60 protein-coding genes and 4 tRNA genes (1 of these 64 running past the window's edge) are annotated in these 57,056 nt (G+C 35.1%); 32 read left to right on the top strand and 32 right to left on the bottom strand.

What is annotated here, in order from left to right; translation table 11 throughout:
• Window positions 1–196: 196 nt before the first annotated feature.
• The 5 genes from DMB92_RS04215 to zwf form a co-directional block, all read right to left on the bottom strand.
• Window positions 197–1,411 carry a sugar MFS transporter gene (locus tag DMB92_RS04215; protein WP_142681814.1) on the bottom strand — a complete coding sequence of 405 codons (1,215 nt, stop codon included), beginning with the start codon at window positions 1,409–1,411 and terminating at the stop codon, window positions 197–199.
• Window positions 1,412–1,431: 20 nt separating this feature from the next.
• Complete coding sequence (gene pgi / locus DMB92_RS04220; RefSeq protein WP_142681815.1) at window positions 1,432–3,078, bottom strand: glucose-6-phosphate isomerase; 1,647 nt, start codon at window positions 3,076–3,078, stop codon at window positions 1,432–1,434.
• Entirely contained in the window at window positions 3,075–4,061 is a 987-nt protein-coding gene (locus tag DMB92_RS04225; protein ID WP_221886250.1) for a glucokinase, read from the bottom strand. The genes pgi and DMB92_RS04225 overlap by 4 nt, the downstream gene beginning before the upstream one ends.
• On the bottom strand, window positions 4,048–4,737 hold the full coding sequence (gene pgl, locus DMB92_RS04230) for a 6-phosphogluconolactonase (protein ID WP_142681817.1): 690 nt from the start codon (window positions 4,735–4,737) through the stop codon (window positions 4,048–4,050). The genes DMB92_RS04225 and pgl overlap by 14 nt, the downstream gene beginning before the upstream one ends.
• Before the next feature lie 109 nt (window positions 4,738–4,846).
• Window positions 4,847–6,205: a glucose-6-phosphate dehydrogenase gene (gene zwf, locus DMB92_RS04235; protein ID WP_142681818.1), complete on the bottom strand. Its 1,359-nt coding sequence runs from the start codon at window positions 6,203–6,205 to the stop codon at window positions 4,847–4,849.
• A gap of 91 nt (window positions 6,206–6,296) precedes the next feature.
• On the opposite strand from zwf, the gene edd reads away from it, so the two are divergent.
• Window positions 6,297–8,099 carry a phosphogluconate dehydratase gene (gene edd, locus DMB92_RS04240; RefSeq protein ID WP_142681819.1) on the top strand — a complete coding sequence of 601 codons (1,803 nt, stop codon included), beginning with the start codon at window positions 6,297–6,299 and terminating at the stop codon, window positions 8,097–8,099.
• Between the two features lie 9 nt (window positions 8,100–8,108).
• Complete coding sequence (gene eda / locus DMB92_RS04245; protein ID WP_142681820.1) at window positions 8,109–8,726, top strand: bifunctional 4-hydroxy-2-oxoglutarate aldolase/2-dehydro-3-deoxy-phosphogluconate aldolase; 618 nt, start codon at window positions 8,109–8,111, stop codon at window positions 8,724–8,726.
• A gap of 1 nt (window position 8,727) precedes the next feature.
• Here eda and DMB92_RS04250 read toward each other — a convergent pair whose 3' ends face one another.
• From DMB92_RS04250 to DMB92_RS04305, 12 genes are all read right to left on the bottom strand, one after another.
• Window positions 8,728–9,711, bottom strand: coding sequence for a transaldolase (locus DMB92_RS04250; RefSeq protein WP_142681821.1), 984 nt, complete (start codon window positions 9,709–9,711; stop codon window positions 8,728–8,730).
• A complete protein-coding gene (gene serB, locus DMB92_RS04255) occupies window positions 9,708–10,334 on the bottom strand; it encodes a phosphoserine phosphatase SerB (RefSeq protein ID WP_142681822.1) in 627 nt (208 codons plus the stop codon). Before serB ends, DMB92_RS04250 begins: the two co-directional genes overlap by 4 nt.
• A complete protein-coding gene (locus tag DMB92_RS04260) occupies window positions 10,334–10,849 on the bottom strand; it encodes a chemotaxis protein CheW (RefSeq protein ID WP_142681823.1) in 516 nt (171 codons plus the stop codon). The genes serB and DMB92_RS04260 overlap by 1 nt, the downstream gene beginning before the upstream one ends.
• 4 nt (window positions 10,850–10,853) lie before the next feature.
• Window positions 10,854–13,160, bottom strand: coding sequence for a chemotaxis protein CheW (locus DMB92_RS04265; RefSeq protein WP_142681824.1), 2,307 nt, complete (start codon window positions 13,158–13,160; stop codon window positions 10,854–10,856).
• Between the two features lie 4 nt (window positions 13,161–13,164).
• The gene (locus DMB92_RS04270; protein WP_142681825.1) at window positions 13,165–14,118 is read right to left on the bottom strand and encodes a chemotaxis protein; all 954 of its coding nucleotides are present in this window, start codon (window positions 14,116–14,118) and stop codon (window positions 13,165–13,167) included.
• Window positions 14,111–14,920: a UDP-2,3-diacylglucosamine diphosphatase gene (locus DMB92_RS04275; RefSeq protein WP_409513392.1), complete on the bottom strand. Its 810-nt coding sequence runs from the start codon at window positions 14,918–14,920 to the stop codon at window positions 14,111–14,113. The genes DMB92_RS04270 and DMB92_RS04275 overlap by 8 nt, the downstream gene beginning before the upstream one ends.
• 27 nt (window positions 14,921–14,947) lie before the next feature.
• Window positions 14,948–15,433 carry a transcription elongation factor GreA gene (gene greA / locus DMB92_RS04280; protein ID WP_142681826.1) on the bottom strand — a complete coding sequence of 162 codons (486 nt, stop codon included), beginning with the start codon at window positions 15,431–15,433 and terminating at the stop codon, window positions 14,948–14,950.
• On the bottom strand, window positions 15,433–16,617 hold the full coding sequence (gene lpxB, locus DMB92_RS04285; RefSeq protein WP_142681827.1) for a lipid-A-disaccharide synthase: 1,185 nt from the start codon (window positions 16,615–16,617) through the stop codon (window positions 15,433–15,435). The genes greA and lpxB overlap by 1 nt, the downstream gene beginning before the upstream one ends.
• Window positions 16,614–18,215, bottom strand: a complete 1,602-nt coding sequence (locus DMB92_RS04290; RefSeq protein WP_142681828.1) for a hypothetical protein — start codon at window positions 18,213–18,215, stop codon at window positions 16,614–16,616. The genes lpxB and DMB92_RS04290 overlap by 4 nt, the downstream gene beginning before the upstream one ends.
• 10 nt (window positions 18,216–18,225) lie before the next feature.
• On the bottom strand, window positions 18,226–18,909 hold the full coding sequence (locus tag DMB92_RS04295; protein ID WP_185900159.1) for a restriction endonuclease subunit S: 684 nt from the start codon (window positions 18,907–18,909) through the stop codon (window positions 18,226–18,228).
• A gap of 65 nt (window positions 18,910–18,974) precedes the next feature.
• The gene (locus DMB92_RS04300) at window positions 18,975–19,562 is read right to left on the bottom strand and encodes a restriction endonuclease subunit S (protein ID WP_185900160.1); all 588 of its coding nucleotides are present in this window, start codon (window positions 19,560–19,562) and stop codon (window positions 18,975–18,977) included.
• Between the two features lie 25 nt (window positions 19,563–19,587).
• Complete coding sequence (locus DMB92_RS04305; RefSeq protein WP_142681831.1) at window positions 19,588–21,837, bottom strand: N-6 DNA methylase; 2,250 nt, start codon at window positions 21,835–21,837, stop codon at window positions 19,588–19,590.
• A gap of 221 nt (window positions 21,838–22,058) precedes the next feature.
• Here DMB92_RS04305 and surE point away from each other — a divergent pair, with 221 nt between their 5' ends.
• Genes surE through DMB92_RS04320 form a run of 3 tightly spaced genes read left to right on the top strand, consistent with a single transcriptional unit; the run spans window position 22,059 to window position 24,230 of the window.
• Complete coding sequence (gene surE, locus DMB92_RS04310; RefSeq protein ID WP_142681832.1) at window positions 22,059–22,838, top strand: 5'/3'-nucleotidase SurE; 780 nt, start codon at window positions 22,059–22,061, stop codon at window positions 22,836–22,838.
• Entirely contained in the window at window positions 22,828–23,493 is a 666-nt protein-coding gene (locus DMB92_RS04315; protein WP_142681833.1) for a ThiF family adenylyltransferase, read from the top strand. The genes surE and DMB92_RS04315 overlap by 11 nt, the downstream gene beginning before the upstream one ends.
• Window positions 23,490–24,230: a class D beta-lactamase gene (locus DMB92_RS04320; RefSeq protein WP_142681834.1), complete on the top strand. Its 741-nt coding sequence runs from the start codon at window positions 23,490–23,492 to the stop codon at window positions 24,228–24,230. The genes DMB92_RS04315 and DMB92_RS04320 overlap by 4 nt, the downstream gene beginning before the upstream one ends.
• A gap of 4 nt (window positions 24,231–24,234) precedes the next feature.
• On the opposite strand, the gene DMB92_RS04325 is transcribed toward DMB92_RS04320, so the two are convergent.
• Window positions 24,235–25,095, bottom strand: a complete 861-nt coding sequence (locus tag DMB92_RS04325) for a radical SAM/SPASM domain-containing protein (RefSeq protein ID WP_142681835.1) — start codon at window positions 25,093–25,095, stop codon at window positions 24,235–24,237.
• Window positions 25,064–26,122: an A/G-specific adenine glycosylase gene (gene mutY / locus DMB92_RS04330; RefSeq protein WP_142681836.1), complete on the bottom strand. Its 1,059-nt coding sequence runs from the start codon at window positions 26,120–26,122 to the stop codon at window positions 25,064–25,066. Before mutY ends, DMB92_RS04325 begins: the two co-directional genes overlap by 32 nt.
• Window positions 26,123–26,198: 76 nt before the next feature.
• Here mutY and DMB92_RS04335 point away from each other — a divergent pair, with 76 nt between their 5' ends.
• From DMB92_RS04335 to rplQ, 15 genes are all read left to right on the top strand, one after another.
• The gene (locus DMB92_RS04335) at window positions 26,199–26,981 is read left to right on the top strand and encodes an SIMPL domain-containing protein (protein WP_142681837.1); all 783 of its coding nucleotides are present in this window, start codon (window positions 26,199–26,201) and stop codon (window positions 26,979–26,981) included.
• A gap of 56 nt (window positions 26,982–27,037) precedes the next feature.
• Window positions 27,038–27,112, top strand: a tRNA-Gly gene (locus DMB92_RS04340).
• A 3-nt stretch (window positions 27,113–27,115) separates the two neighbouring features.
• Window positions 27,116–27,204, top strand: a tRNA-Leu gene (locus DMB92_RS04345).
• A gap of 15 nt (window positions 27,205–27,219) precedes the next feature.
• Window positions 27,220–27,293 (top strand) — tRNA-Cys (locus DMB92_RS04350).
• Window positions 27,294–27,307: 14 nt separating this feature from the next.
• Window positions 27,308–27,395, top strand: a tRNA-Ser gene (locus DMB92_RS04355).
• A gap of 69 nt (window positions 27,396–27,464) precedes the next feature.
• Window positions 27,465–28,946, top strand: coding sequence for a cardiolipin synthase (cls, locus tag DMB92_RS04360; protein ID WP_142681838.1), 1,482 nt, complete (start codon window positions 27,465–27,467; stop codon window positions 28,944–28,946).
• A 116-nt stretch (window positions 28,947–29,062) separates the two neighbouring features.
• Window positions 29,063–29,230: a dihydroneopterin aldolase gene (locus DMB92_RS04365; protein WP_142681839.1), complete on the top strand. Its 168-nt coding sequence runs from the start codon at window positions 29,063–29,065 to the stop codon at window positions 29,228–29,230.
• 9 nt (window positions 29,231–29,239) lie between these two features.
• Window positions 29,240–30,763 carry a disulfide bond formation protein B gene (locus DMB92_RS04370; RefSeq protein WP_185900161.1) on the top strand — a complete coding sequence of 508 codons (1,524 nt, stop codon included), beginning with the start codon at window positions 29,240–29,242 and terminating at the stop codon, window positions 30,761–30,763.
• Window positions 30,764–30,865: 102 nt separating this feature from the next.
• Complete coding sequence (infA, locus tag DMB92_RS04375; RefSeq protein ID WP_142681840.1) at window positions 30,866–31,084, top strand: translation initiation factor IF-1; 219 nt, start codon at window positions 30,866–30,868, stop codon at window positions 31,082–31,084.
• Window positions 31,085–31,331: 247 nt separating this feature from the next.
• Entirely contained in the window at window positions 31,332–31,445 is a 114-nt protein-coding gene (gene rpmJ, locus DMB92_RS04380; protein ID WP_142681841.1) for a 50S ribosomal protein L36, read from the top strand.
• Window positions 31,446–31,447: 2 nt separating this feature from the next.
• Window positions 31,448–31,813, top strand: coding sequence for a 30S ribosomal protein S13 (gene rpsM / locus DMB92_RS04385; RefSeq protein ID WP_142681842.1), 366 nt, complete (start codon window positions 31,448–31,450; stop codon window positions 31,811–31,813).
• Between the two features lie 9 nt (window positions 31,814–31,822).
• Entirely contained in the window at window positions 31,823–32,215 is a 393-nt protein-coding gene (gene rpsK, locus DMB92_RS04390; RefSeq protein ID WP_142681843.1) for a 30S ribosomal protein S11, read from the top strand.
• Window positions 32,216–32,231: 16 nt separating this feature from the next.
• Entirely contained in the window at window positions 32,232–32,858 is a 627-nt protein-coding gene (gene rpsD, locus DMB92_RS04395) for a 30S ribosomal protein S4 (RefSeq protein ID WP_142681844.1), read from the top strand.
• Between the two features lie 12 nt (window positions 32,859–32,870).
• Entirely contained in the window at window positions 32,871–33,884 is a 1,014-nt protein-coding gene (locus DMB92_RS04400; protein WP_142681845.1) for a DNA-directed RNA polymerase subunit alpha, read from the top strand.
• Between the two features lie 3 nt (window positions 33,885–33,887).
• On the top strand, window positions 33,888–34,241 hold the full coding sequence (gene rplQ, locus DMB92_RS04405) for a 50S ribosomal protein L17 (RefSeq protein WP_142681846.1): 354 nt from the start codon (window positions 33,888–33,890) through the stop codon (window positions 34,239–34,241).
• Between the two features lie 224 nt (window positions 34,242–34,465).
• Here the strand turns inward: rplQ and DMB92_RS04410 are convergent, their stop codons facing one another.
• The gene (locus tag DMB92_RS04410; RefSeq protein WP_142681847.1) at window positions 34,466–34,960 is read right to left on the bottom strand and encodes a hypothetical protein; all 495 of its coding nucleotides are present in this window, start codon (window positions 34,958–34,960) and stop codon (window positions 34,466–34,468) included.
• Window positions 34,961–35,017: 57 nt separating this feature from the next.
• On the bottom strand, window positions 35,018–36,211 hold the full coding sequence (locus DMB92_RS04415) for a multidrug effflux MFS transporter (protein ID WP_142681848.1): 1,194 nt from the start codon (window positions 36,209–36,211) through the stop codon (window positions 35,018–35,020).
• 451 nt (window positions 36,212–36,662) lie between these two features.
• Between DMB92_RS04415 and DMB92_RS04420 the strand changes: the two genes are divergently transcribed.
• From DMB92_RS04420 to DMB92_RS04475, 12 genes are read left to right on the top strand one after another with little or no spacing between them, the layout of a single operon-like run.
• On the top strand, window positions 36,663–36,935 hold the full coding sequence (locus DMB92_RS04420; RefSeq protein ID WP_142681849.1) for a NifU family protein: 273 nt from the start codon (window positions 36,663–36,665) through the stop codon (window positions 36,933–36,935).
• A complete protein-coding gene (locus DMB92_RS04425; protein WP_142681850.1) occupies window positions 36,916–37,455 on the top strand; it encodes a histidine kinase in 540 nt (179 codons plus the stop codon). Before DMB92_RS04420 ends, DMB92_RS04425 begins: the two co-directional genes overlap by 20 nt.
• A complete protein-coding gene (locus DMB92_RS04430; RefSeq protein ID WP_142681851.1) occupies window positions 37,452–38,735 on the top strand; it encodes a UDP-N-acetylmuramoyl-L-alanyl-D-glutamate--2,6-diaminopimelate ligase in 1,284 nt (427 codons plus the stop codon). The genes DMB92_RS04425 and DMB92_RS04430 overlap by 4 nt, the downstream gene beginning before the upstream one ends.
• A 35-nt stretch (window positions 38,736–38,770) precedes the next feature.
• Entirely contained in the window at window positions 38,771–39,073 is a 303-nt protein-coding gene (locus DMB92_RS04435; protein ID WP_142681852.1) for a YbaB/EbfC family nucleoid-associated protein, read from the top strand.
• Entirely contained in the window at window positions 39,070–40,173 is a 1,104-nt protein-coding gene (locus DMB92_RS04440) for a PDZ domain-containing protein (protein WP_142681853.1), read from the top strand. The genes DMB92_RS04435 and DMB92_RS04440 overlap by 4 nt, the downstream gene beginning before the upstream one ends.
• The gene (locus DMB92_RS04445) at window positions 40,170–41,015 is read left to right on the top strand and encodes a polyprenyl synthetase family protein (protein ID WP_142681854.1); all 846 of its coding nucleotides are present in this window, start codon (window positions 40,170–40,172) and stop codon (window positions 41,013–41,015) included. Before DMB92_RS04440 ends, DMB92_RS04445 begins: the two co-directional genes overlap by 4 nt.
• 11 nt (window positions 41,016–41,026) lie before the next feature.
• Window positions 41,027–42,928, top strand: coding sequence for a transketolase (gene tkt / locus DMB92_RS04450; RefSeq protein ID WP_142681855.1), 1,902 nt, complete (start codon window positions 41,027–41,029; stop codon window positions 42,926–42,928).
• Window positions 42,925–44,034 (top strand): ABC transporter permease, encoded by a 1,110-nt coding sequence (locus DMB92_RS04455; RefSeq protein WP_142681856.1) that lies wholly within the window; start codon window positions 42,925–42,927, stop codon window positions 44,032–44,034. The genes tkt and DMB92_RS04455 overlap by 4 nt, the downstream gene beginning before the upstream one ends.
• Window positions 44,035–44,760: an ABC transporter ATP-binding protein gene (locus DMB92_RS04460; RefSeq protein ID WP_142681857.1), complete on the top strand. Its 726-nt coding sequence runs from the start codon at window positions 44,035–44,037 to the stop codon at window positions 44,758–44,760. It begins immediately after the preceding gene.
• Between the two features lie 2 nt (window positions 44,761–44,762).
• Window positions 44,763–45,584, top strand: coding sequence for an MlaD family protein (locus tag DMB92_RS04465; RefSeq protein ID WP_142681858.1), 822 nt, complete (start codon window positions 44,763–44,765; stop codon window positions 45,582–45,584).
• Complete coding sequence (locus tag DMB92_RS04470; RefSeq protein WP_142681859.1) at window positions 45,581–46,168, top strand: ABC-type transport auxiliary lipoprotein family protein; 588 nt, start codon at window positions 45,581–45,583, stop codon at window positions 46,166–46,168. Before DMB92_RS04465 ends, DMB92_RS04470 begins: the two co-directional genes overlap by 4 nt.
• A 55-nt stretch (window positions 46,169–46,223) precedes the next feature.
• Entirely contained in the window at window positions 46,224–46,730 is a 507-nt protein-coding gene (locus DMB92_RS04475) for a flagellar FLiS export co-chaperone (protein ID WP_142681860.1), read from the top strand.
• A gap of 20 nt (window positions 46,731–46,750) precedes the next feature.
• On the opposite strand, the gene ung is transcribed toward DMB92_RS04475, so the two are convergent.
• From ung to DMB92_RS04530, 11 genes are all read right to left on the bottom strand, one after another.
• Window positions 46,751–47,446: a uracil-DNA glycosylase gene (gene ung / locus DMB92_RS04480; RefSeq protein ID WP_142681861.1), complete on the bottom strand. Its 696-nt coding sequence runs from the start codon at window positions 47,444–47,446 to the stop codon at window positions 46,751–46,753.
• A 1-nt stretch (window position 47,447) separates the two neighbouring features.
• The gene (locus DMB92_RS04485; protein ID WP_142681862.1) at window positions 47,448–48,338 is read right to left on the bottom strand and encodes an ATP-binding cassette domain-containing protein; all 891 of its coding nucleotides are present in this window, start codon (window positions 48,336–48,338) and stop codon (window positions 47,448–47,450) included.
• 3 nt (window positions 48,339–48,341) lie between these two features.
• Window positions 48,342–49,025 (bottom strand): molybdate ABC transporter permease subunit, encoded by a 684-nt coding sequence (gene modB, locus DMB92_RS04490; RefSeq protein WP_142681863.1) that lies wholly within the window; start codon window positions 49,023–49,025, stop codon window positions 48,342–48,344.
• A complete protein-coding gene (locus DMB92_RS04495; RefSeq protein ID WP_142681864.1) occupies window positions 49,025–49,429 on the bottom strand; it encodes a hypothetical protein in 405 nt (134 codons plus the stop codon). The genes modB and DMB92_RS04495 overlap by 1 nt, the downstream gene beginning before the upstream one ends.
• Window positions 49,429–50,145, bottom strand: a complete 717-nt coding sequence (gene modA / locus DMB92_RS04500) for a molybdate ABC transporter substrate-binding protein (RefSeq protein ID WP_409513390.1) — start codon at window positions 50,143–50,145, stop codon at window positions 49,429–49,431. The genes DMB92_RS04495 and modA overlap by 1 nt, the downstream gene beginning before the upstream one ends.
• A gap of 120 nt (window positions 50,146–50,265) precedes the next feature.
• The gene (locus DMB92_RS04505) at window positions 50,266–51,270 is read right to left on the bottom strand and encodes a cation diffusion facilitator family transporter (protein ID WP_142681866.1); all 1,005 of its coding nucleotides are present in this window, start codon (window positions 51,268–51,270) and stop codon (window positions 50,266–50,268) included.
• Between the two features lie 64 nt (window positions 51,271–51,334).
• On the bottom strand, window positions 51,335–51,757 hold the full coding sequence (locus DMB92_RS04510) for a Sua5/YciO/YrdC/YwlC family protein (protein ID WP_142681867.1): 423 nt from the start codon (window positions 51,755–51,757) through the stop codon (window positions 51,335–51,337).
• Window positions 51,754–52,590, bottom strand: coding sequence for a molybdenum ABC transporter (locus DMB92_RS04515; RefSeq protein WP_142681868.1), 837 nt, complete (start codon window positions 52,588–52,590; stop codon window positions 51,754–51,756). Before DMB92_RS04515 ends, DMB92_RS04510 begins: the two co-directional genes overlap by 4 nt.
• 39 nt (window positions 52,591–52,629) lie before the next feature.
• A complete protein-coding gene (locus DMB92_RS04520; RefSeq protein WP_312845142.1) occupies window positions 52,630–53,328 on the bottom strand; it encodes a hypothetical protein in 699 nt (232 codons plus the stop codon).
• Window positions 53,325–56,588 carry a carbamoyl-phosphate synthase large subunit gene (carB, locus tag DMB92_RS04525; RefSeq protein ID WP_142681869.1) on the bottom strand — a complete coding sequence of 1,088 codons (3,264 nt, stop codon included), beginning with the start codon at window positions 56,586–56,588 and terminating at the stop codon, window positions 53,325–53,327. The genes DMB92_RS04520 and carB overlap by 4 nt, the downstream gene beginning before the upstream one ends.
• Before the next feature lie 195 nt (window positions 56,589–56,783).
• Window positions 56,784–57,056, bottom strand: partial view of a metallophosphoesterase gene (locus DMB92_RS04530; RefSeq protein ID WP_142681870.1) — the end only. Its footprint extends 924 nt past the window's final position; only the last 273 of its 1,197 coding nucleotides appear in the window; the start codon falls outside the window, past its right edge; it ends in the stop codon at window positions 56,784–56,786.

Raw genomic sequence — 57,056 nt, forward strand, 5'->3', positions numbered from 1 at the left:
TTAAAGAAAGATTAAACTAGACCTATCCTTTAACAAGTCTTGTAAAATTGTTTTTATTAAAACTTGCTTGTGACTCTTAACAATGGTAAGTTAAAGAACACACTTTCTAAAAATGACTTAAAATTTACAAAGTGAGAATTGAAATTATACAAAATAAAGCTTAAAATTTGATAAAAATTTTAAGCTTTTGGGTATTTTAAGAAGCTAAGGAATTTTTACGCTTATAACCCATGAGGGCAAAGAAAAGTATGTAAAAATAGCAAAGCATAGGCACTATATAAGAAAGTATTAAGCTGCTATAATCAGCCACCAAGCCCTGAATAGGAGGTATCAAAGCCCCTCCAACTATAGCCATACAAATCACACCTGAAGCTTGCGAGGTAAATTTGCCTAAATTGCTAGTTGCCAAAGAAAAGATAGTTGGAAACATTATGGAATTAAAAAGTCCTATGGCTACAAGGGCGATTACAGCTATATTTCCTCCTGCAAGTATGGCTATTATGGTAAGTAAGATACTCATAATGGCATTAAAGGCTAGACATTTATTAGGGGCGATCTTTCTCATGATAGCTCCTCCAATAAAGCGTCCTACCATAGCCCCACCCCAGTAAAAGGCTATGTATTTTGCCCCTGTAATCTCATCAATATCAGCAATATCCTTAAAAGTAAGGATTAAAAAAGAGCCTATAGAAACCTCAGCTCCTACATAAAAAAAGATCCCAGCAGCACCAAGCACTAAATGAGCGTATTCAAAGACGCTTTCCTTACCATCTTTGTTTTTTTGGCTAATTTCTTCAGCTGTGGCTCTTACATCAGGAAGTTTTAAAAGATAAATCACAATACCAAGTAAAATAAGCACCCCGGCTATGATGAGATATGGAATTTGCACGGACTGTGCTTCCTCAGCCTTGCTTACATACTCAGCTGTTCCTGAGAGTATAAAGGCTGCTCCAAATAAGGGTCCTAAGGTGGTTCCAAGTGAATTAAAGGCTTGTACTAAGGTTAAAGAGCTAGCTTCTTTACCGGGTGAGAGTAAGGTTACAAAGGGATTTCCTGCTGTTTGAAGCAAAACAACCCCACTAGCTAGGATAAATAAGGCTCCTAAAAAGATAGGATAAGAAGCAGTAGAAGCAGCTGGGTAAAATAAAATACAACCAAAGGCTGTTAGCATAAAGCCACAAACCACTCCAAGAGGATAGCCTATCTTAGAAATGAGCTTTCCAAAAAGCCCGCCTGTGATAAAATATGCCCCAAAAAAGCAAAACTGAATTAAGGCTGCTTCAAAATAATTTAACTCAAAAATAACCTTTAAATGAGGTATTAATATATCATTTAAAACCGTAATAAAGCCCATGAAAAAAAACAATGCAGTAAGCGTTGCAAGGGCAAAACTTGATGAAGTTGTCTTCATTTTTTCTCCTTTAAATTTAATTAAAATTTGGAATTAAATTCCTTATAAATCTCGATGAGATGATTAGTAGAGCTATCATGCTCTTTTAAAGCCTTTTCATTATAAAGCTTTGCTAATATGTCTTTGGCTAGTTCTTTTCCAAGCTCAACCCCCCATTGATCAAAGCTATTAATATCCCAAATCACGCCTTGAACGAAAATTTTATGCTCATATAAAGCTATCAAAGAGCCTATATTTTTAGGGTTGATCTCATCAATTAAGAGTATATTACTTGGACGGTTTCCTGAAAAAACCCTATGTGGGGCTAGCTTTTTAGCCTCCTCCTCATTCATACCCTTGGCTAAATTTTCCTCATAAGCTTGCTTAAAATCCTTGCCCATCATCAAGGCCTCAGCTTGGGCAAAGACATTGCTGATTAAAATTTCGTGATGTCCTGGTAAATTTCCTTTCTTACTCAAAGAAACAATCAAATCCATAGGGCTTAGATGAGTTCCTTGGTGCAAAAGCTGAAAAAAGGCATGCTGAGAATTAATCCCCATATCACCCCAAATAATAGGCGAGGTGTCATAATCAAGCCTTTGACCACTTTTGCTAACCTGCTTCCCATTGCTTTCCATATCAAGTTGCTGGATAAATTTAGGAAAATAGCGAAGATGTTGATCATAAGGTATGATTAAATGACTTCCAGCGTCAAAAAAATTAATATACCACACCCCAAGAAGAGCCAAGATAACAGGCATATTTTCTTCAAATTTAGCCCCTGCAAAATGTTCATCCATTAAATGAGCACCCTCTAATAAGAGCTTGAAATTTTCCTTACCCAAATAAATCATAATAGCAAGTCCCACAGCACACCAAAGGCTGTAACGACCTCCTACCCAGTTCCAAAACTCAAAGATGTTCTCAGCTGCTATGCCAAAATTTTTAGCTGCCTGCGTATTAGTTGAAACTGCGACAAAATGCTTAGCTATAAAGCTTTCATCAAGGGCATAATCTAAAAACCACTTCCTTGCTGTAAGAGCGTTTGTTAAGGTTTCTTGAGTGGCAAAGGTCTTAGAAGCTACGATAAAAAGCGTGGTTTGAGGGTGGATATTTTTAAGCACGCCTTGAAGCTGCACCCCATCAACATTTGAGACAAAATACATATTAAGACGGGGGTGTCCGTAGTTTTTAAGAGCCTTGCAAACCATCAAAGCACCAAGATCAGATCCTCCTATGCCAATATTAACTATATCAGTGATGGGCTGGTGGGTATATCCTAGCCACTGACCCAAACGAAGCCTATCAGAAAAGTCTTGCATACGGCTTAAAACCTCGCTTACATTTTTCATAATGTCCTTGCCATCGACATAGATAGGATTTTTCTTATCATTTCTTAAGGCTGTGTGTAGGGCGGCTCTATTTTCTGTGGTATTAATCTTTTCTCCTTGAAACATAGCCTTAATTTTTTCTTTAAGCTTAAGCTCCTTTGCTAGCTCAAAAAGTAAATTTAAAGTATCATCATTTATTCTATTTTTAGAATAATCAAGCCTAAGTCCGCCAAGGCTAAGAAAGTATTTTTTATAACGAAGCTTATCTTTTAAAAAAAGCTCTTTCATGTGTAAAGAACTCATTTTCTCAAAATGCTTTTGAAGTTTTTCAAAGCTTTTAAGCTCCTTTAGACTCATTTTAGCTTCCTTTCTTTAAGATATTTATCAAGGGCAACTGCTACCCCGCTAAGTCCTGGGTATTTTGCTAAGACCACATAAACAGGAATGGCAGCTAAGTAAGCATCAAATCTGCCCTTATCCTCAAAGCGAACCCTAAAAGGAGAGCTTTTAAAATAATCAATAAAGCGAGGTATAATGCCTCCACACAAATACACCCCTGATCTTGCCCCAAAGCTAAGGGCTAAATTTGAAGAAACCGTGCCTAAGATCGCACAAAAAATATCAAGGCTAAGACGGCACAAAGGGGATTTTCCGCTTAAAGCAAGCTCGCTTATTAGCTTTGGGGTCATCTTCATATTTACAACGCCCTCTCTTTCAGCCAAGGCTTCATAAATTAAAACAAGACCAGAGCCACTTAAAAAGCGTTCAGCTGAGACATGACCGTATTTTTTCCTAGCATATTGCCAAATCATAATCTCAGTATCATCAAAGGGGCAAAAGCTAACATGACCTCCCTCTGTTGCTAAGGCTATGTAAGAACCACTTGCACAAGGGATTAAAGCACTTACTCCAAGACCTGTTCCAGGTCCTAAAACAGCCTTTGGAGCATTTGGCTCAGGGCTTTGTCCTCCAATTTGCAAAAGCTCATTTTGAGGCATTTTTAAAATAGCATAAGCTTGGGCGGTAAAATCATTAATCAAAAGCAAGACATCAAGATGCAAGGCCTGTCTTGTGGTCTCAATAGAAAAGGCCCAGTGGTGATTAGTCATTTGTATCCAATCTCCAACAACAGGATTAGCAATGGCAAAGGCAGCAAGTTTGATCTTAGGATTGCCAACCCTTTCTAAGTAAGCCTTAACAGCATCAACGACGCTATCATAATCATTGCAATTTAAAACCTCAATATGCTCGATTAAATCAACAGAACTTTCTATGGCAAATCTAGCATTCGTCCCGCCAATGTCAGCTAAAAGCCTTGGATATAACTTATCTTGAGAAATAGACATAAAGTTGAACCTTTTTTGAATGAAGTATTAAGGATATGGGTAAGCTTTCATCTTCTTTTAAAAGAGCCTTTTCAAGGGTTTTTATTTTTTCTTCCCCACTTATAAATAAAAAGAGTTTTTTACAGGCTTCAAGGGCTTTTAGGCTCATTGAAAGCCTTTTAAAAGGAGCTTTTTTAGGACTTAAAAAAACTATGTTTTGCTCACTTTTAATGGCTTTTTGAAATTCTGGCGCGTCAAAAAATAAAGAAGCACTATGACCATCACTTCCCATTCCAAGCAGGGCAAAATCAGGCTGAATAAATTTAGAATTTGCAAAATGTAAGAGCTTATTTTCATCCACTTCATCAAAATTTGCTAAATTTTCAAGCAAGGGAGTGAAATTTGGCTTTGAAAGAGCGTCTTTGAAAAAATAACTTTTGAGTAAATTTTCATTGCTGTTTTCACTATCCTTTGGGGTAATTCTTTCATCTACCAAGCTAAAATGCACTTTTTGCCATTCTAAATTTTCTTTTTGAAAAAATTCAAAAAAGCTTATGGGAGAACGCCCACCTGAAAGAGCTAAACGCACAAGAGCTTGCTTTTGTAACTTTTCTTTAAGCAAAGCACTTAGCGTTTTTGAAAGCTCTTTAGCGCTTGTTTGATTATCCTTAAATTCTAGTAGTTTAAACACAAAACCTCTTTAAATTTGAACTTCTTTCAGTATAACAAAAATAAGAAAAAAACAAAGGATTTTCATAAAATAAAGCTTAAAAAGCTTTAGTGTGTTTCAAATTTACTCACTAAAGCCAAGTAAAATTTTCTCTTTCAATGAGTTTTATAGCTTCTTTAGGTCCTTTGCTTTTAGCTTTATAATAAAAAAGTGGGGTATTTTCTTTTTGAAAATAAGAAAGCACAGGGTCAAGAAAACTCCAAGCAGCCTCAAGCTCTTCTTTGTGATTAAAATAAGTCGCATCCCCTAAAATCACATCCAAAATAAGCTTTTCATAAGCTTGAACGCCTGAGCTTAAATTTAGCTTTAAAGGCTTTTGCGTGAGGGTATTTTGCCCTGCTGTTTTATGATTAAGATAAAGTAAAATTTGATTTTTAGGCTGGATATTAAGCACAAGCTTATTCACAAAAGCATCTTCTTTAAACTCCACCACCACGCTAACATAGCTTTCATTCATTCTTTTTCCTGTCCTAAGAAAAAAAGGCACACCCTTAAAGCTTTCATCTAAAAGCTCAGCTTTTAAAGCTACAAAACTTTCCGTTTTACTTGAGCTTGGGATATTTTCTTCTTCTAAATAGCCTTTTAAGCCTAAATTTGCAGTGTATTGTGCACGAATGACCTCGTTTTGAAAATCACTAATAGGCTTAAGGCTTTTTAAAATTTCACATTTTGCCTTTCTTATGGAATCTGAATCAAATTTCTTAGGAAGTTTCATTGTGAGTAAGGATAAAATTTGTAACATATGATTTTGCAGCATATCCCTTGAAGCACCCATTTTATCGTAAAACTCACCTCTACTTTCTATACCCAAACTCTCATAAACGCTAATTTGCATACAGGCTATAAATTTATTATTCCAAAGGGCTTTTAAAAGCGGATTAAAAGCTCTTAAATAAAGGATATTTTGTATGCTTTCTTTGCCAAGATAATGATCAATTCTATAAATTTGCTCCTCGCTAAAGTATTTTCCAATAGAAGCATTGATATTTTTACACGATTTTAAATCCACGCCCAAAGGCTTTTCAAGCACGATTTTTACTCTTTTATCATTGAGTGATACTTTGGCTAAATTTTCACAAGCTGGGGTGAAAAAATAAGGAGAAATAGAAAAATAAATAATGATATTTTTTTCATTTTGCAGTAAATTTTCAAGCTCTTCAAAGTCTTTAGAATTAGAAAAATCCATACTCAAATAAGAAATTTGAGAAATAAACTCAGTGTATTTTAAAGAGCTTTTATCTTGGATTTTAGCCTTTTTTTCAAGCTCTTTTAGAAAAGAAGTATTGTCTAATTTGCTCCTACTTGCAGCTAAAATTTTAAATTTAGCCTTAAATTCCCCTCTTTCATAAAGAGCAAAAAGCGAGGGAAAGATCTTTTTCATAGCCAAATCTCCAGTAGCTCCAAACAAAACAAAAACAAAATCTTTCATTACTCTCTCCTTAAAATACTAAGCTTATTAAGCATTTTTTAGCTAAAATATAGCATAATTGTGAAAATAAAAAACAACACTGAGGTAAAAAATGGTGCAAAAAAAACTTATGCAAATCACGGAAAAAATCATCAAAAGAAGTCAAAAAACAAGAGAAGAGTATCTGCAAAGGGTGCATTCTTATAAAGGCAAAATTAAACGCAAGGATTTAGGCTGTGCGAATTTAGCCCACGCTTATGCTTCTGTGCCCGAGCACATAAAAGACAGACTAAAAGAAAATGATAGCTTTAATTACGCCATTATTTCAGCCTATAATGATATGCTCTCAGCTCATCAGCCCTTTAAAAACTACCCTGATATAATCAAAAAAGAGCTTTTTAAATTTAAAGCCTCAGCTCAGTTTGCAGGGGGTGTGCCTGCTATGTGCGATGGGATAACTCAGGGTTATGATGGTATGGAGCTTTCTTTGTTTTCAAGAGATGTTATAGCTATGAGCGTGGCTGTGGGGCTTTCTCATAATGTATTTGATGGAGCGTTTTATCTTGGAGTGTGTGATAAAATCGTGCCAGGTCTTTTAATAGGAGCTTTAAGCTTTGGGCATTTGCCAAGTATTTTTGTGCCATCAGGTCCTATGACAAGTGGAATTTCAAACGATGAAAAATCTAAAACAAGACAACTTTTTGCTGAGGGTAAAATAAGCAGGGATAAGCTTTTAGAAAGTGAAATGAAATCTTATCATAGTGTTGGCACTTGCACCTTTTATGGCACAGCTAATTCTAATCAAATGATGATTGAGTTTATGGGGCTTCATTTGCCAAATTCTGCTTTTATCAATCCAAATACCACGCTTCGCACAGCCTTAGTCCAAGAAGCAGCTAAAATTATGGCTTCACAAAAAATCAAGCCCATAGGAGAGCTTTTAAGTGAAAAAAATATCATCAATGCTATGGTAGGGCTTATGGCAACAGGTGGTTCAACCAATCACACCATACATTTAGTGGCTATAGCAAGAGCTGCTGGGATTATCATAAATTGGGATGATTTTGATAGGATTTCTAAAATTACTCCACTTTTAGCAAGGGTTTATCCTAATGGTAAAGCCGATGTCAATCAATTTCAAGCATCAGGCGGGATTGCTTTTGTTTTAAAAGAACTTTTAGAGGCTGGGCTTTTGCATGAAGATGTTGATACTGTCGTGGGTAAGGGCTTGGAAGCTTACACAAAAGATCCTTTTTTCATAGATGAAAAAGTAGTTTATAAAACCTGTGAGGATAAAAGCAAAAACGAGGACATTATAAGAGGGGTTAAAAATCCTTTTTCGAAAGACGGAGGGCTTAGGATTTTAAGCGGAAACATAGGCAGGGCTGTGATTAAAATCTCAGCCGTAAAAGAAGAGCATCAAATCATCAAAGCCCCAGCTCTTGTCTTTCACTCTCAGCAAGAGTTTTTACAAGCTTTTAGTGAAAAAAAGCTTCAAAAGGACTTTGTGGCGGTTTTAGCCTATCAAGGACCAAGGTCAAATGGTATGCCAGAGCTTCATAAACTCACTCCAGCACTTTCTAGTCTGCAAGATCAAGGCTTTAAAGTCGCTTTAATCACAGACGGCAGAATGTCAGGGGCATCAGGCAAGGTGCCAGCTGCCATACACACAAGCCCTGAAGCCTTGCTTGATGGTAATATTGCTAAGATTAAGGATGGGGATTTAATCTTGCTTGATGCTAAAAAAGGGGTGCTAAAAGCCTTGGTCGATGAGAAAATTTGGCAAAAAAGAAGGGCTAAAAAGCCTAAATTTGAAGAAGTTTTTGGTTGCGGAAGAGAGCTTTTTGCTGGCTTTAGAAAGCTTAGTTCCTCAGTAGAAACAGGGGCTATGAGCTTTGGCGGTATTTATGAATAAGGAGAGAGTATGCAAATTTTACAAAAAAGCAAGATCATACCTGTTTTAAGTATAGAAGATAGCAAAACTTGCCTTGAGCTTGCAAGAGCTATCATAGAAGGGGGGATTGAAATTTTAGAAATTACCCTAAGAACAGAGGCTGCACTTGAGGCTATAAGTATGATTTCTAAGGAGTTTCCAAATGCCTTGGTAGGAGCTGGGACAGTCATTAACGCAAAACAGCTTGAAAGCGTTAAAAAAGCAGGGGCTAGCTTTGCTATAAGCCCCGGGTTAAATTGTAAATTTTTAAAAGAAGCAAGGGATATTGATATAGCTTTAATCCCCGGAATTGCTAGTGCAGGAGAGCTTATGCTAGCCCTTGAATTTGGCTATGAGAACTTGAAATTTTTCCCAGCTGAGGCTATTGGAGGGATAAAGGCTTTAAAGGCTTTGGCAGGTCCTTTCAAGCAGGTTAAGTTTTGTCCAACAGGGGGCATAAGCTTAGCTAATATGAATGAGTATTTAGCTCTTGAAAATGTGCTTTGCGTAGGCACAAGCTATCTTAGCGATCAAAAGATCATAAAGGAGCAAAATTGGCAAGAGCTTAAAAAAAGAAGCAAGGAGCTTTTGGCAAATATAAAAGCCTAAATTATAGGGCTTGTAAAATTTCTTCAAAAGCCGTGCAAAACTGCTTCAAACCATCATCAAGCAAGAATTTACAAGCCTTTTCAAGCTCATCTTGACTTATGTCTTGCTCTAAAAGTTTTTGATGAAGTTCATTAAAACTCAAAGCTTTTTTAAATTTAAGTTCTTGTCCCTTAAAAGCATGCAAAGCATCAAGTGGGGCTGTATTGACACTATCTTCAAACAAAAGCTCTTTAATATAAAAATCTTTTGGCAGATCATCGCCCTTAACTCCTGTGCTTGCAAAAAGCGTGCGGATATTTGGCTCATTTTGGCTATGAATAAAATCATAAGCAAGGCTCGCGGTAAGAATTCCCAAGCTATTTTTATCCTTAACGCGTGAATTTAAAAGCCTATCAAAACGGCTTACAAATACGCTGATAACTGCTTTTGGAGTTCGTTTATTTCCCTTTAAAGCAAAATTATTTTCCCTAAAGGCTTTTAGTCCCTCATTTAAAGCCTCAAAGCACCTTTTAGCCTGATCGTAAGAAAAAATCAAAGTCGCATTGACGCTAATGCCTGATTTCATCAGCTCATACATCGCCTCATAAGAAGCTTGCGTGGCTGGAATTTTCATCATCACATTTGCCTTGCCGATCGTATTATAAAGCCTTTTTGCCTCTCCTGTGCTAAGACTTGCATTATCCCAAAGGCGAGGATCGATCTCAAGGCTAATGAAACCATCATTTTTGGTATAAAAATTTAAGGCAAGTTTATCAGCTGCTTTTGCGATATCTTCTGTGGCTAGAATTTCATAAATTTCTTTTGCTTTTTTGCCCTTTAAATTTGCAATTTTTGCCTTGTAAATGGGTGAGTTTAAGATAGCATTTTTAAAAATGGCTGGATTTGAAGTTGCACCATTTATAAATCCTTGCGTGATAAGCTCTAAAAACTCATTATCCAAAAAGGAATTTTCTATAAAATCGCACCACAAAGAAAATTTACTCATCTTACAACCTCTATAATTTCTTTTAAATCTTTTGTATCTATGCAAATATCAGCTTTTTCTTTTAAGATAGGTTTGGCACAAAAGGCGATTTTAAGCCCACTTTGTTCAAACATGGACAAGTCATTTGCCCCGTCTCCAACGCACATTACTTCTTCATCTTTTAAATTTAAAAAGCATTTCAATCTCTTAAGCATGAGTCCTTTAGAATCACTAAACATCATTTCTCCGCCAACAAGACCGGTTAGGATATTATTTTTATGGTGCAGATAATTAGCAAAGCCAAGATGAAAGCCGAGTTTTTTCATCGCTGGATCAATACCCTCGTGAAAACCTCCGCTAAAAACAACAACCTGAATATTTTTAGACTTTAAAAACTCGATCAACTCAAAGCTTCCATTCATCAAGGGTAGATTATTACTCAAATTTACAAGCTCTTCATAAGGCATACCCTTGAGCAAGGCGACACGCCTACTCAAACTTTCAAAAAAATCAAATTCGCCATTCATGGCTTGGTGGGTGATTTTACTAACTTCATCACCCACCCCATAAGCCCTAGCTAAGATATCGATGGTCTCGCCGTCCATCAGGGTGGAATCAAAATCAAAAACGCAAAGCCTTATCATCAAAACTCGCGTTTAAGCAAGGATTCAACCTTTAAAATAGTGAGGATATTATCATCTCTTTTTCCGATTCCAAAAATCATACCCTTATCCTTGAGCAAGGTTTCAGGCGGAGGATCAATCCTATTTCTATGAATTTTAATCGCCTCAGTAAGCCTATCAATCACAAAACCGGCACTCCCTCCATTGCCTATCTCGTTGCCATCGCCTTTTAAAACGATATAACGAGTTTGAGGCGTGATCTTAGAACTTCCAAGATGAAAACGCTGTGCTAGATCAATCAAAGGCATAACATTTCCACGCATATTAAACACGCCCAAAACATAATCAGGAACACTAGGAACGCGTGTATATTCGATAGGCTTGATGATTTCTTGTATGTTTAAAATAGGAATAGCGTACTCTTCTTCTCCTACCACAAAACCTACAAGCTGAACAACCTCATCTTCTTTTTGTTCCTGAGGACCAGCAACTTGTTTTTGCTGTCTTTGTAAAACTTCATTTAATTTATCACTCATGAGCTTATCCTAATTTCAAATTTTTCTTCACAACATTTTCTAGATATTCTGGAGAATAAGGCTTGGTAATATACTCAGTCATTCCCACTTCAACACCTCTTAAGCGGTCTGTCTTGCTTGTCCTTGAAGTAACGGCAATGAGCGGTAAATTTCGGTATTTAGAATACTTACGGATTTCACCTGCTAAGGTATAGCCGTCCATTCTTGGCATCTCTATATCTATAAGCATGGCATCAATTTCTCTATCGTTTGACTTAACGATCTCAAGAGCTTCAACCCCGTTAGTCGCTTCGATCAAACTTACTCCAAGTGGCTCAAGTGCTTTTTGCATAAGAGTTCTGTCCATTTTAGAATCATCAACAATCAAAACATGATAATCACTTGGTTGTTCTTTTGGCTTTTTAGCAGTAGATTCTATTTGTGCTTTGATATCAACCTTGATTTCCTTTGCTAAATCCATCATCACACCAACATCAATGATCAAAGTTACCCTACCATCGCCTCTAATCGTAGCCCCTGCGATACCTGGGATATTTTGTAAATAATCCCCCATAGACTTAATAACAATTTCTTCTTGTCCTATCAGTGTATCAACGATAATACCAAGCTTACTTTCAGCCACACCAACCACTACGACATAGGTTTGATCTTCGCTCTCTAAAATTTGTTTTACTCCAAAAACATCAGAAAGTCTAACCAAAGAAAGCACTTCATCTCTCAAACGCAAAACATTTTTGCCCTCTATGGTATAAATATCATCGATAGGCACACGCACAGTTTCTAAAACGCTAGCAAGCGGTATAGCATAATATTCTTCTTGAGTTCCAACAAGCAAAGACTGAATGATAGCTAAGGTAAGTGGAATTTTCACTTTTATCACCATACCCTTGCCAAGTTCGCTATCTATCTCTATGATACCATTAAGCTTTTCGATATTGGTTTTTACAACATCCATTCCAACACCACGCCCTGAAACATTAGTAACCTTAGCAGCTGTGGAAAATCCGGGCTTAAAGATCAAAGCATAGGCTTCTTTATCACTCATCTGTTCAGCATCTTTTTCGCTAATAAGATTTTTTTCTATAGCTTTTTGTTTGAGAGCTGAGGCGTCAAGTCCCTTTCCATCATCGGTAATTTCAATAACGATATGATTTCCCTCATTGTAAGCTTTTAATTGGATCAAGCCTTTTTCTGACTTACCCTTTGAAGCACGAGTTTTTGGATCTTCAACCCCATGATCGCACGAATTTCTAATCATATGCATGATAGGATCGCCAATTTCCTCAACGATTGACTTATCAAGCTCGGTTTCTTCCCCTGAAATTTCAAGATCAATTTGCTTTCCAAGCTCACGGCTAAGATCCCTAACAACACGCGGGAATTTGTTGAAAACCTTGCCCACAGGTTGCATTCTTGTTTTCATAACCGCAAGTTGAACATCTGTTGTTATAACTCCTAGGCTTCCTACAACTTGATTTAACTCTTCAAGGAATTTTTCGCCCTCATATCTTTCTTCTACATCATCATAAATTTTTAGTAAGCGGTTTTTACCTAAAACAAGCTCACCGACTAAATTCATCAAGTGATCAAGCCTTTTAACTTCAACGCGTATAGTTTGATCCATAGAAGCACCGCTACCTTGAGCTGGAACTTTCTTAGCAGCTGGAGCTGCACTTTGAGCTGGAGCTGGTTTTGGTGCTGGTGGATTTGTTTTAGCTTTTTCCTCGCGTCTTGCTTGATCTTCAGCCTTTCTAACCTTTAAAAGTCTTTCGATCTCAGCTTCAACCTCAGCATCACTTAAATTATTTACATCAACTTCTGGTTCTTCAGCTTTTACCTCTTCTTTTGGAGCTGGTGTAGCCTCTTTAGGCTCTTCTTTTGGAGCTTCTTCACTTTTAGCAGCAGAAGCACCTGCTGAATCGCCTTCAGAAACAGCCGTAAGTCTTGCACAAATAGGTCCTATATCCATACCAATAGCCGTATCATTGCCATTATCTCTAATGCAATTAAGCAAGGTTTTCATCTTATCAACAGATTCTAAAACCACATCCATAATATCTGGAGTGATCTTTAAATCCCCATGTCTTGCTTTATTAAGCACATCTTCCATGTGGTGCGTAAGTTTTGTTAAAACATCAAAATTTAAAAAGCTTGATGAACCCTTCACAGTGTGTGCAACACGGAAAATACTATTTAAAAGGTCTAAGTCTTCGGGATTTGCTTCTAGTTCTACCAAGTCATGATCGATTTGATCGACAAGTTCAAAGGCTTCAACTAAAAAGTCTTCAAGTATTTCTTGCATATCATCCATCGTCTTACTCCTGCAATGCTTTATGCTCATTTATAATACGAGCAATTTCTGTATAAAAATCATTGGCATCAAATTTAACCAAATAGCCATCGCCACCTGATTCTTCTATGCCTTTTTCACTCATAAATTCATTTGATAATGATGAATTAAATAAGATTGGGAAGTTCTTAAACCTTGGATCTTCCTTAATGCGAGCAGCAAAATGAAAGCCGTCCATTTGAGGCATCTCAACATCAGAAACGATGATTTTAAGATGATTTTTAAGATCTTCTCCATAAAGTCCGTAAAGCTCGTTAAGCTTTTGAATTCCCTCGACGCCATCTTTTGCTTCAACAACTTGTAAGCCCATTTTTTGAAGCATATCTTTAACTCTACGTCTTGCGGTCATACTATCATCAAGTGCTAGAGCAAGACCACTAAATTTTTGCAATTTACTCACATCAACTTCCATTCTTGGAGCGTAAATTCCCAAGTCTTCCACAACGCTTTCAAGATCTAAGATAAGCAAAACCTCATCATTTTCAATACGCGTAACACCAGTGATCTTACCTTTATCAAGAGCTCCTGAACCCGTTGAAAAGGTTGCTGGCTCTATATCTTTCCAGCTAATACGGCGAATTCTTTTAGCCTCATGCACAATAAAACCAATGAGAATATTACTAAACTCGGTAATAATAACGCGTGGTTTTAGCATATCATCTTGTGGCTCTTTGATTTGCATCCATTTAGCAAGATTTACAACCGGAATGACCACTCCACGAAGATCAAAAATCCCCTCGATATAATCAGGCACGCCCGGAAGCTCTGTCAAGGTAGGGATTTTGATGATTTCTCTAACCTTAGAGACATTCACCCCATAAATTCCCTCATAAACCCTGTCAGCACCTTGCTTAAAAATACGGAAATCAACAAGCTCCATTTCATTTGAACCCGTTTTCACGATATTTTCATCAAACATCTTCTTCCTTTAATTTCTTTTCTTGAAATTTGATTTTGTCTGCACATTCTACTATAAAAAAACTTCTCTCATATGCAAAACTTGGCAAATTTATATATTTCACATTTTTTTCATCTAAAACCAAATTTTGATGATAATGCCCCTCCACAACCAAAGTCTTTGAAATAGCGTATTTTTCATATCTTTTGCGGGCTAACTCTTTAAAATTTTCTATAGTAAAAAAAAGATTTTTATGCTTTTGTTTTTTAAAAATTTGCTTTGAAATTTTAAAATTTAGCATTTTATCAAGTATATTTAAAAATGCTAATAAATAATGATTTCTAAGTGCTTTTAGCACAAAGCCAAGTAAGGGAGGTAAAAAAATATCCCCATGCGCAAGACTTAAGCTTTTTATCTCCTCGCATGCAAAATGATACTCTTTCAAAGTCTTTAAATTTTCATCATTTTGATCAAATTTATCCGCATTTAAGATCTCAAATTCACAAAGTAAGGGCTGAGCTTGCAAAGGAAAAACCTGAACTTTCTTAAAAAAAGAACCTAGATTAAAATCGTGATTTCCCTCAAGATAGATGATTTGCATTTGTAGAGCAAGTTCTTCAAGCAAGTTTATATAAGGCTTTGCAAAGTTATGGCTTGCCTCAACCTCGCCCACAAGCACATCAAACATATCGCCCATTAAGATAAGCTGAGGGCTTTCAATTTCTTTATTTTTAAGAGCTTGCAAAAAGTCCCAAAAACCTTTTCTAATGACGCCCTCATGAGCATCGCTGATAAAAATAGCCTTATTTTTTATCTTTAAAATTTCACTCAAATTTAAAACCTTGAGCGTTTAAAACTCGAGTGGCTCGTATTTTATGCTAATGATTTCAAATTCACTCTCGCCCTTTGGCAACCTAACCCTAAAATCATCGCCCTCTTTTTTACCCAGCATAGCCTTTGCAAGTGGCGAATTTATCGAGATATAACCCTTTTCTAAATTCGCTTCAGCAAGCCCAACAAGCGTGTATTTGCTTTCTTTGTCCGTATCCATGTCGCAAATCACGACACTTGAGCCAAATTTTACCGCCTCATGCTCGTAACTTGCAGGATCGATGATTTGAGCCCTGCTTAAAAGATCGCTAAGCTCGGCTATTCGTTTTTCCATAAGGGCTTGTTTTTCTCTTGCGGCGTGGTATTCTGCATTTTCTTTCAAGTCCCCATGACTTCTTGCCACATCGATTTCTTCGACGACCTTTGGACGCTGAACGCTCTTTAGATCCTCTAACTCAGCCGCTAATTTATCATAACCAAATTTACTCATCGGTTCTTTTTGCATTATTTTTCCTTATCGATTTCAAAAAGTATTTTCGCTAAATTTCGCGCACTTCCAAAACGCAAATACTCTTTTAAAAATGATACTTTAGCAAAAAATTCCTTATAATCAAATTTTTTATAAGCTTCATATAAATTTAGTACATTAACTTCAGCTTGCAAAAATTCAGGATTTAGCTCGCTTTTTCCTGCAAAATCACAAAAAATATTGGCAAGCCCTATGTGCTTTAGTTTCACAAAGCATTTTGCGATGAAAAAATCAACACTCTTTGCCTTATAAGCTAGGATAAAAGGCGTTCCAATTAAAGCTGCTTCAAGCGTAGCTGTGCCACTACAAATAAAGGCAAAATCAGCTTTTTTAAGCACGGCTGGGGTGTTGCTCTTTACTTCAAAACCATCTAAATCCCCATAAATTTCAAGGCGGTTAAGATTAAAAGGTGGCACACAAAGCACCTTTTTAGCACTAAATTTACTAGCTAGGTCTCTAAAAACAGGCATTAGCCTTGTGATCTCGCTTTTTCTTGATCCCGGCAAAAAAGCGATGAGCTTTTCTTTTTCTTCTTTTTTAAGCAATGCTTCAAAGTCCTTTTCATCTTTAAATTCTTTTAGCTCATCTAAGAGCGGATGCCCTACATACACGCTTTTGCTAAAAAATTGTTCATCAAAAGGAAGTATAGAAGCTAAAGCGTCAAAATGAGCTTCTATCACAGGGATACGCCCTTTTTTCCATGCCCAAACCTGAGGCAGGATATAATAAATGCGTTTTGTTTTTGAGTGAGCCTTTTTCAAAGCCTTTGCAAGGGGTATGTTAAAAGCAGGAGAATCAATGCACAAAATAGCTGAAATTTTAGGGCTTTGCTCTAAATTTTCTTGTGTAAATGAGCCTTGATTCTCTAAATTTAAAGCATTTTTAGACTTTAAACCCTCACTTTGCATAACCAAGCTCACAAGCTCTTTGCAAGCCTTTTTTGCTTTAAAAACGAGGGGCAAAATCTCCACAAAACCCATAGCCGAAAACTCGTGCGAGCTATAAAGTGGTTTTGATCTTAAGCAAAACTCCTCACACAAGCTTTCATCATAAATTCCTACCAAATCAAACTCACCAAATTCCTTTTTATAGGCTTTTAAAAGCTCTTTTAAATGTAAATTTGCCGAGGGTTCTAAGGCACAGACTAGAAAGGTTTTCATTGCAAACCTTGTTTATTTATAAAATCCATAATTTCTTTTTCTAGTATATCCTCTAGCTTTCCTTGATCCTCCCACGGAGATTGATTGTTTGCCCTGATATCAAAAGGACTTTGCTTTAGATCTTTCTTGATTTTATCTAAATACTTGTTATTTTTGATATTTTCGAAATATTTGAGCGTTTCATCTCTCCAAGCTTTAGAATAAGTCAGTATAATATGTTTATCTAGAGCTTTTGCAAGACCATATTCAAACATTACATTTGTGTTATTTGTGCTTATATCTATAATGATTATGTCTGATTCCTCTATGTGTTTTGATATTTTATCAGGAATATTATCATCAGATTTTTGTTCCATGATAGGACGCAGTTCAAAATTAATTAAATAATTTCTGCCCTTAAATTTATATATAACATTGTTAATGGCACTTCTATAAGTGTTTATATAATCTTCATTACACTCCATAGCGACAAAGATATATTTCGTTCTGTTTAATTCTTCATAATATTTTATAAAAGCTTCATGTAAGTCAGTAAAATTTTTAAAATTTTTTATGTTATAGTTAAATTTATTGATCCACTGCTCAAATTTTGATAGTTTTTCTTCTGTTTCGGAAGAATCTTTAGAATTTAATCTTAAAAAGCATATGACTCCAAGCATTTCGGGTGGAAAATTATGCTTACGACAATGATAAATACCCATAGACTGTTCCAAAATATCACATAAATATTTATCTTTTCCAATATCATCAAGACTAAGCATTTCTTTTAATACGCTAATCAAAACATCTTTTTGATCATCAGAAAAATCTATCCAGCTCTTTTTTATTTTATTTAAAATAAATAAAAATCTATCATTTTGTATAAATTCTTTTAATTCACCCTCATCCGCCTTTGTTACGATATCTAGAGTCTTAAGCGAATCTATCGGTAAAGCTTTAGAATTAAGTAAATAAAAATACAAATGCTCATAAGAAGACTCTTTGGTCTTAGCAACAAAAATAATACAAAACGACAATAAGCGATTTGTGCGAAAAATATTGTTTGTTGTTTTATTTTTACTTATTTCTTTTTTAATACCGCGTTCCGCTACTTCCCCTAGCACCTCTAATCTATGATTTCCATCTAAACGGTATAATGTTTCATTATCTTGAATAGTAAATGAAGCTATGCCCAATGCCTCAATCCTAGATAAAGTGTCAACATCTTTTAATCCATCTAACTCATGAATCAGTAGTTTTATAGGTAATTCCTCTGGGTCTATTGCTGGATCATATTCATATAACAAGGTAACCTCTGGAAAATATATTTTCTCTTGAGAGTTCTTAATAAGATACTCTTCAATATCTCTTTTATGTTTTTCATTAATTTTTCGTTGATAATATTTGTTTATCTTTGAAATCTTTGATAGTGTTTTGGAGTCTGCAAAGCCTCTTAAAACTTGAATTCCATTTTTCGAACTTAAAGGCTTGAAAGCTTTATATTTTTCTAAATTAAATTCTAATTCTTTACCTTGCAAATGTTCCGTTAGTTCATTGCTTGAATTTTTTGTTTCTTCACATTCGCCCAAGTATTGCATGATCCCATAGAGCTTAGTCATATATCTCCTTTTATGCAAAAATTAAATGCTGCAATTTTGTATCAATTAAATTTTTTAACTCTTTTATTTTAGCATTATTTTGCTCTATGATGGCTTTTTTAGCTTCTATAAACTCGACTATTTTTTCTTGTTCTTTTAGTGGAGGCAGGGGGATTTGCAGATTTTGTAAAAAATCCTTCGGCACTCTTTGCTGTCCAGCAGAGCCTTTAAATCTAAGTTTAGCATTGAGTACCGTAGAATCTAATCTTAAAAATTGCAAAATAAAATCTATATTAGTTTCAAATTTATCTTTAGAACGCACGACAAAAAACTCTGTAGAACCAAAGCCATAAGCATTTTTAAGCCCTTTTACAACAAGTGATTTTTTATTTTCCATACAAGGAGTAATCTTTGCCCACAATAAATCATTATCTTTAAATTTAGTAAATCCTTTATATTCCACAGCTTTTCTATTTGTAGGATAAAAATCCGTCCCATTACTTGAGACTGCTTGCATTGGTACAAAGCTCACTTCTTTATCTTTTGTTATCAATTCGCTAAAATCCACATTTGGATTTATAAGGCAAATTTCTTCAAGTCTTACTAAGGGATATTTTGGCTTTTTAGTTTCTTTAGGCTCTTGCACCTTTTTAAAATGCTGGGCTGTATTTGCTAGGGCGTGTTTTTGATTAGAGGCTGTATCCCAACGCTCCAAATCTTTAAAATGAACTACAAAGATTTTTTGTCGCTCTCTCTGTTCCTGCTTTTCTAAGCCAAGAGCTATATATATATATATGCCTCTATCTCATCTTTTAGCCTTTTTTCTTCTTCTTGTAAGGCTTTTATCTTATTTTTAATATCTTCTATCTTGGCTACTATTTCTTTTTGTATCTCAAGTGGTGGCAGAGGGATTTGTAAAGTTTTTATAAAATTAAAATTTGATTCTGTTTTTATACCCTTAACTTTCTTGGTTGCAACATAATCTTGAAAACTTTTTTGCTTTAAAATGAGTACTAGATATTTATCTAATATGATTTCTCTATTAATAATATATGGTTGATAGTGAGTAGAGGCGTAAGCTTTGTCTATATCGCACAAGCTTATCGCTCCTTGATGAAAATTGATATTAGACACAAGCAAATCATCTTTAAGGACAGCATACATATCCATTCTAGTGCGTGGTTCTTTTCTATATTCAATATGAGATTTTTCAAAGGGTATTTTTGAAACAATAGGCGTTAAGCCATCGTATTCGTTTGGTTTTATTCTTTCTTTTCTAGGTGTTAAAATATTTCCTAAATATTCTAAATTAAATTTGGATTTTACAGAATGCACGCCAAAAAAATAACTAACATCCCATCTACTCAAATCCCTAAACCATACAATAGCAAGCTTACTCATTTTTACCCCAATTTATATTATATTCTTTTAAAAAGTCTTTAAAATGCGAGGCTATGCCCTTTTGCTTTAAAAACTCTTTGCCGTCCTTTTCCTCATATATATCTATAAAGTCATTTGGCACATTAGCCCCTGTTTCACCTGTGCTAGTAATACCTGCAAAATCAGCTTCTGCCATAAAGATAGGATAGTCAAAATCTTCTTTTGTCTTTTGTAAAGCCTCATTATTTATAGAATCTTTTAGCTCTTTTAGCTCTTTTTTAGCCCTCTTTTTATCCTCGCTTGTGTATTTGCTTTCCTCTCCTTTTGCTCTACGATAATTTATGATAGCTTCTAAATTTAGCAAGCTTTTTTCGTGTTTAGATTCTAAAATTGCCTTGTTTTGCTCTAAAAGTTCATTATATCTTTCTTGTTCTTCTTTGCTAAATTTTTGTAAAAATAAAATGGAGCATTTTACAGATGCCTTAGCACTGATAAAGGTTTCAGTAGGCAAGGATATAACGGCTCTAAGATAGGCTTTGCCCTCTACAAATTTACGCACATAAGAAGCATTTGGTGTATTAAAAACGCCCTCTGGTAAGACTATGCCAAGCCTACCACTAGGCTTTAATAAATCAAGACAACGATTGATAAAAAGATGCTCAGTTTTATCACTTTGTAGATTTTCTTTAAGCTCAAAAAGTGAGGCTATGGGCTCTCCTATATTATCCAAAATCTTTCTTTGTGCATTTTGATAAATTTCTTTGCCGTAAATTTTATAGTATTCTTCTATGTATTCTTCCTTGCCCTCTTTTGGTGCTAACTTGCCTTTAGAATCTAGCTTTAGCTGGGAATCTTTTTCTAAGATTTTTTCATCCTTTTCTACTTGGCTTCCAAAGGGTGGATTTGTAAGGATAATATCAAAGCGATTTTCAAAGATACCATTGACATTTAAAAGTCCGTTGTGATGGTGAATTCCACCATGCCCGTCTCCGTGCATTATCATATTCATTTTAGAGGTCCTTGCCATTCTATCATTTGCGTCAGTGCCGAAAATACAAGAATTAGAAAGCTTAAAAAGCCTAGTGTTTTTGTTTTCATTATCTAGTTCTTTTTGTAATTCTTGCCATTTTTCATTTAATTTTTTGCTTTCTTCTTGGCTTATTTCTTTTTTATTGCCTATCAAATTTAGCTTAAAATCTTCATATTGATTAATCAAATCTTTTTGTATATCTTCTTTAATCTTACTAAAGATTCTAATCAAAAAGCCCCCACTGCCACTAGCAGGATCACAACATATCTCATTTTCCCTTGGGTTTATCATCTCTATCATAAAATCTACCACACTTCTAGGGGTAAAAAACTGCCCTAACTCACCTCTTAAGGTAGAGCCTAAAAATTTCTCAAAGGCTATGCCCTTAATATCTGTTGAGGTAAGGGATAAGTTGTATTTTTCAAGCTCTTCAACTATGCGTAAAATGGTGCTTTCTTTTAGCTTTATTTTTTCATTTACTTCAAAAATTTCATCTTTGGCAAAAACTTTTTTGGTTTGAGAAAAAAGCGATTCTAAGGGATTAACATTAAATTTTTTAGCTTCTTCAAAATATTGGACTGTAAATTTATTTTCTTTTTTACCCTTTAATAAGTCTCTTTCTACATACACTTTCATAAATAAAATTTTAGAAATCTCATCAAAGGCTTCAGTGGGAGCAAGTTTGTCCATATTTCTTATGATATTGTGGCATTTGTGTAGTTTTGTAGCAAATTCATCCTCTTTAAAGGCGACTAAATCATTAAAAAGCTTTTCAATTTCTTCTTTACTTGCCTTGTTTTCAGGGATATTTGAAATCTCTTGTCTGTGTCCTGGCACTTTATCTTCTAATATACGCCAAAATCTAGTCTCGTAGCTATTGTGCGTTATAAAAAAGGGAGCACCAAGTGTTCTAGCATAGCTCTCACCTTGGGCATAATCATCTTCACTAATGCGGATATTATCAGCCTTGCATTCTACTACTATAAATGGGAGCCTATTAGTTTGCTTATCCTCTATACTTTGCCATATCACTATATCAGCTCTTGTTGTGCCTTTGCCATACTTTGTTTTTACTTCCTCATCCATTTGAGCTAGGTCGTATTTGTAGTTATTTACGAGGGTAAGAACGAATTTTTGCCTGATTATTTCTTCTGGAGTAGCCACTAGGTATTTAGCTCTTATGTGCGAGTAAATCTTACCCTCTTTATTAAATTTTAATTCAAGTTGTGTCATCTTGATACCTTTGCTTAATGTTTAATTTATTTTATAATGAACTTAATTAAAAATTTTAAAATATTTTATCAAATTATAGCAACCCAAAACTCATAATGCTTTTCTTAAATACCATATTTTACCTTAATTTTTAACTTTCATAACGCTTCCTTTTACAAAAACATTTAAAATTTTCAAAGAATTTTATGTTAGAATTTAGCTTCATTTTTAAGGAAAATTTAATGAAAGAAATTTTGATCACAAATGATGACGGCTTTGAAAGCGAGGGGCTTAGAAAGCTTGTTAAAATGCTTAGAAAAGAGTTTAAGGCAAAGGTTACGGTTGTCGCTCCAGCTAGTGAAAAATCAGCTTGCTCGCACTCTATCACACTTACTAAACCGCTTAAATTTGTAAAGGTTGGAAAAAGATTTTACAAGCTTGATGATGGCACGCCAAGTGATTGTATTTACCTTGCTTTGCATGCTCTTTATAAAACGCGTTTGCCTGATCTTGTGATAAGCGGTATCAACAAAGGGGCAAATGTAGGCGAGGATATCACCTATTCAGGCACTTGTGCTGGGGCTATGGAAGCTGTTTTGCAAGGAATTCCAGCCCTTGCCTTGTCGCAGTTTTATACAGCAAAAGAAAAGGAATTTGACTTTAAAAACGCCTTAAAAATCACCAAAAAAATCGTAAAAAAGATCTTTAATGAAGGCTTTGTGCTGGGTAAAAAAGAGTTTTTAAATGTCAATTTTCCCTCCGCAAAGAGCGAATTTAAGGGTATAAAAGTTTGCAAGGCAGGAAAAAGAGTGTATAACTATAAAGCAAGCTCAAATGTCAATCCTAGGGGCGTTGAGTATTTTTGGCTTGCTGCTGCTGATCTTGATCATATCGATGAAAAAGATAGTGATATAAGCTTGCTTAAAAAAGGCTATGCGACCATAACGCCCATAATGCTTGATCTTACGGCTTATGAAAGGATAAAAAGCGTTAAAAAATGGCTAGGACTTGATGATGAATGACAGATACACCCGTGTAAAATGGCTCATCGGCGAGGATAAATTTCAAAAGCTTGGTCAAATGAAAGTCCTAGTTTGTGGGCTTGGTGGCGTTGGTGGGATCTGTGTGGATACGCTTTTTCGCACGGGTTTTAAGGATTTTACCCTCATTGACGCTGATAAATTCGAGCTTACGAACCAAAACCGCCAGCTTCATAGTGAATTTATAGATGAGGCAAAGGCTGAGGTTTTTGAGCGAATTTATGGAGCAAATGCCAAGGTAAAGGGCATTGTGAGTAAGATCGATACGCAGTTTTTGCAAGGTTTTGATCTAAGCAAATTTGATCTTGTTATCGATGCGATCGATGATATCCCTGCAAAAGTAGCCCTAGCACACGCGATAAATTTTAAACAACAAATTTTCATCAGTGCCACAGGTGGAGCTAGAAAGCTTGATCCAACGCGTATCAAAACAGCTTCGATCTTCAAAACGCACGGCGATGCCTTGGCTAAAAAATTCCGCTATGAGCTTAGGAAAAGTGGCTTTAGGGGCGATTTTGATGTGGTTTTTTCAGACGAGGAAGCACATTGTAAGGATCTTGGCTCTTTTATGGGCGTTACGGCTTCTTTTGGACTAGCTTTGGCGAGTTTAGCCTTAAAAAAAGTGCTTGAAAAATGAATTTAGCTTTCAAAAAAATTTTTATTTTTTTATTATTTTTAAGCGTTTTAAAAGCTGATGAGAATTTAAAAGATCTTTTTAAGGATATGAATTTAAGCGGCGTTTTAATAAGTTTTGATGGACTAAGCTATAAAAGTAATGATTTTAAAAGGGCAAATCAAGCCTTTAGTCCTGCTTCGACCTTTAAAATCGCAAACGCACTCATCGCCCTTGATAATGGCGTTATAAAAGACGCTAACGAGGTTTTTTATATTTATAAGGGCGAAAAGGTTTTTTTACAAAGTTGGGCGCAAGATGCAAATTTAAGCACCGCTATGAAAAACTCGGCTGTGCCAGCTTTTAAAGAGCTTGCTAGAAAAATCGGACTTAAAAAGATGAAAGAAGGGCTTAAAAAGCTTGCTTATGGCAATGAAAAAATAAGCTTGATTGATGAGTTTTGGCTTGATGATAGTTTGAAAATTTCGGCAAAAGAGCAGGTGGATATGCTTTTTGCTTTGATGAGACTTGATTTGCCTTTTTCTAAGAAAGCTCAAGAAGAGGTGATAAAAACTCTTGAGTTAAAGAGCGGAATTTACGCAAAAACGGGTTTTAATGACAAAATAGGCCTCGCTTGGATAATAGGCTTCGTAAAGCAAAAAAAGCTTGCCTTTGCGATGAATTTAGACATCAAAGACTTCGAAGACTTGCCAAAGAGAGAACTTTTGCTTGAAAACGCATTACAATATAAATACTTTTAAAAGCCTACAAAGATAAATTCCTAGCCTTATAAAACTCACATTTTTGACAAAGTTCTTCAAGCAAAATACCCCTTTTAAAGCCCTCTTTCATTTTTACAAATCTTGGCTTTAAGCTTAGCTCTTCTAGGCTGTTTTCAAAGATATTTCCAAGATTTATTTGTCCAGCACTATCCAAACAGCAAGGCACTAAGATCCCATTGCTAAGCACTCCAAGCTGTTTTGAAAGAGCATGACAAGAGCCTGTTGTTTTGATCTTTTTAGAGTTTAAACTAGCCCATTTAAAAAGCCTTGCTTGGTGTAAAAAAATCTTTCTAGCAAGGCGGTTTTGCCTAGCCTCCTTGTCTATTTTTAGCTTAAAATGCTCTTCTAAAAGCTTATAAATTGGCTCATTTTGCAAGGGACTTTGAAAATTGGGCTTTAAATTCCATAGTCTAAGATTAATAAAGCTTTGCTTTTTTAAGCTTATATGTTTATCGCAAAGTTCTAAAATAGGGCTAAAATAAGCTTCAAATTTAAGCTTTTTTTGACTTAAAAAGGACATTAAGGAAAGATTAATTTGCCTGATATTATCAAATTCTAAAAGTAAGGCTTGATTTTTTTTGCTCAAATAAAAGCCACTTGTGGTAAGTTCTAGCTTCATCTTATAAGCTCTTGCTATGTTTAAATACTGCTCTAAATTTTCCAAGATCAAAGGATCGCCAAGTAGATGAAAGGTAAAAAGCCTCGCTTTGTTGTGGATTTTCCTTGCTAAATTTTCAAAATCATCAAGGCTCATAACACCCCTAAGTGCCTTAACACTAGGGCAAAAAGAGCATTCAAGTCCGCAAATATCACTAAGTTCTATATAAATTTTTTGAAATTTCATCTTTTTTAAATAGCTCCAAAGCCTTTAAACTTAAATTTGAAAGGGCTAGCTTTTGTAAATCTTGCACCCTTTTAAACTCATATCTTTGATCCCTTTCTTTCAAAATTTGATAAAAAATCTTCACATTAAGCTTAAATTTAGTATAGCTATGCTTAAACTGGGCTAAAAGGCTCATATCTTCAAGCTCGCAGTTTTCAAGCCTATCAAAGGGGAAATTATACAAATTTTTATACAAGGCTTCCTTACTTTTTAATACAGCAATTTTATCCTCAAAATTTAAGATAAACAAGGCAAGATCTAAATTTTCATAATTTTTTTTCTTGCTTTGTGGATAGCTTAAGGGCTCATTTTTACCCTTGCAAGCTTCATTTAGGGGACAAAGCTTACACTGAGCTTTTTTAGGCGTGCAAATCAAAGCTCCTATATCAAGTAAGGCTTGGTTATGATCAAAGGCATTTTTGGGATTTAAAAGCTCATCAGCTCTTGCTTGAAGCTCTTTTAAGCTTGGATTTTCAAGGGCAAAAAAGCGACTTAAAACACGGCTAATATTACCATCAACAAAGCCTAAAGCCTCTTCATAAGCAAAACAAGCAATAGCCCTTGCTGTGTAAGAGCCTATCCCACTTAGCCTTTCAAGCTCTTTAAGCTCCTTAGGAAGCTTGGCTTTGAAATTTAACACACAAGTTTTTGCACATTTTTTTAAATTCCTTGCTCTGTGATAATAACCAAGCCCTTGCCAAGCCTTTAAAAGCCTTTGTTCATCAGCTTTTGCTAGGCTTTTTAGGTTTGGAAATTCTTCTAAAAAGGGGAAATAAAAATGCTCTAAGACCCTTTTAACCTGAGTTTGCTGAAGCATAATCTCGCTAATATAAACAAGATAGGCTCTATCAAGCTTATCAAAGGCTTTTAACTTAGGATCTAAAAATTTTTTCCCTTTTTTTCTTGCTAAATAACGCCAAGGAAGTTCTTTGCGTCCGTTTTTTTCATACCAAGATAAAATTTTTTCTTGCAAAAGCTCTAAGTTCATTGAAATCCTAAAATAAAATTGTATTTTAAGTAAAAAGATATTAAAATGAGCTTTTATAAAATTCTAAGGAGTTGTAATGATGGCTTTTTTAAAGGGTTTAGGGATAGGAATTTTGTGTCTTATAGCCTTTCTTGGTGGGCTTGTTTTTACTGAATTTGTTTTCAAAAAATCCCCACGCGATGATAGGCTAGTAGTTAATGAAGTTATCGAAAGCTCTTTAAATATCACTCCTAGCAACTTCACTTCGAATGTGGAATTTTCAGCAAGTGCATTTTTAAGCACAAAGGAAAATTTAAGCGGAAGCGAAAAAGCAGAAATCACAAAAGCATTCAATGCTATCTTAGATAGGGCTTCTAAGGATAAAATTTGTAGAGGTGGAAGCTATAGTGTAGAACCCACATTTTCTTATAAAGACGGCATTTCTATACCAAAAGGACAACGATTTAGTGCATATCTTAACTGCACGATCTCAAAAGAACAACTTCAAATTTATAACACGCTTTTAAATGATATGGATAAAATCGCAACCCAAAGTAACTACATTACTATGTCTATACCTGCTTTAAAGGCGAGTTTTTCAGAACAAGACCTTAAACAAAGCGATGAAAAGCTCAAAGAAGAGCTGATCAAACAAGCTCAAGAAAAGGCAACTTATTTTTCAGAACTGACGCAAAAAGCTTGCACTTTGCAAAATTTAGAGCTTAGCTCAAATAGCCACAATATAGAGCCAAGAGTTCTTATGAGTTCAGCTAAGGCAAGTGGAATGAGCAATGATTCGTTTTCAAATGCCTTACCACTGGTTGATGAACAAACAAGAAAGGCTAATGCAAGCGTTCGCTATCTTTGTAAAAATCCCTAAAAACTTCAAATCTTTTTAAGAATATTTTGATACAATTCTAGTTTTTAAAGAAATTTGCGGGAATAGCTCAGGGGTAGAGCACAACCTTGCCAAGGTTGGGGTCGCGAGTTCGAATCTCGTTTCCCGCTCCACCTGCCCGGGTGGTGGAATTGGTAGACACAAGGGACTTAAAATCCCTCGGAATTTTTCTTCCGTGCCGGTTCAAGTCCGGCCTCGGGCACCACTTTATGGTTATCAGGGCGACATAGCCAAGCGGTAAGGCATGGGCCTGCAAAGCCTTGATCCCCGGTTCAAATCCGGGTGTCGCCTCCAAAAAGGCAAAATTACGGGAGATGGCTGAGTGGTCGAAAGCGGCGGTCTTGAAAACCGTTGAGGGTAACACCTCCAGGGGTTCGAATCCCTTTCTCCCGGCCACATTTGATAATGCCAAAACAATACACAAAGCCCAGATCAAAAATCCTTGTATTGTCTTAAAGAGCGAAGATGATTTTTTATATTTTGACGATTTTATTTTTTACTTATGTGGCTATCATCACTTTAAGAATGCTTCTTGAAAATAGATCCCCAAATTCTATCCTTGCTTGGTTCATGGTCTTGGTCTTTTTGCCTTATGTTGGGGCTTTTTTGTATATTTTCTTTGGTATAGACTGGAAAAAATCAAAAGAAAAAATTTCAGCCAAGCTCCCTGAAGACATACTTAAAAAATTCCTCTCATCTCACTTAGAAGATGAAAATACAATCCTTAAAAAAATGAAAGATCATAAACTTAACACCTCTTTAATGAATCTTGCTCTAAATACTGCTTATACACCTATCACAACACAAAATGAGGTTGAAATTTTTTATGAGGGCAAAATGCTTTTTGACCGCTTGCTAGAGGATTTAAGACAAGCAAAAACAAGCATTCACATGCAATACTATATCTTTAGAAGTGATACTTTGGGCAAAAGGATAAAAGAAGTGCTTATACAAAAGGCTAAGGAAGGTGTTGATATAAGGCTCATTTTTGATGGACTTGGAAGCCTTTTTGGTATAAGTGCTTTTTACAAAAGAGACTTGAAAAAACATGGGATCAAATTTCTTTATTTTCATGATCCTTTTTTCATACTTTGGACTCGCTTTATTAATTACAGAAATCACAGGAAAATCGTTGTAATCGACGGAAATATCGCTTATACAGGTGGTATGAATGTAGGACAAGAATACATAGACGGAGGCAAAGAATTTAGCTCTTGGAAAGATACTCACTTAAGACTTGTAGGTCAAGCTTGTCATCTTTTGCAAAATATTTTTATTTGCGACTGGCACAATAGCGGAGGAGAAGATCTTAATGAATTTTTTGAAAATATAGAAAAACTAGGCGATAAGCTTTTAAACTACGAGAGCAAGCTTTTTCCTCAAATTCATGTAAAAAACTACCTTCCTATGCAAATCATCACTTCAGGACCTGATTCTAAATGGGGAAATATCCAAAGAATGTATTCAAAAATGATTAATCTTGCCAAAAAAAATATCTATATCCAAACGCCTTATTTTGTCCCTGATGAAAGTTTTTTACAAGCCTTAGAAAATGCGGCATTAAGTGGGGTAAAAACACATTTGATGATAGCTGGAATTCCTGATCACAAGCTTTCTTGGTGGGTAGCTCAAACTTATTTTGAAAACTTGCTCAATGCTGGAGTTAAAATTTATCTTTATGAAAAAGGTTTTTTACATAGCAAGTCTTGTTGTATCGACACAGAAGTTGTTTGTGTAGGCTCTTGTAACATAGACATAAGAAGTTTTTATCTACTTTATGAGATCAATGCCGTTTTTTACGATAAAAAAGTGGCTCAAAACTTTGAAGAAAATTTCAATGAAAACGCTAAATACTCACGCCTCATTACCCTGCAAGAATACCAAAAGCAAAATATTCTTATCCGTTTGAGAAATTCTATTTGCAGGCTTTTTGCTCCTATGCTTTAAACAAAAAAGATTTATTTTTAAAATAATAAAAATTATCATTAAATTATGTAAAATTTAAGCTTTCTTAAAATTTAAATTTATTAAAATTAGCTCCTAATTTTAATAAAGGAGAAAGAATGGAATTCTTGGAACTTCTAATGGTTTTAATCGCAATGATTTTAATCATTAAAAAGCCAGAAAAAGAAAAATTGGCTTTTACTCTTGTTATTGCCTCTTGGGCGATCATGATCTTCCTCTATGTAGGACACAAATCCGGTGCGTTTTTAACGACCATAAATCCATAAGGAGATAAGATGAACAACGAAATTACAAAAGCGAAAAATTTTTATTTTCTTATGTGTTTAGCAGGCTTTATACTTATACTTTTGCCTGTTGGGATTGCAAATATTATCTTTGGTTACATGATGGGAGATAGCCCTTGCACCCTATGTTGGGGACAAAGAGAGGCGATGATTTTCATAGGTGTCATGGCACTTTTCATTTTCCGTTATGGTTTAAAGCCTCAGTATTTGGCAAGTTTGCTCGTAATGACAGCCTTTGGACTTTATCAGTCTTTTGCACAATATGGAAACCACGCTCACAGAGACCTAGATCAAGGCTTTAGCTTACAAGTTTTTGGTATCCATACTTATTTTTGGGCGGAAGTAGTTTTCTTTGCTGTTGTTTTGCTACTTGGTGTTATGTTTTTCCTTGCACCTAAATTTAGTGTTTTTGAAAAAGAAATGAACGGAGAAAAGGTAAGACAATTTGGTAAATTTAGCTTTGCTGCCTTTGTTATCTCAGCTTTAATCGTTGCTTCAAATGTTTTTCAAGCCTTCGTAAGTACCGGTGTACCTCCATTTGTAGGGCAAGGTGATCCGGTTCGTTTTTCTCTTAATCCAAAATATATTATTTGGAGTACAGATGGTTGGAAAAGCACATGGACAAGCTTTTCTTTCTTAGGCAAAAGAGATGTGAAAGCCCCTGATTATGCTTTTGCACCAGCAAGTCAAAAACTTGGAGTTAGTTTTGACAATGATTCAAACAATTCTCCTTTAGCCATTACTCAGGAAGTAAAAATCATCGATCAAAAAACAATAGAAATCGACAAACCTTTAAACACTCTAAATTTCATTAATGGAGAATTTGTAACCAGCTCAAAATGGAATGTGTATTTTATGGATCAAGATTTCCAACTTAAAGATGAATTTGAAATCGATCCTTACTTCTCAGCAACCATTGATCCTATCGTTGGTATAGTGCCTTTCATGCAAGATAAATATATTTTAATTGGTTCAAATAAAACCTTGCTTAGATTTGGCAAAAATCCTAACGCCGATGAAGCTTTACAATACGCTGATTTCATCAAGGGTGCTGATAAATTTGAAGGACAAGGACAAGGCTTAGGAAGGGCAAGACTTGACACCGTTCGTGCAAAATACAACCACATTGCAAGCATGAGTAATGATGAAAAATATTTTTACACAGCCACAGTGCCAAACAACAAAGATAGCAAAAGCTTCGTGATCTCTAAATTCTCTTTTGATGATAGGGTGCTTTCAGGAGAATTTACTCCAAAAGCTGATACGCTTAAAGAGGGTAGAAGTCTTGGAGAACTTTATGTAACAGCTATGCAACTTAAGGATAAAAGCCTTTATGCTTTGAGTAAAAATCACAATGTTATCGTTTTAATCGATCCTTATGAAGAAAAAGTGGTTGATACCATAGCTTATCCGGCTGAAATCACAAATGCAAGAGCCTTACATATAGATGATGAGGGCAAACTTCATATCCTTTCATATCAAGATGGAAAGAACATATACTTTACCTTGCAATAACTCGTGTGAGCTTTAAGGCTCACACTTTCAAAATTCATTTTTTTTAAAGCTTAAATTTGATAGAATTTGAGCCTTTTATAAATCAAAATTTAAGGACAGATCTTGGCAAAAGATGATGTGATAGAAATTGATGGCAATGTCGTTGAGGCTTTACCTAATGCGAATTTTAAGGTCGAGCTTGATAATAAACATGTGATACTTTGTCATATCGCAGGAAAAATGCGTATGCATTATATCCGTATCATGCCAGGGGATCGTGTCAAGGTTGAGCTTACTCCTTATAGTCTTGATAAGGGGCGTATCACTTTTAGATATAAGTGAGAAAATTTAAATCTTACTCATCTTGAGAATAAAAATTTTTACAATCAAATTTTATAGGCTCTTATTTTAAAAATTTATAAATTTTTAAAGCTATTTTTGATAAAATTAAGCTTTTTGCAACAAACAAAAACTATGCGAAGAAGTATTTTCAAAATTTACCACTTGTTTTGAAAATAGTTGGTTCAACTCAAAAACCTAAAATGCAGTTGTTGCAAAATGAAGTGGAATTCATTTTTAGGAGAAGGGCATGAAAGTTAGACCATCTGTAAAAAAGATGTGCGACAAGTGCAAAATAGTTCGCCGTAAAGGTGTAGTTCGCGTTATTTGCGAAAATCCAAAACACAAACAAAGACAAGGATAAACATGGCTCGTATCGCAGGTGTTGATTTACCAAAGAAAAAAAGGATAGAGTACGGACTTACCTATATATATGGTATAGGGCTTTTTAGTGCAAGAAAGATCCTAGATAAGACAGGGATTTCTTATGATAAAAGAGTTCACGAGTTAAGCGAAGATGAAGCAGCAGCGATCCGTAAGGAAATTCAAGAACACTATATGGTTGAGGGTGATCTTAGAAAACAAGTTGCTATGGATATTAAGGCTCTTATGGATTTAGGAAGTTTTAGAGGCTTAAGACACAGAAAAGGTTTGCCTGTTCGCGGACAAAAAACAAAAACGAACGCAAGAACTCGCAAGGGCAAAAGAAAAACAGTCGGTGCGAAATCATAAGGATAAAAAATGGCAAAAAGAAAAATAGTCAAGAAAAAAGTTGTTAAAAAAAATATAGCAAGAGGCATTGTCTATATCAGTGCTACATTTAATAACACTATGGTAACAGTTACTGATGAAATGGGAAATGCTATTGCTTGGAGTAGTGCGGGCGGACTTGGTTTTAAGGGTTCTAAAAAATCCACTCCTTACGCAGCACAACAAGCCGTTGAAGATGCGATGAATAAGGCAAAAGAACACGGCATTAAAGAAGTAGGTATCAAGGTTCAAGGACCAGGAAGCGGTAGAGAAACAGCAGTAAAAAGCGTAGGTGCGATAGAGGGCATTAAGGTTTTATTCTTAAAAGATATTACTCCTTTGGCTCACAATGGTTGCAGACCGCCTAAAAGAAGACGCGTGTAAGAAAAAGGAGTAGAACATGGCAAGATATAGAGGACCTGTAGAAAAATTAGAAAGACGCTTTGGAGTAAGTCTAGCCCTTAAAGGCGAAAGAAGACTTGCTGGAAAAAGTGCCCTAGATAAACGCCCTTATGCTCCCGGACAACACGGAGCTAGAAAAGGCAAGATCAGCGAATACGGACTTCAGCTAAGAGAAAAGCAAAAAGCTAAATTTATGTATGGCGTGAGTGAAAAGCAGTTCCGCCGCCTTTTTGCTGAAGCTGCAAGAAGAGATGGCAATACCGGGGTTTTACTCATTCAACTTTTAGAGCAAAGACTTGATAATGTTGTTTATAGAATGGGTTTTGCAACCACTCGTCGCTTTGCAAGACAGCTTGTAACTCATGGGCATATCTTAGTTAATGGCAAAAGAGTGGATATCCCAAGTTACCGCGTTGAAGCTGGGGCAAAGGTTGAGGTTGTTGAAAAAAGTAAAAATAATCCACAAATCACAAGAGCTATCGAGCTTACAGCACAAACAGGCATAGTTGCTTGGGTCGATGTGGAAAAAGACAAGAGATTTGGAATTTTCACAAGAAAGCCAGAAAGAGAAGAAGTTGTCATTCCTGTTGAGGAAAGATTTATTGTTGAGCTTTACTCTAAATAATAAGGGGTGCATATGAGAACGATTACAACAAGTGCTTATACACCTACTGAATTTAGCGTTGAAGCGATCAGCGAAACAAGCTCTAAAATCAGTGTTTGGCCATTTGAGATAGGCTATGGCATTACCCTAGCCCACCCTTTGCGTCGCTTGCTTTACACAAGTACTATAGGCTTTGCACCAACGGCTTTACATATAGATGGAGTGAGTCATGAATTTGACAGCATGCATGGAATGCTAGAAGATGTGGCACTTTTCATCATCAATCTTAAAAAAATGCGTTTTAAACTCAAAACTGATTCAAATAAAGAAATCGTAGAGTTTTATTTCAAGGGTGCAAAAGAAATTCATGGAAAGGATCTCAACAATGACATTGTTGAAGTGGTTAATGAAGAAAGCTATCTCACAACCATAAATGAAGATGCTGAACTTAAATTTAGTCTCATCATCGAAAAAGGCATAGGCTATGTTCCGAGTGAAGAGATAAGAAATCTTATCCCGGATACAAAATATATAGCTTTAGATGCTTTCTTTACACCTATTCGAGAAGCTGTTTATGATATAGAAAAAGTGCTTTTTGAAGATAATCCAGACTATGAAAAAGTGGTTTTTACCATAACAACAGATGGACAAATCACACCAAATAAAGCCTTTGAGAATGCCCTTGAAGCAATGTACAGACAGCTTTCTGTTTTTGATAAGATCACTAATGTTGGAAGCTTGGTAAAAAGCCAATCAGCAACTCATGAAATCGAAAACATGAAGCTTTTACAAAATATCACGGATTTAAATTTAAGTGCAAGAAGCTTTAACTGTCTCGAAAAAGCAGGCATTACCTATATAGGCGAGATTGCTTTAATGAGCCTAAATGAGCTTGCAGGGCTTAAAAATTTAGGTAAAAAGTCTCTAGATGAGATAAAAAATATCATGGAAAGCATAGGCTTGCCGGTAGGTACTTCAAAGCTTAGCGACAACAAAGAAGTACTTAGAAAAAAGATTGCTGAACTTAAAGCACAAAATGAAGGATAAACAATGAGACACAAACACGGATACAGAAAGCTTGGCAGAACCTCATCTCACCGTGCTGCCTTGCTTAAAAATTTAAGCATAGCCTTGATTAATAGCGAAAAAATCGAAACAACTCTACCAAAAGCAAAAGAATTAAGAGCCTATATAGAAAAGCTTATTACTCGTGCTAGAGAAGGGGATTTTAACGCTCACAGAGCTGTATTTGCGAATTTGCAAGATAAAAGCACAACAAATAAACTTGTAAACGAGATCGCTCCTAAATTTAAAGAAAGAGCTGGTGGCTATACAAGGATCATTAAAACCAGAATTCGCCGTGGCGATGCGACACAAATGGCTTACATTGAATTTGTAGCTTAAATTTTCAAGCCTTATTTTTAAGGCTTGATTTTGATTCTTTTATCAAAGTTATAACTAATACTTAACTCACTTAACTAAAAGGTCCTTCTATACAAATGTAAATAACTTATTTAAAAATTTATATACAACAAGAAGTTTAAATTTAAGTAGATCTAAGTATACAAAAAAAACTTATCGTAATTAAATTGCACTAAAACAAGTCTTAATCATTAAGTCTTATTTGATCAAAAACTTACACCTACGCTAAAACGCAAAGCGTCCATTTTCTTTTCTCTCCCTATGAATTTATTTGTTGGACGCAAATATTCATACTCGATACTTGCTGAAACAGGGATAAAATTCGGACTCACTCTCAAACCAGCACTATAAGCAAGTTTATTATCATAAAATTTATCATAAGTGGAGTAGTTAAGTCCCACAAAAGGCGTTGCATAAAGGACAAATAAGTCAAAATTATAACCAAATAAAGCTCCATACTGCCAATTTGTAAGCTTATCTTGATAGACTGAGACTTGATTATATCTTACTTGTGGAGCAAACACAAAGTCATTAACACCCACCCAAACGCGACCATAAGCACTAAGATCTGAATGACTTTCTCCATTACTTTTTGTATTTTGAGCGCCAAAACCAAATTCGGGGCTTAGTTCAAAGCCCCCTATACGAACACCAAAAGCAAAAGAGCAAAGCAATAAAAAACATACAATAATTCTTCTCATCATCTTATCCTTATAAAAAATATACAAATCATAACTAAATTTTCATAACAAGTTTTATTATTCTTTAGCTTTAAATAAGAAAAATACTAAAACACCAATAAAACAACATAAACAAATGATACTTCCAAGCCAAATAGGATTATTAGCATTTAAAGCACTCACAACAAAAGAAATCGCCCCAGCGAAACCGAATTGGATACAACCAAGAACAGCAGAAGCCACACCTGAGTGTTCTTTAAATCTAGCCATAGCTAAAGTTGTTGTATTTGGAAGCAAAAAGCCAAGCATAGCTATGGTAAAGAAAATAGAAATTTCAAAAAGCCAAAAATTTTCAAGCAAGCCGAAAATAAAAACCAAAAGACTAAAAAGAAAGATAAAAATAAAAGCCTTTGGCAAGATCTTTTCAGGAGAAAATTTTAGGGCTAAGGGTGCGTTGATATTAGCAAAAATAACAAATCCTAAAGCATTTACTCCAAAAAGTATGCCATAAGTTTGAGAAGAAAGGGAAAAAAACTCGATAAAAACAAAAGAAGAACCTGTAATATAAGCAAACATAGCACTCATAGCTAAAGTGGCTGAAAGCACATAAACCATAAAAGCTCTATCTTTTAAGATCAGGGCATAGTTTTTAAGAATTTGCCTATTAGAAAGTTTTTCCTTCTTAATGCTCACACTACTTTCTTTAAGAGCAAAAATAATCAACAAATACAAGGCAAGACCCAAAATAAACAAGGTCGCAAAAATACTATGCCAAGAAAAAAAATCTAAAAGAAGCGCACCAAAGGTTGGAGAAAGCATAGGGGCAACACTTGAGACAACCATCATTAAAGCAAATACTCCAGCAGCTTCTCTTACCTCAAATAAATCATTAACAATAGCTCTTGCTATCACCACACCAGCACAACCCCCAAGTGCTTCAAAAAAACGCAACAAGATGAAAATATAAATATTATCAACCAAAAAGCAACCAAGACTTGATAAGATAAAAAGTGCTACTCCAAAATAAAGAGGTTTTTTTCTTCCAAAAATATCACTTAATGGTCCATAAATAAGCTGTCCCAAAGCAAAGGCGATGAAAAAACTTGCCAAGGAAAGCTGGGTTAAAAACTCACTTGTTTCAAAACTTTGTCTTACATGCCCCAAAGCAGGTAAATACATATCTGTTGAAAGTGGAGCAATGGAGGACATAAAGGCTAAAATAAAAATAGTCTTATACTTTGCAAAACCGCTGATTTTCGTGTGCTGTTGCATTTTTTTTCCTCAAATAATAATTCAAAATTTAGAGTGTAACACAATCATATTGTAAAGTCAAGAATTTATCTTTAAATTTTCAAGGGAAATAAATTTTTATTTATGACCTAACTAAAAAACGCACTTGAAAGATAACTTTAGGGTTGATATTCGCCCTAAAAATTTGATTATAAAGCTTTTATTCTTTAAGATTGAGTAAGATTTCAATATTTCTTACTTGTATCTAAAATTAAACTAGATTTGACCTAAGATTTATCAAGTGTTAGAATAAGTTTATATTTATTATTTTCAAACAAGAAGCAAAAGACAAATAAAACTTATAAAAAATTTAATAAAATTAAGCTTTTGAAAGCAAACTTTTTAAAAATAAATTTAATATTTTTTTAAATTTATTACTTTATTTTAAAGCAAATCAAGATAAAATTATAAGCAAAAATAAAAGGACAAGAACATGTTACCTTTTAGCGACGAAGAGCTTATAGAACCTGCAAAAGCTAGTTTAGAAAAGAATTTGCCCATGCTTGAGCAAGATGGCGGTGGATATGAGTTTTTAGGGATTAAAAAAGGTGTTGTTTATATACATTTAATCGGTGCTTGCAAGGGTTGTGCAGCAAGTGGAACAACACTAAAATATGGACTTGAAAGACAACTTAAGGTTGATATTCACCCTGATATTTCTTTGGTTAATTTAAACGGCGGATATGATGAGTTCTCGAGATTATAAAAAAATAGCACTTGAGCATTTTTATAACAAAGATTTTAAAAATGCAAAATTATTTTTCAATCTCGCTTATCAAAAAAGAAAAAATAAAAAGCTCCTCAATCTCATAGCCCTTTGTGATTTTGCTCTTTCATCAAGTAAAGAAGCCTTTGTGTTGCTTGATTTTTACCTCAAACATTATTATCACCCTAAAATAGACAAGGATTTTGAACAAATTTTAGCCCTACATGAAGCAAAAAGAAATTTCCAAGATCTTACACATGAAGATGAGAGTTCTACCTTAAGCTATGAAGATTTTTTGCAAAGTGAAAAAAAGATCGGCTTTAAAAAAAGCTTTGAAAATGTGATCTTTGCAAATAAACTTGTTATCAATGATAAGGAAGATTTTTTGGATTTTTTAGAAAAGCTTTTGGATTATGGATATAAAGAAACTACACTCAATTATATCGAGCTTACTTCTTTTCATTTTTACGGCAATGAAAGATTTGAAAAGCTTGCTAAAAAACTTAAGGAAGAAAAATGATCATCAAGCTTGATCAAGGCTTTATCACAGATAATTCTTTAGAATGCAATGAAAATGCGTATTTTGTAAAAACAAAGCAAAATTTAGCCTTTTGCGAACAAGCAAATCAAAAAAAAGCCAAACTTATCGATCTTAAAGAATGCAAAAAACTTCTAAACATTGATGAAAATATAAAAATCATCGGCATAACAGGCACAAATGGCAAGACAACAACAGCAAATTTGATCTATTTTGTCCTACAAAAACTTGGTTTTAAAGTTGCTATGTGTGGCACAAGAGGAGCTTTTATCAATGGTCAAATTTTAGATGAAAAAGGCTTAACCACTTCACCTATCTTAAAAACCCTAGAGTATTTGCAAGCTGCAAGCAAAGAAAGATGCGAGTTTTTTATAATGGAAGTAAGCTCGCATGCTCTGGTGCAAGATCGCATAGAAGCACTAAGCTTTGTGGCAAAAATCTTTACAAATTTAACTCAGGATCATTTAGATTTTCATAAAAGTTTTGAAAACTATAAAAAGGCTAAGGAAAGTTTTTTTACTGATGAGAGCTTAAAAATCATCAACAAAGACGCTATAGCCATTCATCACAATCCCAAAAACACTATCTTTTACGGCATAAAAACTGAGGCTAATTATCATATCAAAAAATACGATTTAAGCACTCAAATCAAAGCTATCTTAGAATTTCAAAACAAAGAATACGAACTTAACTCTCATCTTGTAGGGCTTTTCAATCTTTACAACCTCCTTGCTTGTTTTGCTTGCATAAATGAGCTTGTAAAGCCCAAAATAGAAGATTTACTTCAGGCTTTATCTCAGTTTCAAGGGGTTGAGGGCAGGGTTGAGCTTGTGGCAAAAAATGTGATCGTGGATTTTGCTCATACTCCTGATGGGATAGAAAAAGTTTTGCAAGCTTTAAACTATAAGCCTTTGATCGTTGTTTTTGGTGCAGGTGGAGATAGAGACAAAACCAAGCGTCCCCTAATGGCAAAGGCTGTTAAAAAATTTGCAAAAACCATGATCATCACAAGTGATAATCCAAGAAGCGAAGATCCTCTTGAGATCATCAAAGATATTAGCTCAGGTATCAAGCAAGATGAAAGCGTTTTTACTGAGGTAGATAGGAAAAAGGCTATACAAAAGGCTTTAGAACTTCAAAAAAATGACGATTTTGTTGTGATCTTGGGTAAGGGAGATGAAACTTATCAAGAAATCAAAGGCATTAAGTATCCTTTTAGCGATAAGATAGTGGTCAAAGAGCTATTAGGAATAACATGCTAAAATAAAACTTTTCATAAATTTAAAGAGGTAGTATAATGTTTGAAAATCTTGATTTTTCTAAAATGAATGAGTTTTTATCTAAGGCTGAAGAACAGGCAAAGGAATTTGAAGAAGAGCTTGGCAAAAGAGAATTTAGTGCTAAAAGTGGGGCTGGACTTGTACAAGTTAGCGCAAATGGAAAAGGCGAAATCATCGATGTTAATATCGATAATAGCTTACTTGAAGATAAAGAATCTTTACAAATTTTACTCATTTCAGCGATCAATGATGTTTTAAGTATGGTTGCTCAAAATAAACAATCAATGGTAAGCAATATCTTTGGAGGATTAAAATCATGAGAATTTTTATAAGCTTAGTACTTTTAAGTAGCTTTATTTTTGCCATAGAAAGACCAAGACAAGAAGATTATGCGGCTTGTTTTGAAAAAAATAAAGCAAGCATTTTAGTTTATGAGGGTATGCAAGCCTTTGCTTTGAGCGAAAATTTGCTTGCTGTGCTTAAAACACCTAATCAAAAACTTAACAAATATGTAAAATACGATCCTTTCTTAAATTTATATCTTGTTCGAACTGATTTTAGTTTATTTCCAACAAAAACAAATGATGAACAAAATTTAACACGCAACGACTGGGTAGGCATACCTGATGCTAATCAAGCCTACATAGGACATTTAAAATACCTTGCTCAAAATATCCACGAAAGAGATAGGGTTGATTTTCAAACCAAGGTTGGACAGCTTGACGATTGTTGTTGCTTGATGATAGGTATTTCTTTAGAAAATGGTGCTTTTATAGGAAACCGCTATTTAAACCACTTTAAAAAATACAATGATGTGTATTGGGGCGATATAGGCGTTGATTTTGCTCTAAGAGATAACAAAATTTATGTGCAAAATGTCCGCAATAATGGACAATTTTTAATTAATGATGAAATCGTGAGTGTTGATGATAAAAACTACAACGATATACGCTTACTTAATGAAAAAATCCTCTTTTCAGATAGAGATAGCACGCTATATTTCAAGGTTTTAAGGGATAATCATGATGTTAATATCTCAACCCGTGTTTTTGCTAAAAATTTAAACGAAGCGAGCTTGCAAAATTTTGGCACAAGCTTTAATGCAAGAAATGATAAGCCAAAGCCAGCAAATCCCAACTACCGCACAAGTTTAGGTTTAAGTATCACTCCAGCCTTAGTTGTAAGTCGTGTTGAACCCGGATCAAAAGCCGCTCTTGCAGGCTTTATGGTGGGAGATAAAATTTTAAGGCTCAATAACCAAGAAGTAAGAACCTTACAAAGCTTACAAGGCTTACTTGCGGCTGGAAATCAATTTGATGTTTTGATCGCAAGAAAAAATACTAATCTACCTGTGGCAAATAAACAAAATCAAAGCTCAGGCGATGGAATCTTTCAGTTTTTCATAAGGCTTACAAAGTGAGCTTAGAGCAAAGCTTTCAAGAGTATTTAAAAGCAAATTTACCAAGTGTTCAAAGCTTTCACCCCTTTTTTAACGAGGCTTTGTCAAATATGTTGCTTGCTGGGGGCAAGCACTTTCGTGCAAAGCTTCTTTTAAGCGTTGTTACTCATCTTAAGCCAAGCGAATTTAAAAAAGCACTTCAAATCGCATTAGCTTTGGAGTGCATTCATACTTATTCGCTCATTCATGATGATTTACCAGCTATGGATAATGCTGATTTTAGAAGAGGAAAGCCTACACTTCACAAGCTTTATGATGAAACAACGGCGATTTTAGTAGGCGATGCCTTAAATACCGAAGCTTTTTTGCTCATTGCTAAAAGCGAATTTAAAGATGAGATCAAAACAAGGCTTAGTGAAATTTTAGCCTTTAATGCTGGGCTTCATGGTATGGTTTTGGGTCAGGCTATTGATTGTTTTTTTGAGGGCAAGAGGCTAAATTTAGAAGAGCTTGAGTTTTTGCACCTGCACAAAACGGCAAGGCTTATTGCTGCGAGCTTGGAAATGGGTGCTATAATTTGCGAGCTTGAAAATAAGCAATGCAAAAGCTTGTATGAATTTGGCTTAAAGCTTGGTTTGCTTTTTCAAATAAATGATGATATTATCGATTTTTTAGGCGATGAAAAAAGTGCTGGAAAGCCCACAAAACACGACACGCAAAAAAATTCTTTCGTAAATTTACTCGGCATAGAAAATGCCCTAAAAAGCAAAGAAAAACTTAGTTTAGAATGTGAAAATTTACTTCTTGATTTTGATGAAAAGCTTGCGTTTGAGCTTAAAAATTTAATGCAAAAATACTTATAAAGGACATGAAAATGAATAAAGCCTTGCTAAAAAAACAAGCTGATACCTTGAGATTTTTAAGTGCAGATATGGTGCAAAGGGCAAATTCAGGACACCCGGGTGCTCCGCTTGGCTTGGCTGATATTATGAGCGTTTTAAGTTATCATTTAAAACACAATCCCAAAAATCCAACATGGCTAAACCGAGATCGCTTCGTGCTTTCAGGCGGACATGCAAGTTCTTTGCTTTATGGCTTTTTGCACTTAAGTGGCTATGATTTAAGTCTTGATGATCTTAAGGATTTTAGAAAACTTCATTCTAAAACTCCCGGACACCCAGAAATCACCACGCCCGGAGTTGAAATCGCCACAGGTCCGCTAGGACAAGGTATAGCCAATGCAGTAGGCTTTGCCATGGCGGCAAAAAAGGCTGAGAACTTGCTAGGAAGCGATTTGATCGATCATAAGGTGTATTGTTTGTGCGGAGATGGAGACTTAGAAGAGGGAATTTCTTATGAGGCTTGTTCTTTGGCTGGGCTTCATCATTTAAATAATCTCATCATCATTTATGATAGCAATGAAATTTCCATAGAAGGAAAGGTTCAAATCGCCTTTAATGAAGATATAAAAATGCGTTTTGAAGCACAGGGTTTTGAGGTCTTTAAGATCAATGGGCATGATTATGATGAGATTAATGAGGCTTTAGAGCGGGCTAAAAAAAGCTCTAAGCCAAGTTTGATCATCGCGAAAACGACTATCGCAAAAGGAGCTGGCAAGCTTGAGGGAAGCCACCACTCACACGGCGCACCCTTAGGAGAAGAAATCATCAAAGAAGCTAAGAAAAATGCAGGCTTTGATGAAAATGAGCAATTTTTTATCAGCGAGGAAGTAAAATTTGCCTTTCAAAGTGCTGTAGAGCTTGGGGATTTAGCACAGGCAAAATGGGATAAAAAGCTTGAGCAATCAGGCAAAAAAGAGTTTTTAAACAAGCTTTTAAATCCAAATTTTAAGAAGCTTGTTTTGCCTGATTTTAAAGGTAAAGATATAGCAACTAGAGATAGTAACGGCGAAATCATCAACGCGCTTGCCACTCAGCTTGAGGGTTTTTTAGGCGGAAGTGCTGATTTAGCACCGTCTAATAAAACCGAGCTTAAGGGGCTTGGCGATTTTGTCGAGGGAAAAAATTTACATTTTGGCATAAGAGAACATGCTATGGCAGCCATTAACAATGCCTTTGCAAGATATGGAATTTTCCTACCTTTTTCGGCAACTTTTTTCATTTTTAGCGAGTATTTAAAACCTGCTGCAAGGATAGCTGCCTTGATGAAAATCAAGCATTTTTTCATCTTTACGCACGATAGCATAGGAGTTGGAGAGGATGGACCAACACATCAGCCTATAGAACAACTTAGCACCTTTAGAGCCATGCCAAATTTCCTTACCTTTCGCCCTGCTGATGGCAACGAAAATGCCAAAGCTTGGCAGGTGGCTTTAAATGCCGATGTTCCAAGTGCTTTTGTGCTTTCACGCCAAAAGCTTAAAGCCTTAGATGAGGGCGTTTTTGGAGATGTTGAAAATGGAGCGTATTTGCTCAAAGAAAGCAAAGAGCCTAAATTTAGCCTGCTTGCAAGCGGTAGCGAGGTGAGCCTTTGTCTTGGGGTGGCAAAAGAGCTTGAAAAGCAAAATCTGCCTTGTAATGTCATTTCCATGCCTTGTTATGAGCTTTTTGAAAAACAAAGCAAGGAGTATAAACAAAGGCTTTTAAAGGGCAAGGTGATAGGCGTTGAGGCTGCAAATTCAAAAGAGCTTTTTCAATTTTGCGACGCCGTTTATGGTATTTCAAGCTTTGGCGAAAGTGGCAAGGATAAAGATGTGTTCGAGCATTTTGGTTTTAGTGTTTCAAAACTGCTTGAGTTTGTGCTTAAAAACTCATGAATGAACTTATCTTTCAAACAGAAGAACAAGGCGTAAGAGCTTTAGTTTGTGGTGTTTGGGATAAAAACTCTGTGAGTGGTTTTGAACAAAAGCCTTTTAAGAGTGATTATAAAAGGCTTATTTTTGATTTTTCAAGGCTTGAGCATATCGATACAGCTGGCATTAGGTATTTTCTAGCCTTACAATATGATCTGCAAAAACTAGGTATTGAGGTAAAAAGGGAATACTTAAAGCCAAATTTTCAAACCCTTTTTGACCTGTGTGAGAAAAATTATCTTAGGATACTTCCTGCAAAAAAAGGCTTAACAAGGATAAATTTCTTTGTTTATATAGGCGAACAAACCCTAAAAGCTCTTGCGATTTTTAAAAGATTTTTGATCTTTGTAGGTATGATTTTTACTGAGTTTTTTCATTATTTTAAGCACCCTAGAGACTTTCGTTTTATTTCCTTTTTGTATCACATACAACATAGTGCTTTAAATGCAAGCGGTATTATCGTGATCACTTCTTTACTTGTGGGCGTCGTTTTGGCTTACCAAGCAGCCTATCAACTGGCTCAATTTGGTGCAAATATACTCATCGTTGATCTAGTGGGCATAGCAGCAACAAGAGAAATCGCTCCTTTAATCGCTGCTATAGTTATCGCTGGACGCAGTGCAAGTTCTTACACAGCACAAATTGGCGTGATGAAAATCACAGATGAAATCGCTGCTATGAACACCATGGGCTTTTCATCAGCAAGATTTGTGATCATGCCTAGGATCATGGCTTTAGCTTTAGCTATGCCCTTGATCGTTGCTTTGGCTGATGGGATAAGCATTTTTGGAGGCATGCTTGTAGCTCAGTTTAGCTTAGATGTAAATTTTGTTGAATTTATAAGAAGATTCAAAGAAGCTGTTGCACTTAAGCATATCATCATAGGACTTATAAAAGCTCCTGTTTTTGGCTTTTTGATCGCAACTATAGCTTGTTTTAGGGGCTTTGAGGTCAAAGATACCACTGAAAGCATTGGAATTTATACGACAAAAAGCGTTGTGGAAGCGATTTTTTGGGTGATCGCCTTTGATGCTTTATTTTCTATCTTTTTAACCCAATTAGGAATTTAAATGCCCGTGATTAAAGCAAAAGAAATTTTTACTCGTTTTGATACAAAAAGTATCCATGAGGGAGTGAGCTTTGAAGTTAATGAAAATGAAATTTTTGGTATTTTAGGTGGAAGTGGAAGCGGTAAATCCGTGCTTTTAAAACAAATGCTTTTGCTTGAGCATTTTGATAAGGGCGAATATGAAATTTTTGGAAAAAAACTTAGAAATATTAAAGAAAAAGACGCTCTAGAGCTTAGGAAGCAATGGGGAGTTGTTTTTCAGTTTGGTGCTTTGTTTAGTTTTTTTAGTGTTTTTGAAAATATAGCCATTCCCTTAAAAGAATATACAAATTTGAGCCAAAACTCTATCAAAGAACTTGTGATGATGAAGCTTAAAATGGCTGGTCTTAATGAAAATGTCGCTTCTTTGTATCCAAGTGAGCTTAGTGGGGGTATGGTTAAAAGAGTGGCTATTGCTAGGGCTTTAGCACTTGATAGTCGCTTGCTTTTTTTGGACGAACCAACTTCCGGGCTTGATCCTTACAGCTCGCGTGAATTTGATGAGCTGGTTTTAAAACTTAAACTTGGCTTTAAACTAAGCATAGTTCTTGTAACTCACGATAAAGAAAGCATGAGAGCCTTACTTGATCGCTTCATCATCTTGGAAAATAAAAAAGTAGGTTTTTATGGCACGAAAGAGGAGTTACAAAGTCAAAATCAAAGACTTTATGAGAAATTTATGGAGTAGATATGGAAAATAAGGCAAATTATTTATCAGTTGGTATTTTTGTTTTTACACTCTTTTTTGCGATCATGTTTGTCGTGGTATGGATAGGAGGCTTTTCTCACAAAAATGACTTTGATTATTATCAAATTTACACTAAAGAATCAGTATCTGGACTTGGACTTAAAGCTCCTGTAAGACTCTTAGGGGTTGAAGTTGGAAGTGTTGAAGAAATTGATATACATGCAAAAGATGGCATAGGAGTACGCATTCTTATCAAAATCGCTGAGGGTACTCCTATCACTCAAAGCACTTATGCAACTTTGCAACTTCAAGGCATCACGGGTCTTAAATTTATAGAGCTTGCAAATACAGATAGCAATAATACAACCCTACTTCAAACAAGCAAAAAAAATCCCGCAACTATACAATCTAAAGAAAGCTTATTTGCAACCCTAAACAAACAAAGCGATAAGCTCTTTAGCCTTATACAAACAGCAGATCAGAGCTTTAGAGCCATTTTAAATGAGGATAATCTCAAAAATATCGCTCTTATCTTAGAAAATGCAGCAAGTTTTTTTGAAAAACTCAATCAAAATTCAGACATCATGATAAAATCAGGAGAAAAGGTATATTCTATGGCTAGCTCAGTTGAAATTGCCGCTGATAAAGTAGGAAAACTTGTTGATGATTATGATGATTTAAAATATCAAATTTCAGATAGCATAGAACTTCTTAAAAATCTTCTTATACAAAGTAATGAATTTCTTTCAGAAATCAAAGAAAGCCCTTCTAATTTGCTATTTAAAAGCACAAAAAATAAACCTGCTCCCGGAGAGAAAAAATGAAATATTATATTTTGATTGCATTATTAAGTTTTGCGTTTAGTGCATGTTCTTTAAAGCCTGAAGCTGAGGCTGCACCAACTATCATTAACCTCAGTCCAAATTTATCCTCTATAAAATTTAAAACGAACAAAAGTATAAAAATAGCCCTTCCTCAAAGCACCTTTTATCTAAGAAGCACAAAAATAGCCTTTATTAAAAATCAAGAATTTGGGACATATGCTAATCACCGTTTTCAAAACTCTCCAAATGATCTTATCTTCACACTACTTTCTAACAATCTTGAAAAAGCTCAGCTTTTTAAGGCGGTAACAAATGCTAATTTTATCAAAACCGATTTGCTTTTGGAAAGTAGAATTTATGCTTTTGAACAAATTTTTGAAGATGATTTGAGTTATGTAAAAATAGAGCTTGGATTAAATTTGATTGATTTAAAGGCTCAAAGCTTGATCGCAAATAAGTATTTTGCTTATAAAATTCCTCTCAAGCAAAATGATGAAAACGCTCTTGCAAATGCCTTTGAGGAAGCTTTGAGCTTATTTTTAAAAGATGTGTTGATTTGGTGTAAGCAAAGTTTAGAAAAATAAATTTGGAACACTATTTGCTTTATTCTTTCATAAATATATTTTGAAAGGATTGAAAATGAGCAAGGAGCTTGAAATTTTCAAAAAACATTTGGGTGAAGTAGAAGGCAAAAGTGAGTTTAAAGCAAAGCAGTTTTGTTCTCAAATTAGCGATGCAAATGATTTTATCGGTGCTTTGCAAATTTTGGATTTAAATTTAAAAAAGGTCTTAAAAAATCTCAACGAACATTTAGCAAGTGCTGATTTGGTTGATGAAAATCAAAAAAGAATGCTTGATGTGCAAGCTTCTCAGCTTATCCAAACTTGTTCTTTCATGGGAGAAAATCTCTATGATAGCTCATTTAAGGTCAGTGTTGGTAATGAAAGCTTTAGTTTTGAAATACAAAATCCCTTGCTTGTGCTTGAACATGATGATTTTTCAGGGGTTATCAGCTATATAGAGGACAAAAGAGAAGAAATCGCTTCCTTGCTTGTTAATCTTGCTACGGCTATCACGCTTAACACCCCAATTGAAAGCCTAGGTAGCTTTGACACTCAAATGGATTATAAGTCCTTATTTCGTTAAAAATGATAGGCTTTGATCTTTTAGATCGAGCCTTCTAAATCCCAATCAATAGGGCTTTTTCCTAAGCTTTGTAAGATTTCATTACTTTTTGAAAAATGCTTACAACCCAAAAAGCCCGTTCTAGCCAAAGGACTTGGGTGTGCTGCTTCTAGGATAAAATGCTTTTTTTCATCAATAAGGCTTTTTTTAGCACGAGCAAAATTACCCCAAAGTAAAAAGATCAAATTTTCTTTTTCATCGCTGAGTTTTTTTATCACAGCATCGCTAAATTCTTGCCAGCCCCAAGAAGCACAGCTTGCAGGCTCATTTGCCTTAACGCTAAGTATAGAATTTAAAAGCAAAACGCCCTGCTTTGCCCACTTGCTCAAATCCCCATTCAAGCTTGCTTTTATACCCAAATCAAGCTCAAGTTCTTTAAAGATATTTTTTAAGCTTGGAGGCACTTTTATGCCACTTGGCACGGAAAAACTTAGTCCCATGGCTTGATTTGGCTGATGATAAGGATCTTGTCCTAAAAGCACTATTTTAAGTGAATTTAAGGGGGTAAGATTAAAGGCGTTAAAAGTAAGTTTTGCAGGAGGATAAAGCATAAAACCTTGTTTTAAAGCACTGATATAATTTTGCTTGATCTGCACAAAATAAGGCTTTAAAAACTCATCTTTTAAAAAGGCTTTCCAATCATCGCTAATTAAAATTTGATCTAAATTGATTTGCATTCTATCCTAAATTTGCATTCATAATCATAGGGCTAAATGCCTTACTTGCTATGAGGAGATTATCTCCAACTTTTAAATGAGCATATTTTTGTTCAAATTCGCTTTGACTTAGTGTAATTTTAACAATATTTTGCCCAATTAGCAAGGTGATGATCATTAAAATATCTGCCTTTTTGATCTCTAAAACATTTGCATTAAACTGAAGCTTTGCACTTAAATTTCCACCCAAAAAAAGCTCACTTGGAGGACAATCCCTAAAAACTTTAGCCTCCTTAAGCTCAATCACTCTTTCGCAAAGCTTGTAAATTTCACTGATTTCATGGCTAACAAGCAAGGTTGTAAGCTTAAAATGCCTTGTTATCCTTAAAATTTCATCTTGCAAGAAAGCTCTCATTTTAAAATCAAGAGCGCTTAAAGGCTCATCTAGAAGTAAAATTTGAGGCTCGCTAATGATAGCTCTTGCAAGTGCTACTCTTTGGGCTTGTCCTCCTGAAAGATGCTGTGGATAGGCATTTTCAAGCTCTTTAAGTCCAAGCAAATGCAAAAGCTCGTCTATCTTGTTTTTATCCTTACCCTTGAAAGCAAAGTTTAAATTGCCCCTAACGCTTAAATTTGGAAACAAAGCATAGTCTTGAAAAACAAAGCCAACACCTCTTTTTTGAGGTGGCAAGAAGATATTTTTTTGAGTATCTATCCAGACCTTATCCCCTACTTTGATAAAAGCAAATTTAGGTTTTAAAAGTCCTGCTATGATCCTTAATATAGTGGTTTTTCCCGCACCACTTTCTCCAAAAATACAAGTAAATTCGCCCTGTTCAAAGCTCTTATCAAAAATAAGCTCAAGCTCGCCCTTAGCTGTATTTATAGGGTGTTTTATATGGATTTGTATCATTTCTTAGCCTTGATAAGCAAATTTTTTATTAATGAAAAAAAGCACAAGCAAAATGATAAAAGAAAGAGCAAAAAGCACAAAGGCGTATTGATGAGCTAGGGTATAATTTAAGGCTTCAAGCTCATCATAAATAGCAATGCTAGCTACCAAAGTTTCGCCCTTTTTATGCCCTCCTATCATCATCACAACGCCAAACTCACCCACAGTATGAGCAAAAGCCACCATAGAACCTGTAAAAATCCCTACTTTTGAATTTGGGATAATCACTCTTAAAAGCGTGATAAATTTGGATTTTCCTAAGGTATAAGAAACCTCGATCAAATTCTTTGGAACAGAAGAAAAAGCACTTTGCAAAGGACCTACCATAAAGGGCAAAGAAAAGATGATAGAAGCAATCACAAGTCCTTCAAAGGTAAAAACTAAAGAAATATCAAAGTATTCTTTTAAAAACGCACCAAAGGCATTAAGCGGACTAAAAGCCATTAAAAAATAAAAGCCCAAGACACTTGGAGGTAAAACTAAGGGCATGGAAACGATAACCTGAAGCACACTTTTAAAAGGAAAGGACACAAAAACAAGCAAATAAGCTAAGCCCACGCCTATAAAAAAAAGTAAAAAAGTCGTGATAAAAGCAAGCTCAAAGGTTACTTTTAAGGTATCTAAAAACTCTGAGGTTAAAAATTCCATTAAAGCACCTTTATAACAATATCACTAGCCAAAACAAAGCCTTTAAATTTGGCATTTGCACTAAGATCAAATTTCAAGGCAGTGTTTTTTGTCAAAATCGCACTTAAATTTGAAGCAAAGGCAAGATCTTTAAAGAAAATTTGCACCAAAAGCTCGCCTTGCTCAACTCTTTCAAGCTCAAGCTCAAAAACATTATCTATACTACAAGCCATGTTTTCTTGAGCTAAAATAAGCTCATTTTCTTTAAAAAAAAGCTCAACCTTTGCACCAACTTTCATAAGCAAGGCATTAAAATCAAGCATTAAAACCCTGACTTGTAAAGGCGAATTTACAAGCTTTACACTGATAAGACTTAAGTCTTCATTTTGTTCTATACTTGAAATTTCGCCTTTAAGGGTATTCATTATTTTGTTTTAAAGCCGTATTTTTGGATAATTTGCTTGCCCTCATCTGAAAGCACGAAATCAGAAAATGCCTTTGCTACTTTTTTCTTTTTTGCATACTTAGTGATAACAAAGCTTTGTTCTAATGGCGTGAAGTATTTTTCATCAACAAGAACAAATTTACCCTTAGGATTATTCACAGGAGAAACCAAAGAATAAGCCACTATGCCCACTTCAGCAGCGCCGGTATCAACATGGGTTACAGGTTGAGAGATATTATCCCCTAAGACGATTTTCTTTTTGAAAAGATCATAAATTTTAAGATTATTAAGGCTTTCCTCAGCCGCAACGCCGTAAGGAGCTACTTTTGGATTAGCTATACTTAGGTGCTTGATCTTTTTTGCTTTTTTGCCTAAAGCTTCAATTCCACCCTCTAAAAGCTTTTCATCAAGAGCATAAAGAGCAACAACGCCTAAAGCATAAACTTCTGGCTTAGTGATAGCATTGCCATCTTTTTCGATCTGTGCAGCCCATTTTGCATCAGCTGAAAAAAACAAATCAAACTCGCGCCCTTGAGTTAAAAGCTGATAATGCTTACCAGAAGCACCGAAAATAAGTTCCACCTCATCTTTTGGGTGTTTTTTCAAAAACGCTTCTCTTACCTCAGTCATAGCCTTAGAAGCACTTGAAGCCACAAAAACGCTGATTTTTTCAGCAAAAGCACCCGTAGCAAACACACAAGCTACGAAGAAAACAAGTATTTTTTTTCATCATTTCTCCTTAAAAAATTTGTGCAATTATAAAATAATTTTCTTTAAAGAAATATTATTTTTAAAAGGAATAATACTTTTTTAAATTTATAACCACTTTGGATCTGCGGTAAAACTTACGCTCAGCCAAATTTTATAACTTGGAATTTGTAGGGATTTTTCTATCCTCTCGCGCAATTCATCGATTTGAGCGATAGAACTAAGCTTAAAGTTTTTTTGAGTGAGTATATTGACCTCAACCATATAAAATCTTCCTGATTTTGCCACATGCGTATCATAGTCGCTAAAACCAAATTCAAGGCTTAGCTCTTGCATGATCTGTGTGATTTTTTCATCTAAATCCTTAGGTGCGACCATGATCAAATCCTTGAAATTGCACACAGCAATACGAATGGGCGATATACATAAAAAAAGCGAAAATAAAGCTAAAAGTATAGGATCAACATAAAATTTAACAAAATCAAGACTTAAAACACCTGAAAAAGGCAAAAAATACACCAAAACAAAGGCAAGCAAAGTGCCACAATAAAGCACACAATCAATCTTCCATTCTGTATTATCCACCCTAATAAGATCAGAGTCTAAAACCCTTGCAAAAAATCTCGTATAAACAAACAAAATCAAACAAAACGCAAAGGCACAAAGACTATAAATCGCTCCACCCTCAAGCTTGATCTCATAGCCTCCATTGATGATACTTTGCACAGCATTAATAAAGGCATAAATACAAACAAAAACAAGAACTAAGGACTTAAAAAGATTGACCATAGGTTCAAAGCGAACATAACCATACTGAAAAATATCATCATCTTCTTTATAAATATATCTTGAAGTAATTACGCTTAAAAAACCAAGTCCAACGCTGATCAAGGCTAAAAAGGCATCAAAAATCACCGCATTAGACTTGATCCAAATTCCAAAAACAAGCCCAAAAATCGACAAAACTAAGGCAGCAAACATAGAAACTTGAAGCACAAACTGCTCCTTTTGGTTGCTTTTTAAAGGATCTTTACTAAAAGCATTTTGAAGAGTATTTTGGCGAATTTTATGATCCCTTATGCTTTTTCCGTAGTTTGAATGTGAAATTTTCATAAAAAGCCTTGTTTATTTCTAGCTAGTATAAGCTTTTATTTTTAAAAGAAATTAAAATGAACTTTCAACGCATTTTTTTTATCTTTGTGCGAAAAAGTTTAAAAATGCTTGAGGGCTTTGCTTCAAAAAGTTCTTCATCAAGCACTTTATCAGCAAGGCTTCTTGCTAATTTTTCATCAAATTTTTGCCCATGTAAATTTGCTGAACTTGAATAAAACCAGCCATTTTTTTCTAAAAATCTAGCATGCAAACCCTCTTTTACCACTCTTAAGGCTCTTGAGTTTGGAAAAATAAAGCTTGTTTTTTTAGCCTTTCTGAGCCTATTTTTAAATTTATTTGGCACACGCACAAACTCTTTTAGCTCGCTAAATTTAGCCGTTGTGATGAGGCAGGGCTGATTTAAAGGACGCTTTTTAAGAGCGTTTAGCTTTTTTAAATCCTTACTTAAAAAGCCAGCCGTGGTGTCAGTTTGAGCTAAATAAATCATAGACAAAAGCTTGCACCCAAATCTGCTACGCCTTTATAAACACTACTTGTAACTATGGCATCAATGCCTGTTTTAGCGTATGCTTTGGCGTTTTTTTCATTTATCCCACCTGCTGCTAAAATCACAGCTTCCTTAAAATTTGCCTTTTTAAAATCCACCAAATTTTCAAGCTCTTCCACCTTCATTTTATCGCATTGAACGCCATTTACGCCGTATTTTAAAAGCTCTTTTGCAAAGCTTAAGTTCTCAGCTTCTACGATGATTTTTCGCTCGCAAAGCTCTGCTTTAAATTTAGCTATATTTTGCAAAAATGAGTTCTCATTTTCAAAGGCTAAAAAATGGGTTTTAAAAAATAAAACACTATCGCTAAGTCCTAGTCTATGCACTTTTGCACCACCTTCTAAAGCAGCTTTTAAGCAAAGCTTTTTAGAAAAGGGAAAAATCTTTCTTGTTACTAAAATTTGACAATTTTCATTCACGCTTTGAGCCTCTTTTTTCATCAAAAAAGCCTTTGTAGCTATGCCACAAGCATGTTCTAATAAATTTTGAACACTTTTATAAATCAAATGCAAAGTCTTAAAATCGCCATCAAGACTTAAAATTTCACTCCCAGCTTTGATAAAATCTTTGTTTTCAAAAGCACTTTGAAAGCCTAAATTATAAATCCTAGCAAGATTATTAACCATATCAAGACAGCTTAAGATTATATCCTCTCTTGTGTAAATTACGCATTTTGCTTTTGCACGATCATCAAGCAAATGCGTACTTAAATCCCCAAAAGGCGCATCATCAAGAATAAAGCTTTCAAGTTCGTTTTGCGAAAAATGTATCATAATAAGCCTTTATGATTTTAAATAAATTTACTCAAAATTTCAAATCCCCATTTCATATCTTACACTTTCTTTTTCATACTGCTTAGCAATGCTTTCATAATCAGCAAAATACACCATATCTTTAATATTTTTATAAATGGAGCTTGAAAGAATATCTATAAATTCCTTATATCTTTTTTTGTGAGCAACAATATAAAATTTAACCCTAAAATCTTGCAGTTCATAAAAGCGGTTAATCGAGTTTTTGATATTTGTTGAGTGTTCTATCTCATAAAAAGAATGAGGCATCTTTCTTTCATTAAACCAGATACAATCACTAAATTTAGCCCTTTTGACCAAATTTTCATAGCTAAATTTATAGATATTTTCCAAAGAGGCAAGCTCTTTTAATTTGATATTTGTAAAAAACTTATTTTTATCTTGCTTTGGGATAAAGGTTTCATAGCCTCTTAAATTACCAAGCAAAACCACAAGTCCTTGATAATAAGAATGATTAAAGGCATTTTCGTTCTTTTTTAAATCAAGGCTTTTTTCTATGGCTTGCTTTTTATCACTTAGTCCCCAAAGCCCCGGAGCAATTTTATAAAATTCCTTATTTGTTTGAACTATTCTTCTAATGCTAGCAAGAGGGGTTTTTGTCTGCCAAGAGCTAGTATCTACTAATTCATAGAGCTTTGAAAGGGTGGCAAAATAATCATTTTGCTTCATAGCCTCTATGACAAAATCCTTTTGATTCACCCAAGCCACTCCTGTAAGCTTTTTACTTCCAAAAAGCTTTTTTCTTGTATGGCTTTTATGGATTTTGCTCCTGCAAAGGCAGCTCTAAGATTAGTAAAATAAGGCACTTTAAAGCGAATGATATTTGCTCTTATTTTTTTGGTATCTTCTTTAAAACTATGCTCATCGCTTGTGTTGATGACTAAATTTATCTCAGCATTTTTAAGCTTATCCTCCACATTTGGACGCCCTTCTGAAATTTTATGCACAAATTCACACTCAAAACCAGCTTCTTGTATGACCTTGCAAGTTCCAGCCGTAGCTATTAGCTTAAAGCCAAGCTTTGAGTACTCGCTTGCTAGCTTTTTGGCGTATTTTTTATCCCTTTCTTTTAAAGAAATAAAAATAGCTCCCTTTTCAGGTAGGTCGTTAAAAGCTGAAAGCTGAGCCTTGGCAAAGGAATTTGCAAAGTCCTTGCTAAGTCCCATTACTTCTCCGGTTGAACGCATTTCAGGACCTAGTTCTAAATCGCTTCCACTAAGCTTAGCAAAGGGAAAGACCGCTTCTTTGACACTGATAAATTTTTGCTTTTTAGGCTCTAGCTTTTCAAAATCAACCACCCCAAAAATGTCATAAAAGCTCAAAGCCTCCCTTAAATTTCCTTGCCACATCACCCTAGTTGCTACCTTTGCTAGGGCAATTCCACTTGCCTTGCTTACAAAGGGCACTGTGCGTGAGGCTCTGGGATTTACCTCTATCATAAAAAGCTCATTGTTAAAAATGGCAAATTGTATGTTTAAAAGTCCTATGACGCCTAAATTTAAAGCGATCTCTCTTGTTTTTTGAGCTATCAAGGCTTTCATTTTTTCATCTATATTAAGAGCTGGCAAAGAACAAGCGCTATCACCTGAATGAATACCAGCTTCTTCGATATGCTCCATTATACCAGCTACATAAACTTCCTTACCATCACTTATAGCATCAACATCAAGCTCGGTAGCATTATCTAAAAACTCATCTATTAAAACAGGGCTTTTATCACTCACATCAACAGCTTCTTGCATATAGGCTCTAAGCTCGCTCTCATCATAAACCACGCGCATAGCCCGCCCTCCTAAAACATAACTTGGACGCATAAGCACAGGATAACCTAGCTCATTTGCCCTTAAGGCTGCTTCTTCAACGCTCGTAGCTGTGGTGTTTCTTGGCTGTTTTATGCCTAGTTTTTCAATAAAACTTGCAAATTTCTTTCTATCCTCAGCCAGATCAATAACCCTAGCACTAGTTCCTATAATCTTAGCCCCAAAAGCACTTAAACGCTTGGCAAATTTAAGCGGGGTTTGCCCTCCAAAATGAACTATAATGCCATCTGGCTTTTCTTTTTCAATAACCGCTCTTAAATGCTCAAAATCAATAGGCTCAAAATAAAGAATGTCGCTTATATCATAATCAGTTGAGACCGTTTCAGGATTGCAGTTATACATTATGGTCTTTATGCCAAGATCTTTCAAAGCAAAGCTAGCATGAACACAGGCATAATCAAACTCAATGCCCTGACCTATGCGGTTAGGCCCTCCTCCTATGATCATTACTTTTTTTTCTTTTTTAGCACCTTCTTTGGCATTTTCTTTAAGGGCGATTTCGCTTAAATTTGTGCTTGAGTAAAGATAGGCAGTAGCCGTTTCAAATTCCCCTGCACAAGTATCTACCTCATTATAGCTTGGATTTATTTTTAACCTAATTCTTGCATAATAAATGTCATTTTGGCTAAGTTCTAAATTATCCTTTAAATTCACTAAAGTTGCTATCATCTTATCAGAATAGCCCATAGCCTTAGCCTTTCTAAGCAAGGTCTTATCATTTAAGATATCCATGTCAATTAATTTTTCAAAATCAATTATCTCTTTAATCTCATTTAAAAACCAAGGATCGATCTTACAAAGCTCATAAAGCTCAGCTACGCTAAAGCCCTGCCTAAAAGCTTCTCCTATGTATAAAAGCCTTTTTTCATTAGGATTTCTTATCTTTGAAATGAGCTCCTTTTTATCATTAAATTTAATCCTATCAAAGCCGCTAAGCCCTCTTTCAAGTGAGCAAAGTGCCTTTTGTAAGCTTTCTTTAAAGCTAGTTCCTATAGCCATGACCTCGCCAACACTTTTCATAGCAGTTCCCAAAAACTCACTAGCACCCGGAAATTTCTCAAAGGTAAAGCGAGGGATCTTAGTGATGATATAATCAATCACAGGTTCAAAAGAAGCCGGCGTGCCTGTAATGTCATTTTTAATCTCATCAAGACTAAAGCCAACTGCTAAAAGGGTAGCCACCTTAGCGATAGGATAGCCTGTAGCCTTGCTTGCAAGAGCTGAGGAGCGTGAAACTCTAGGATTCATTTCTATGACTATCATGCGGCCGTTTTTTGGATTTATGGCAAATTGCACATTTGAACCCCCTGTATCAACGCCTATTTCTCTAAGTATGGCAAAGGAAGCATTTCTCATCACCTGATATTCTTTATCAGTTAAAGTAAGAGCCGGAGCAACTGTTATACTATCTCCTGTATGAACGCCCATAGGATCTACATTTTCAATGGAACAAACGATGATACAATTATCATTTTTATCGCGTATTACTTCCATTTCATATTCTTTCCAGCCAAGCAAGCTTTCCTCAATCAAAATTTCATGTATGGGAGAAAGGCTAAGTGCTGAGCTAGCTAGTTCTTTAAACTCATCTAAATTATAAACAACCCCACTTCCAGCCCCGCCCAAGGTATAAGAAGCTCTTATCATCAAGGGAAAGCCTATTTCTTGGGCTGCCTTTAGGGCTTGTTCATAATCATAAGCATACATGGATTTTGGAAGATCCATGCCTATTTTTTTCATACATTCTTTAAAGACCTGCCTATCCTCGCCCTTTTTAATAGCCTCAGGCTTAGCCCCTAAAAACTGCACTCCATTAAGCTCACCGCTTTCATAAACAGCCATAGCCACATTTAAAGCAACTTGCCCTCCCATAGTTGGTAAAATGGCATCAATTTTTTCTTTTTTAATAATGCTTAAAATGCTCTCTTTAGTGATAGGTTCTATGTAGGTGGCATCGGCAAATTCTGGATCTGTCATAATGGTAGCTGGATTAGAATTAATCAAAACCACGCGGTAACCAAGCTCTTTAAGAGTTTTAGCTGCCTGAGTACCACTATAATCAAACTCACAAGCTTGACCTATGACAATAGGTCCGCTTCCTATAAGTAAAATGCTCTTTATATCCTCTCTTTTTGGCATAAATCTTCCTTTTAAATTTGAAAAATTATAACAAATTTAAGTTTTAAGGAAGTTAAAATATAAAACTTGCTAAGCCCTAAAATTTAGTCTTTAAAAAGAACGATAAGCAAAAAGGCTTTTAAAAGCTAAATTTTTAAGTTAAAAAAGATGAAAGATAGGGATCAATCTTGCAGAAATTATTTTAAAATAAAAGGCTCATTTTTTATATACATTATTTTTTACCTCTATGCCCTCAAAGCCATTTTTATTTAAGCTCACTATACGCAAATGTCCTCCAGCATCAACTTTTCCCTCGCATAAAAATACCCTATCAGCGATTTTGATAGGAAGTTTTAAGCGGTTTCTATGACCAAAAAGTTCATAAGTTTGCGTATCCGTATTTAAACAAAACTGCTCAGCAACAATCTTACTTTCTTCATAGCCTCCAACGCCCATGATCAACTCATGACTTGGTATAAAACTAAGATA

This window comes from Campylobacter sp. MIT 99-7217 (assembly GCF_006864365.1).
Taxonomy (GTDB): Bacteria; Campylobacterota; Campylobacteria; order Campylobacterales; family Campylobacteraceae; genus Campylobacter_D.

What these genes read in the sequence shown, in the direction of transcription:
- DMB92_RS04215 (WP_142681814.1), bottom strand. Translation starts at nt 1,411, where the DNA reads ATGAAGACAACTTCATCAAGTTTTGCCCTTGCAACGCTTACTGCATTG.
- pgi (WP_142681815.1), bottom strand. Translation starts at nt 3,078, where the DNA reads ATGAGTCTAAAGGAGCTTAAAAGCTTTGAAAAACTTCAAAAGCATTTT.
- zwf (WP_142681818.1), bottom strand. Translation starts at nt 6,205, where the DNA reads ATGAAAGATTTTGTTTTTGTTTTGTTTGGAGCTACTGGAGATTTGGCT.
- edd (WP_142681819.1), top strand. Translation starts at nt 6,297, where the DNA reads ATGGTGCAAAAAAAACTTATGCAAATCACGGAAAAAATCATCAAAAGA.
- eda (WP_142681820.1), top strand. Translation starts at nt 8,109, where the DNA reads ATGCAAATTTTACAAAAAAGCAAGATCATACCTGTTTTAAGTATAGAA.
- DMB92_RS04250 (WP_142681821.1), bottom strand. Translation starts at nt 9,711, where the DNA reads ATGAGTAAATTTTCTTTGTGGTGCGATTTTATAGAAAATTCCTTTTTG.
- serB (WP_142681822.1), bottom strand. Translation starts at nt 10,334, where the DNA reads ATGATAAGGCTTTGCGTTTTTGATTTTGATTCCACCCTGATGGACGGC.
- DMB92_RS04260 (WP_142681823.1), bottom strand. Translation starts at nt 10,849, where the DNA reads ATGAGTGATAAATTAAATGAAGTTTTACAAAGACAGCAAAAACAAGTT.
- DMB92_RS04265 (WP_142681824.1), bottom strand. Translation starts at nt 13,160, where the DNA reads ATGGATGATATGCAAGAAATACTTGAAGACTTTTTAGTTGAAGCCTTT.
- DMB92_RS04270 (WP_142681825.1), bottom strand. Translation starts at nt 14,118, where the DNA reads ATGTTTGATGAAAATATCGTGAAAACGGGTTCAAATGAAATGGAGCTT.
- greA (WP_142681826.1), bottom strand. Translation starts at nt 15,433, where the DNA reads ATGCAAAAAGAACCGATGAGTAAATTTGGTTATGATAAATTAGCGGCT.
- lpxB (WP_142681827.1), bottom strand. Translation starts at nt 16,617, where the DNA reads ATGAAAACCTTTCTAGTCTGTGCCTTAGAACCCTCGGCAAATTTACAT.
- DMB92_RS04290 (WP_142681828.1), bottom strand. Translation starts at nt 18,215, where the DNA reads ATGACTAAGCTCTATGGGATCATGCAATACTTGGGCGAATGTGAAGAA.
- DMB92_RS04305 (WP_142681831.1), bottom strand. Translation starts at nt 21,837, where the DNA reads ATGACACAACTTGAATTAAAATTTAATAAAGAGGGTAAGATTTACTCG.
- surE (WP_142681832.1), top strand. Translation starts at nt 22,059, where the DNA reads ATGAAAGAAATTTTGATCACAAATGATGACGGCTTTGAAAGCGAGGGG.
- DMB92_RS04315 (WP_142681833.1), top strand. Translation starts at nt 22,828, where the DNA reads ATGATGAATGACAGATACACCCGTGTAAAATGGCTCATCGGCGAGGAT.
- DMB92_RS04320 (WP_142681834.1), top strand. Translation starts at nt 23,490, where the DNA reads ATGAATTTAGCTTTCAAAAAAATTTTTATTTTTTTATTATTTTTAAGC.
- DMB92_RS04325 (WP_142681835.1), bottom strand. Translation starts at nt 25,095, where the DNA reads ATGAAATTTCAAAAAATTTATATAGAACTTAGTGATATTTGCGGACTT.
- mutY (WP_142681836.1), bottom strand. Translation starts at nt 26,122, where the DNA reads ATGAACTTAGAGCTTTTGCAAGAAAAAATTTTATCTTGGTATGAAAAA.
- DMB92_RS04335 (WP_142681837.1), top strand. Translation starts at nt 26,199, where the DNA reads ATGATGGCTTTTTTAAAGGGTTTAGGGATAGGAATTTTGTGTCTTATA.
- cls (WP_142681838.1), top strand. Translation starts at nt 27,465, where the DNA reads ATGATTTTTTATATTTTGACGATTTTATTTTTTACTTATGTGGCTATC.
- DMB92_RS04365 (WP_142681839.1), top strand. Translation starts at nt 29,063, where the DNA reads ATGGAATTCTTGGAACTTCTAATGGTTTTAATCGCAATGATTTTAATC.
- DMB92_RS04370 (WP_185900161.1), top strand. Translation starts at nt 29,240, where the DNA reads ATGAACAACGAAATTACAAAAGCGAAAAATTTTTATTTTCTTATGTGT.
- rpmJ (WP_142681841.1), top strand. Translation starts at nt 31,332, where the DNA reads ATGAAAGTTAGACCATCTGTAAAAAAGATGTGCGACAAGTGCAAAATA.
- rpsM (WP_142681842.1), top strand. Translation starts at nt 31,448, where the DNA reads ATGGCTCGTATCGCAGGTGTTGATTTACCAAAGAAAAAAAGGATAGAG.
- rpsK (WP_142681843.1), top strand. Translation starts at nt 31,823, where the DNA reads ATGGCAAAAAGAAAAATAGTCAAGAAAAAAGTTGTTAAAAAAAATATA.
- rpsD (WP_142681844.1), top strand. Translation starts at nt 32,232, where the DNA reads ATGGCAAGATATAGAGGACCTGTAGAAAAATTAGAAAGACGCTTTGGA.
- DMB92_RS04400 (WP_142681845.1), top strand. Translation starts at nt 32,871, where the DNA reads ATGAGAACGATTACAACAAGTGCTTATACACCTACTGAATTTAGCGTT.
- rplQ (WP_142681846.1), top strand. Translation starts at nt 33,888, where the DNA reads ATGAGACACAAACACGGATACAGAAAGCTTGGCAGAACCTCATCTCAC.
- DMB92_RS04410 (WP_142681847.1), bottom strand. Translation starts at nt 34,960, where the DNA reads ATGAGAAGAATTATTGTATGTTTTTTATTGCTTTGCTCTTTTGCTTTT.
- DMB92_RS04415 (WP_142681848.1), bottom strand. Translation starts at nt 36,211, where the DNA reads ATGCAACAGCACACGAAAATCAGCGGTTTTGCAAAGTATAAGACTATT.
- DMB92_RS04420 (WP_142681849.1), top strand. Translation starts at nt 36,663, where the DNA reads ATGTTACCTTTTAGCGACGAAGAGCTTATAGAACCTGCAAAAGCTAGT.
- DMB92_RS04425 (WP_142681850.1), top strand. Translation starts at nt 36,916, where the DNA reads ATGAGTTCTCGAGATTATAAAAAAATAGCACTTGAGCATTTTTATAAC.
- DMB92_RS04430 (WP_142681851.1), top strand. Translation starts at nt 37,452, where the DNA reads ATGATCATCAAGCTTGATCAAGGCTTTATCACAGATAATTCTTTAGAA.
- DMB92_RS04435 (WP_142681852.1), top strand. Translation starts at nt 38,771, where the DNA reads ATGTTTGAAAATCTTGATTTTTCTAAAATGAATGAGTTTTTATCTAAG.
- DMB92_RS04440 (WP_142681853.1), top strand. Translation starts at nt 39,070, where the DNA reads ATGAGAATTTTTATAAGCTTAGTACTTTTAAGTAGCTTTATTTTTGCC.
- tkt (WP_142681855.1), top strand. Translation starts at nt 41,027, where the DNA reads ATGAATAAAGCCTTGCTAAAAAAACAAGCTGATACCTTGAGATTTTTA.
- DMB92_RS04455 (WP_142681856.1), top strand. Translation starts at nt 42,925, where the DNA reads ATGAATGAACTTATCTTTCAAACAGAAGAACAAGGCGTAAGAGCTTTA.
- DMB92_RS04460 (WP_142681857.1), top strand. Translation starts at nt 44,035, where the DNA reads ATGCCCGTGATTAAAGCAAAAGAAATTTTTACTCGTTTTGATACAAAA.
- DMB92_RS04465 (WP_142681858.1), top strand. Translation starts at nt 44,763, where the DNA reads ATGGAAAATAAGGCAAATTATTTATCAGTTGGTATTTTTGTTTTTACA.
- DMB92_RS04470 (WP_142681859.1), top strand. Translation starts at nt 45,581, where the DNA reads ATGAAATATTATATTTTGATTGCATTATTAAGTTTTGCGTTTAGTGCA.
- DMB92_RS04475 (WP_142681860.1), top strand. Translation starts at nt 46,224, where the DNA reads ATGAGCAAGGAGCTTGAAATTTTCAAAAAACATTTGGGTGAAGTAGAA.
- ung (WP_142681861.1), bottom strand. Translation starts at nt 47,446, where the DNA reads ATGCAAATCAATTTAGATCAAATTTTAATTAGCGATGATTGGAAAGCC.
- DMB92_RS04485 (WP_142681862.1), bottom strand. Translation starts at nt 48,338, where the DNA reads ATGATACAAATCCATATAAAACACCCTATAAATACAGCTAAGGGCGAG.
- modB (WP_142681863.1), bottom strand. Translation starts at nt 49,025, where the DNA reads ATGGAATTTTTAACCTCAGAGTTTTTAGATACCTTAAAAGTAACCTTT.
- DMB92_RS04495 (WP_142681864.1), bottom strand. Translation starts at nt 49,429, where the DNA reads ATGAATACCCTTAAAGGCGAAATTTCAAGTATAGAACAAAATGAAGAC.
- DMB92_RS04505 (WP_142681866.1), bottom strand. Translation starts at nt 51,270, where the DNA reads ATGAAAATTTCACATTCAAACTACGGAAAAAGCATAAGGGATCATAAA.
- DMB92_RS04510 (WP_142681867.1), bottom strand. Translation starts at nt 51,757, where the DNA reads ATGATTTATTTAGCTCAAACTGACACCACGGCTGGCTTTTTAAGTAAG.
- DMB92_RS04515 (WP_142681868.1), bottom strand. Translation starts at nt 52,590, where the DNA reads ATGATACATTTTTCGCAAAACGAACTTGAAAGCTTTATTCTTGATGAT.
- carB (WP_142681869.1), bottom strand. Translation starts at nt 56,588, where the DNA reads ATGCCAAAAAGAGAGGATATAAAGAGCATTTTACTTATAGGAAGCGGA.